At 35.2% G+C, this 57,671-nt stretch carries 49 protein-coding genes and 1 pseudogene (1 of these 50 only partly in view); 35 read left to right on the top strand and 15 right to left on the bottom strand.

Translation table 11 applies throughout. The features are described 5' to 3' along the window. The first annotated feature begins 742 nt into the window (after positions 1-742). From sucA to IC621_RS02050, 5 genes and pseudogenes are all read left to right on the top strand, one after another. Complete coding sequence (gene sucA, locus IC621_RS02070) at positions 743-3,586, top strand: 2-oxoglutarate dehydrogenase E1 component (RefSeq protein ID WP_191155240.1); 2,844 nt, start codon at positions 743-745, stop codon at positions 3,584-3,586. A 12-nt stretch (positions 3,587-3,598) separates the two neighbouring features. Continuing rightward, complete coding sequence (gene odhB / locus IC621_RS02065) at positions 3,599-4,858, top strand: 2-oxoglutarate dehydrogenase complex dihydrolipoyllysine-residue succinyltransferase (RefSeq protein WP_191155238.1); 1,260 nt, start codon at positions 3,599-3,601, stop codon at positions 4,856-4,858. A 494-nt stretch (positions 4,859-5,352) separates the two neighbouring features. Next, positions 5,353-5,861: pseudogene (locus tag IC621_RS02060) on the top strand (DUF6886 family protein). A 3-nt stretch (positions 5,862-5,864) separates the two neighbouring features. Beyond that, positions 5,865-6,578 carry a 5-formyltetrahydrofolate cyclo-ligase gene (locus IC621_RS02055; protein ID WP_191155234.1) on the top strand — a complete coding sequence of 238 codons (714 nt, stop codon included), beginning with the start codon at positions 5,865-5,867 and terminating at the stop codon, positions 6,576-6,578. Between the two features lie 86 nt (positions 6,579-6,664). Beyond that, a complete protein-coding gene (locus IC621_RS02050) occupies positions 6,665-6,955 on the top strand; it encodes a hypothetical protein (protein WP_191155232.1) in 291 nt (96 codons plus the stop codon). 568 nt (positions 6,956-7,523) lie between these two features. Here IC621_RS02050 and IC621_RS02045 read toward each other — a convergent pair. Next, complete coding sequence (locus tag IC621_RS02045; RefSeq protein ID WP_191155230.1) at positions 7,524-8,198, bottom strand: hypothetical protein; 675 nt, start codon at positions 8,196-8,198, stop codon at positions 7,524-7,526. Positions 8,199-8,686: 488 nt separating this feature from the next. Between IC621_RS02045 and IC621_RS02040 the strand changes: the two genes are divergently transcribed. From IC621_RS02040 to IC621_RS02000, 9 genes are all read left to right on the top strand, one after another. Next, entirely contained in the window at positions 8,687-9,826 is a 1,140-nt protein-coding gene (locus IC621_RS02040; protein ID WP_191155228.1) for a BMQ_0737 family morphogenetic spore coat protein, read from the top strand. 87 nt (positions 9,827-9,913) lie between these two features. Continuing rightward, on the top strand, positions 9,914-11,209 hold the full coding sequence (locus IC621_RS02035; protein ID WP_191155227.1) for a coiled-coil domain-containing protein: 1,296 nt from the start codon (positions 9,914-9,916) through the stop codon (positions 11,207-11,209). Between the two features lie 6 nt (positions 11,210-11,215). Further along, the gene (locus IC621_RS02030; RefSeq protein ID WP_191155226.1) at positions 11,216-11,365 is read left to right on the top strand and encodes a hypothetical protein; all 150 of its coding nucleotides are present in this window, start codon (positions 11,216-11,218) and stop codon (positions 11,363-11,365) included. Between the two features lie 13 nt (positions 11,366-11,378). Continuing rightward, complete coding sequence (locus IC621_RS02025; RefSeq protein WP_224752269.1) at positions 11,379-11,765, top strand: Mov34/MPN/PAD-1 family protein; 387 nt, start codon at positions 11,379-11,381, stop codon at positions 11,763-11,765. 470 nt (positions 11,766-12,235) lie between these two features. Next, positions 12,236-12,973, top strand: a complete 738-nt coding sequence (locus tag IC621_RS02020; protein WP_191155224.1) for a sugar phosphate nucleotidyltransferase — start codon at positions 12,236-12,238, stop codon at positions 12,971-12,973. Beyond that, entirely contained in the window at positions 12,970-13,932 is a 963-nt protein-coding gene (gene rfbB, locus IC621_RS02015) for a dTDP-glucose 4,6-dehydratase (protein WP_191155223.1), read from the top strand. The genes IC621_RS02020 and rfbB overlap by 4 nt, the downstream gene beginning before the upstream one ends. Next, a complete protein-coding gene (rfbD, locus tag IC621_RS02010) occupies positions 13,933-14,778 on the top strand; it encodes a dTDP-4-dehydrorhamnose reductase (protein WP_191155222.1) in 846 nt (281 codons plus the stop codon). After that, positions 14,775-15,233: a dTDP-4-dehydrorhamnose 3,5-epimerase family protein gene (locus tag IC621_RS02005; protein ID WP_191155221.1), complete on the top strand. Its 459-nt coding sequence runs from the start codon at positions 14,775-14,777 to the stop codon at positions 15,231-15,233. Before rfbD ends, IC621_RS02005 begins: the two co-directional genes overlap by 4 nt. Before the next feature lie 38 nt (positions 15,234-15,271). Next, positions 15,272-18,559: a glycosyltransferase gene (locus tag IC621_RS02000; protein WP_191155220.1), complete on the top strand. Its 3,288-nt coding sequence runs from the start codon at positions 15,272-15,274 to the stop codon at positions 18,557-18,559. A gap of 485 nt (positions 18,560-19,044) precedes the next feature. Here IC621_RS02000 and IC621_RS01995 read toward each other — a convergent pair whose 3' ends face one another. Together IC621_RS01995 and IC621_RS01990 are read right to left on the bottom strand one after the other, a co-directional pair. Next, positions 19,045-19,680 (bottom strand): polyamine aminopropyltransferase, encoded by a 636-nt coding sequence (locus IC621_RS01995; protein WP_191155219.1) that lies wholly within the window; start codon positions 19,678-19,680, stop codon positions 19,045-19,047. A 353-nt stretch (positions 19,681-20,033) separates the two neighbouring features. Beyond that, complete coding sequence (locus IC621_RS01990; RefSeq protein WP_191155218.1) at positions 20,034-21,167, bottom strand: glycosyltransferase family 61 protein; 1,134 nt, start codon at positions 21,165-21,167, stop codon at positions 20,034-20,036. Between the two features lie 261 nt (positions 21,168-21,428). Here IC621_RS01990 and IC621_RS01985 point away from each other — a divergent pair, with 261 nt between their 5' ends. From IC621_RS01985 to IC621_RS01970, 4 genes are all read left to right on the top strand, one after another. Continuing rightward, positions 21,429-23,021 (top strand): glycosyltransferase family protein, encoded by a 1,593-nt coding sequence (locus IC621_RS01985; protein WP_191155217.1) that lies wholly within the window; start codon positions 21,429-21,431, stop codon positions 23,019-23,021. Between the two features lie 37 nt (positions 23,022-23,058). Continuing rightward, complete coding sequence (locus tag IC621_RS01980; RefSeq protein ID WP_224752266.1) at positions 23,059-23,865, top strand: glycosyltransferase family 2 protein; 807 nt, start codon at positions 23,059-23,061, stop codon at positions 23,863-23,865. Between the two features lie 150 nt (positions 23,866-24,015). Next, complete coding sequence (locus IC621_RS01975) at positions 24,016-24,717, top strand: class I SAM-dependent methyltransferase (RefSeq protein ID WP_191155215.1); 702 nt, start codon at positions 24,016-24,018, stop codon at positions 24,715-24,717. A 210-nt stretch (positions 24,718-24,927) separates the two neighbouring features. Further along, the gene (locus tag IC621_RS01970) at positions 24,928-25,548 is read left to right on the top strand and encodes a CmcI family methyltransferase (RefSeq protein ID WP_191155214.1); all 621 of its coding nucleotides are present in this window, start codon (positions 24,928-24,930) and stop codon (positions 25,546-25,548) included. 248 nt (positions 25,549-25,796) lie between these two features. On the opposite strand, the gene IC621_RS01965 is transcribed toward IC621_RS01970, so the two are convergent. Both IC621_RS01965 and IC621_RS01960 read right to left on the bottom strand, forming a co-directional pair. Further along, positions 25,797-26,621 carry a glycosyltransferase family 2 protein gene (locus IC621_RS01965; RefSeq protein ID WP_191155213.1) on the bottom strand — a complete coding sequence of 275 codons (825 nt, stop codon included), beginning with the start codon at positions 26,619-26,621 and terminating at the stop codon, positions 25,797-25,799. An 80-nt stretch (positions 26,622-26,701) separates the two neighbouring features. Next, positions 26,702-27,583, bottom strand: coding sequence for a glycosyltransferase family 2 protein (locus IC621_RS01960; RefSeq protein ID WP_191155212.1), 882 nt, complete (start codon positions 27,581-27,583; stop codon positions 26,702-26,704). A gap of 240 nt (positions 27,584-27,823) precedes the next feature. Between IC621_RS01960 and IC621_RS01955 the strand changes: the two genes are divergently transcribed. Together IC621_RS01955 and IC621_RS01950 are read left to right on the top strand one after the other, a co-directional pair. Beyond that, complete coding sequence (locus IC621_RS01955; RefSeq protein ID WP_191155211.1) at positions 27,824-29,005, top strand: hypothetical protein; 1,182 nt, start codon at positions 27,824-27,826, stop codon at positions 29,003-29,005. A gap of 28 nt (positions 29,006-29,033) precedes the next feature. Continuing rightward, positions 29,034-30,134 (top strand): glycosyltransferase family 61 protein, encoded by a 1,101-nt coding sequence (locus IC621_RS01950; RefSeq protein ID WP_191155210.1) that lies wholly within the window; start codon positions 29,034-29,036, stop codon positions 30,132-30,134. A gap of 132 nt (positions 30,135-30,266) precedes the next feature. Here IC621_RS01950 and IC621_RS01945 read toward each other — a convergent pair whose 3' ends face one another. Together IC621_RS01945 and IC621_RS01940 are read right to left on the bottom strand one after the other, a co-directional pair. Further along, the gene (locus tag IC621_RS01945) at positions 30,267-31,148 is read right to left on the bottom strand and encodes a superoxide dismutase (RefSeq protein WP_224752265.1); all 882 of its coding nucleotides are present in this window, start codon (positions 31,146-31,148) and stop codon (positions 30,267-30,269) included. A 249-nt stretch (positions 31,149-31,397) separates the two neighbouring features. Then, entirely contained in the window at positions 31,398-31,973 is a 576-nt protein-coding gene (locus IC621_RS01940; protein ID WP_191155209.1) for a cell wall hydrolase, read from the bottom strand. Between the two features lie 146 nt (positions 31,974-32,119). Here IC621_RS01940 and IC621_RS01935 point away from each other — a divergent pair, with 146 nt between their 5' ends. Together IC621_RS01935 and IC621_RS01930 are read left to right on the top strand one after the other, a co-directional pair. Continuing rightward, positions 32,120-32,926 (top strand): protein phosphatase 2C domain-containing protein, encoded by an 807-nt coding sequence (locus tag IC621_RS01935; protein ID WP_191155208.1) that lies wholly within the window; start codon positions 32,120-32,122, stop codon positions 32,924-32,926. A 235-nt stretch (positions 32,927-33,161) separates the two neighbouring features. Continuing rightward, the gene (locus tag IC621_RS01930) at positions 33,162-33,953 is read left to right on the top strand and encodes a helix-turn-helix domain-containing protein (protein ID WP_191155207.1); all 792 of its coding nucleotides are present in this window, start codon (positions 33,162-33,164) and stop codon (positions 33,951-33,953) included. A 155-nt stretch (positions 33,954-34,108) separates the two neighbouring features. On the opposite strand, the gene IC621_RS01925 is transcribed toward IC621_RS01930, so the two are convergent. Next, complete coding sequence (locus IC621_RS01925) at positions 34,109-36,016, bottom strand: terpene cyclase/mutase family protein (RefSeq protein WP_191155206.1); 1,908 nt, start codon at positions 36,014-36,016, stop codon at positions 34,109-34,111. Between the two features lie 266 nt (positions 36,017-36,282). Further along, a complete protein-coding gene (locus IC621_RS01920) occupies positions 36,283-37,767 on the bottom strand; it encodes an aldehyde dehydrogenase family protein (RefSeq protein WP_191155204.1) in 1,485 nt (494 codons plus the stop codon). Between the two features lie 231 nt (positions 37,768-37,998). On the opposite strand from IC621_RS01920, the gene IC621_RS01915 reads away from it, so the two are divergent. The 4 genes from IC621_RS01915 (at position 37,999) to IC621_RS01900 (ending at position 41,578) form a co-directional block, all read left to right on the top strand. After that, complete coding sequence (locus tag IC621_RS01915; protein WP_191155202.1) at positions 37,999-38,208, top strand: DUF6501 family protein; 210 nt, start codon at positions 37,999-38,001, stop codon at positions 38,206-38,208. A gap of 94 nt (positions 38,209-38,302) precedes the next feature. Then, positions 38,303-38,515, top strand: coding sequence for a YozQ family protein (locus IC621_RS01910; RefSeq protein ID WP_224752264.1), 213 nt, complete (start codon positions 38,303-38,305; stop codon positions 38,513-38,515). A 440-nt stretch (positions 38,516-38,955) separates the two neighbouring features. Continuing rightward, positions 38,956-40,332: a M48 family metallopeptidase gene (locus IC621_RS01905; RefSeq protein WP_191155198.1), complete on the top strand. Its 1,377-nt coding sequence runs from the start codon at positions 38,956-38,958 to the stop codon at positions 40,330-40,332. 79 nt (positions 40,333-40,411) lie between these two features. Then, on the top strand, positions 40,412-41,578 hold the full coding sequence (locus IC621_RS01900; RefSeq protein ID WP_191155196.1) for a DHH family phosphoesterase: 1,167 nt from the start codon (positions 40,412-40,414) through the stop codon (positions 41,576-41,578). Positions 41,579-41,674: 96 nt separating this feature from the next. On the opposite strand, the gene IC621_RS01895 is transcribed toward IC621_RS01900, so the two are convergent. The 3 genes from IC621_RS01895 to IC621_RS01885 all read right to left on the bottom strand — a co-directional run bounded on the left by IC621_RS01895 (position 41,675) and on the right by IC621_RS01885 (position 44,143). Next, positions 41,675-42,124 (bottom strand): cupredoxin domain-containing protein, encoded by a 450-nt coding sequence (locus IC621_RS01895; protein WP_191155194.1) that lies wholly within the window; start codon positions 42,122-42,124, stop codon positions 41,675-41,677. A 181-nt stretch (positions 42,125-42,305) separates the two neighbouring features. Next, complete coding sequence (locus IC621_RS01890) at positions 42,306-43,502, bottom strand: MFS transporter (protein ID WP_191155193.1); 1,197 nt, start codon at positions 43,500-43,502, stop codon at positions 42,306-42,308. A 227-nt stretch (positions 43,503-43,729) separates the two neighbouring features. Further along, complete coding sequence (locus IC621_RS01885; RefSeq protein WP_191155191.1) at positions 43,730-44,143, bottom strand: MarR family transcriptional regulator; 414 nt, start codon at positions 44,141-44,143, stop codon at positions 43,730-43,732. A gap of 327 nt (positions 44,144-44,470) precedes the next feature. On the opposite strand from IC621_RS01885, the gene IC621_RS01880 reads away from it, so the two are divergent. Next, positions 44,471-45,385 carry an NAD(P)/FAD-dependent oxidoreductase gene (locus IC621_RS01880; RefSeq protein WP_224752263.1) on the top strand — a complete coding sequence of 305 codons (915 nt, stop codon included), beginning with the start codon at positions 44,471-44,473 and terminating at the stop codon, positions 45,383-45,385. A gap of 106 nt (positions 45,386-45,491) precedes the next feature. On the opposite strand, the gene IC621_RS01875 is transcribed toward IC621_RS01880, so the two are convergent. Beyond that, positions 45,492-45,788: a sunset domain-containing protein gene (locus IC621_RS01875; RefSeq protein WP_191155187.1), complete on the bottom strand. Its 297-nt coding sequence runs from the start codon at positions 45,786-45,788 to the stop codon at positions 45,492-45,494. 126 nt (positions 45,789-45,914) lie between these two features. On the opposite strand from IC621_RS01875, the gene IC621_RS01870 reads away from it, so the two are divergent. Beyond that, on the top strand, positions 45,915-46,088 hold the full coding sequence (locus tag IC621_RS01870; RefSeq protein WP_191155185.1) for a hypothetical protein: 174 nt from the start codon (positions 45,915-45,917) through the stop codon (positions 46,086-46,088). Between the two features lie 226 nt (positions 46,089-46,314). Next, entirely contained in the window at positions 46,315-48,114 is a 1,800-nt protein-coding gene (gene recQ, locus IC621_RS01865; protein ID WP_191155183.1) for a DNA helicase RecQ, read from the top strand. Between the two features lie 61 nt (positions 48,115-48,175). On the opposite strand, the gene IC621_RS01860 is transcribed toward recQ, so the two are convergent. Next, positions 48,176-48,469: a hypothetical protein gene (locus tag IC621_RS01860; protein ID WP_191155181.1), complete on the bottom strand. Its 294-nt coding sequence runs from the start codon at positions 48,467-48,469 to the stop codon at positions 48,176-48,178. Positions 48,470-49,053: 584 nt separating this feature from the next. Here IC621_RS01860 and IC621_RS01855 point away from each other — a divergent pair. Next, a complete protein-coding gene (locus IC621_RS01855; RefSeq protein ID WP_191155179.1) occupies positions 49,054-49,824 on the top strand; it encodes a LysM peptidoglycan-binding domain-containing protein in 771 nt (256 codons plus the stop codon). A gap of 141 nt (positions 49,825-49,965) precedes the next feature. On the opposite strand, the gene IC621_RS01850 is transcribed toward IC621_RS01855, so the two are convergent. Then, positions 49,966-51,033: a M23 family metallopeptidase gene (locus tag IC621_RS01850; RefSeq protein WP_191155177.1), complete on the bottom strand. Its 1,068-nt coding sequence runs from the start codon at positions 51,031-51,033 to the stop codon at positions 49,966-49,968. A gap of 305 nt (positions 51,034-51,338) precedes the next feature. On the opposite strand from IC621_RS01850, the gene IC621_RS01845 reads away from it, so the two are divergent. The 5 genes from IC621_RS01845 to IC621_RS01825 all read left to right on the top strand — a co-directional run. Then, a complete protein-coding gene (locus IC621_RS01845) occupies positions 51,339-52,664 on the top strand; it encodes a sodium-dependent transporter (RefSeq protein WP_191155175.1) in 1,326 nt (441 codons plus the stop codon). A gap of 194 nt (positions 52,665-52,858) precedes the next feature. Then, positions 52,859-53,665 (top strand): VLRF1 family aeRF1-type release factor, encoded by an 807-nt coding sequence (locus IC621_RS01840; RefSeq protein WP_191155173.1) that lies wholly within the window; start codon positions 52,859-52,861, stop codon positions 53,663-53,665. A 145-nt stretch (positions 53,666-53,810) separates the two neighbouring features. Beyond that, entirely contained in the window at positions 53,811-54,323 is a 513-nt protein-coding gene (locus IC621_RS01835) for a C40 family peptidase (protein ID WP_191155171.1), read from the top strand. Positions 54,324-54,719: 396 nt separating this feature from the next. Further along, complete coding sequence (locus IC621_RS01830) at positions 54,720-56,654, top strand: glycoside hydrolase family 3 protein (RefSeq protein WP_191155169.1); 1,935 nt, start codon at positions 54,720-54,722, stop codon at positions 56,652-56,654. Positions 56,655-56,882: 228 nt separating this feature from the next. Further along, positions 56,883-57,671, top strand: the 5' portion of a protein-coding gene (locus IC621_RS01825) for an alpha/beta hydrolase (protein WP_224752262.1). It continues 726 nt past the right edge of the window; 789 of the gene's 1,515 nt are visible here — the first part of the coding sequence; its start codon is at positions 56,883-56,885; the stop codon falls past the right edge of the window.

The raw sequence follows: 57,671 nt of genomic DNA, 5'->3' as shown, positions 1-57,671 counted from the left end.
CCTTTCGAGAGGCTCAACCTAGGCTGTTCGAGGCACTACCTCATTTCTTTGTTTTCCATCTCCTTGCGCTATCGGCCACTTGAGTAATATGCCAAGCCGACAAATAGGTGAAAGAACAACCTTTCTGCCGGATCTTCACAAGCTTGTCGCCGATCGGACTAATGCCTGCGCTTTTCATTCATTAAAGGAATGGAAAGTAATTGTACTACTTTTCATTAAGAGTGGTCCATCAGGGGTAAGCCAAAATTGGCTGGTAAAGTTAAGCATGATTTGCAGTAGATGAAAGTATGTTCTGCCAAGGGATTATTCCTCTAAAGATTCTTTTTAAAAAGAAATCAACTCTTTCACTGATTTTAGGAGTTTCAAATAAATTAAATTGATTAAAGTTTTTACATGTTGTCTCATTACTGGCCTAATCAGCTTTTAAGGTAACAAATCCCATCTATCCATACGAGAAAAATTGGTTTTCTCAAGAGGCTCTTCTTATAAATTATACTTGGGAAAGCGTTTTTTGTTGACAAATTTCGACTTTTCCATATTTAGAAAACATTTAAATTTTTTGTTTTTCAGTATGATTTTAAAAATTCTTCATAAACCGCTTGGAAAGTTAGGGTAAAGGATGTTAAAATAGATCTTGGAAGCGTTTTTATTCAATTCTTCTAATCTTATTTAGAAGAAAAAATATATTACGATAATATGCTGGAAATAACATTTTGATTATGGTAGTTGGGGGTATTGTACAATGTCGCAAATTTCTACAAAGCAAAAGGTAACCTGGGAAGACTTTCATGGTCCTAACCTCGGCTATGTGATGGAGGTGTACGATCATTATCTTAAAGACCCAGAATCGATTGACCCTGATCTTAAAGAAATGTTTGATCAACTTGATGGTCCTCCTCAAACAAAAGGAGAGACAATTTCTTATAGCCAAGAGATGGCAGGACTGCAAACGTCTGCTGAAAAGATTCAAAAAATCGCATCTGCCGTTAAGCTTGCAGAAGATATTAGGATTTACGGCCACCTAAACGCTTCAATCTACCCGCTTGAAAAATGGGAAGATAAAAAAGAGTTTTTACGTCTAGAAGACTATCAATTATCTGAGCAGGATTTAACCGGAATTCCTGCACAAGTATTATGCCCAGATGCACCAAGTGATATAAAAAATGGTTATGAAGCAATTTGTTATTTAAAAGAAGTATATAAAAAATCACTTTCTTTCGAGTTTTCGCATGTTCATGTTTTTGAGGAAAAAAATTGGTTGAAAAAAATGGTGGAATCTGGTGATATTTTTAAACCTCATTCTAAAGAAAAACAGGTCGCCATTTTAAAACGATTAACAGAGGTAGAAGGTTTTGAGAAATTTCTACATCGTACCTTTGTTGGTCAAAAGCGCTTTTCAATTGAAGGCTTGGATATGCTTGTCCCTGTATTAGATGAAATCATTTCCGGGTCAGCAGAGTCCGGCACTAAAACTGTAAATATCGGAATGGCTCACCGAGGAAGATTAAATGTGCTCGCTCATGTTCTGGGCAAGCCTTATGAAATCATATTCTCGGAATTTCAGCATGCTCCGAATAAAGATCTTGTTCCTTCTGAAGGCTCAATTGGCATCAACTATGGATGGAGTGGGGACGTAAAATACCACTTGGGTGCTGACCGTCAAATTAAAGACGAAAGCACAACCCGGACTCGCTTAACTTTAGCCAATAACCCAAGTCATTTAGAATTCGTTGACCCGATTGTTGAAGGCTACACAAGAGCAGCTCAAGAAGACCGTTTTGAAAATGGATTTCCCAAACAAGATGTTAACAAATCACTAGCCATTTTAATTCACGGAGATGCTGCTTTTCCTGGAGAAGGAATTGTCGCAGAAACTCTTAATTTAAGCGGTTTAACAGGATACCAAGTTGGGGGAACGATTCATATAATAGCCAATAACATGATTGGATTTACAACAGAAAGTATGGATTCCAGATCAACAAAATATGCAAGTGACCTTGCAAAGGGATATGAAATACCAATCGTGCATGTAAATGCAGATGATCCGGAAGCCTGTCTTGCAGCGGTTCATATGGCTGTAGAATATCGGAAAAAATTTAATAAGGATTTCTTAATTGATCTAATCGGATATCGCCGTTTTGGGCACAATGAAATGGATGAACCTTCAACAACACAGCCAACAACTTATGAGAAAATAAGGAAGCATCCGACAGTAAGAGAAATCTATGCAAAAACTCTTGAAGAAGCAAAGATTATTAAAAAGGAAGAGATTGAAGAAATCGATCAAGAGATTCAATACAAGATGGATACATCCTATAAGAAAGTACCTGATAAAAGAGTTCATGAAGTTCATGATATTCAAATGCCGGCGCCGATATTGAACGGATTCCCGCAGTTGGAAACAAAGGTAGATGTTGAGACATTAAACCAATTCAACAAACAGCTTGTCACTTGGCCGGATGGATTCAATGTATTCGGAAAGCTAAAAAAGATTCTCGAGCGCAGGGCAAAAGTTTTCGAAGATGATCGAAAAGTGGAATGGGCTTTGGCTGAAACACTTGCGTTTGCTTCGATCCTTGCTGAGGGAACCCCTATTAGACTTACTGGTCAAGACTCAGAGAGAGGAACTTTTGCTCAACGTAATATTATGCTTCATGATAGCAAATCGGGGGCAGCTTATTCTCCTCTTCATATGTTAGAAAAGTCAAAAGCATCATTTGCTGTTCATAACAGTCCATTATCAGAAGGCTCAGTTATTGGGTTTGAATATGGTTATAACGTTTTTGCTCCAGAAACATTAGTACTATGGGAAGCGCAATACGGCGATTTTGCCAACGTAGCCCAAGTCTTCTTTGATCAATTCATTGCTGCAGGAAGAGCGAAATGGGGGCAAAAATCAGGTCTAGTAATGCTTCTCCCGCACGGTTATGAAGGACAGGGTCCAGAGCATTCAAGCGGCCGGATGGAGCGTTTTTTACAATTAGCTGCTGAAAATAACTGGACGGTTGCAAACCTTACTAGTGCTGCTCAATACTTCCATATTTTGCGCAGACAAGCTAAAATATTGAAACGTGAAGAAGTAAGACCATTAGTTATCATGACTCCAAAGAGCTTATTAAGAAATCCAAATACGTTATCAGAAGTTCAAGAATTAAGCGAAGGGGTATTTAAGCCAGTTCTTGAACAGGCTAGCTTAGTAGAAAATGCTGAAAATATTAAACGGATCGTTTTAAGCAGCGGTAAAATTGGAATTGATTTATCAGATAAGCTTAACTCTATGGATGAGAAGCCAGATTGGCTGCACATGATACGTGTAGAAGAGCTTTATCCATTCCCTAAGAAAAAAATTGAAGCAATCCTTAAGCGATATCCTTCACTTAAAGAAATTGTATGGGTGCAAGAGGAGCCGCAAAATATGGGTGCTTGGACATACATTCAACCAAAACTGCAAGAAATTGCTTCTGAAGGTGTGAAAGTCGAGTACATCGGGCGCAGAAGAAGATCAAGTACAGCAGAAGGTGATCCGAATGTCCATAAAAAAGAACAAGAACGTATTTTAACAAGTGCATTAACTCAAGGAAATTAGGGGGAAGAGAAAATGGCAGAAATTAAAGTACCAGAATTAGCGGAGTCTATTTCAGAAGGAACAATTGCACAATGGCTGAAACAGCCTGGTGATTTTGTCGAACAGGGAGAGTATTTATTAGAGCTTGAAACAGATAAAGTTAATGTTGAATTAACAGCCGAGCAATCAGGAGTATTAAAAGAAGTTCGAAAAGATGCAGGCGACACAGTTGAAGTTGGTGAAATCATTGGAACCATTGATGAGGAAGGGAAGGAAACATCAGCAACTCATGATAAAGAGCTTGAAGAGAAAGCCCCTCAAGAAGAACCAAAAGCAGAGATGAAGGAAGTTAGGGATGAGGCTCCACAAGAAGAGGATAAAAAATCCCGGACAATTGCTTCACCAGCTGCCCGCAAGCTTGCTCGTGAAAAAGGAATTAGTTTAGACTCTATTTCAACATCTGATCCGCTTGGCCGAATAAGAAAGCATGATGTAGCAGCAGCTTCTGAACAAAAATCTGCACCTGCTCAGGCAAAAGCAGAACCGACTAAGCAACCTGCCCAGCAGGCAAAACCTGCAGATGATCCTGCAAAACCAGTAGAACGGATCCGTATGTCCCGCCGCCGTCAAACGATTGCAAACCGTCTTGTTGAAGTACAACAAACAGCTGCAATGCTTACAACATTTAATGAAGTGGACATGACAGCTGTTATGGATCTGCGAAAACGTCGTAAAGATCGTTTCTTCGAACAACACGATGTTCGTCTAGGGTTTATGTCGTTCTTTACAAAAGCTGTTGTAGCTGCATTGAAAAAATATCCACTCGTTAATGCAGAAATTCAAGGCGATGAAATTGTTCTAAAGAAATTTTATGACATCGGAATTGCAGTAGCAGCTCCGGACGGATTAGTCGTGCCAGTAGTAAGAGACGCTGACCGCAAAACATTTGCTCAAATCGAAGGCGAAATAGCTGAACTGGCAAACAAAGCGAAAGACAACAAATTGAGTCTTAAAGATCTGCAAGGCGGATCATTCACTATTACAAACGGCGGAGTATTCGGTTCACTAATGTCCACACCAATCTTAAACGGACCACAAGTCGGAATACTCGGTATGCACAAAATCCAACTACGCCCAGTAGCAATTGACGCAGAACGGATGGAAAACCGCCCAATGATGTACATTGCCTTATCATACGACCACAGAATCATTGATGGAAAAGATGCAGTAAGCTATTTAGCAATGATTAAAGACTTGCTTGAAGATCCAGAACAGTTGTTGTTGGAAGGGTAAAATAGGATTGTAACAATGCACCTGTTTAAGGGTGCATTGTTTTTTTGCTTCAGGATACAGTAAGTTCACTGCGAAACCTGTCTGCTCTGGTCATTCTTCATAGAGTCTCCTATGAAGAACTAGAAGATAGGTTTTATTATTTGCCCTTTTGTCAACTAGATAACAGGAGTACAATAATAATGTGAAATTGAAAATCTAACAGTGAAATTATTCGGGCATTAGTCAATCACCTTTCATTTTGCTAGAAAAAAACATCTCTAAATAAATATGAGATTAACTGATAAGATAGATCACCTAAAATGAAAGTATCTACACTATATATGTAAAAGTTTGCAGAAAGATTAGCGCCATTAATAATATTGAAGCATATGAACTATCCGAGGTCCCTTGCCAATTCTTCTAAAAATCAAAGCCAGTCTTTTTCTTAGGTTCGTCTTGATTTTGCCAAGATCGGTCAAGACACTTGCCCTTTTCTTTAAGAAAGGAGAGCTGAGATGCTATACCATTTTTCCGAAAATCCCGATATTCCGTTTTTTGAACCAAGATTACATACCCATCATCCACATCTAAAACCCTCCGTATGGGCAATCAATGAAAAATGCTCCCCCTTGTATTTTTTTCCGAGGGATTGCCCTAGAATAGGATACTATCAACTTCCCACTACCTCTAAAGAAGATCATTTAAAATTTTTTAGCAATTCAAGTGCAAGAATGATTATTGCTGTTGAAAATAAGTGGTTTCATAAAATAAAAGAAGCAACCCTTTGCCGATATCACCTTTTTGAAAAGACATTCCACTTACATGATGAAGGGGCAGGTTATTATCTTTCGTACACAAGGGTAGTGCCTGAGAAAGTCGATCATATGACAGACCTTTTCAAGAAACTTTTAACGAAAATATAGAGCTAAGAATCATACCTGAGCTGCTGTCTTTAAAAGAAGATTTGCTGGACTCAACTTTGCACTTTTCGAGGATAAGAATGAGAAATGCTCAAGGAGGATAATAAATGACAAAGGATTCAATAAGAGAAAAAGTATGGGATAAGATGATAGATGAAAAAGTCGGACGTTTTCCGTTTCCAATTAAAGGGCGAATTCCAAACTTTAAAGGAGCTGAGTTAGCAGCAAAGCAGCTTTTCTCATTGTCTATCTTTAATGATGCACAAGTTATCAAAGTAAATCCTGATTCTCCCCAATTACCAGTAAGGACACAACTATTAAAGGATGGAAAGACGCTGCTTGTACCAACTCCAAGGTTAAAAGACGGTTTTATTCAAGTAAAACCAGAGGATGTTCCAAAAGGAGAAGAAAAAAAGGCAGCTAGTTTATCTCACATTAACAAATATGGGAAAGTGATTCCTTTAATTGATCTGCCAACAATTGATTTAATCGTAGTTGGTTCGGTTGCCATACATAAAGATGGACGAAGACTTGGAAAAGGGGAAGGATATGCAGACAGGGAGTACGCAATTTTGAGGGAGCTTGGACAACCATTAGTGCCTGTAGTAACAACAATTCATTCAACACAATTAGTGGCTAGTCATATTCCAATAGATTCCTTCGACTTAACGGTAGACTGGATCATTACAGAAAAGGACGTTATTAAAACAGGAAGTCAATATGAAAAGCCCACAGGAATAAATTGGAGTAGAGTAACTGATGAAGAAAAAAAAGAAATGCCTGTCTTAATGGAAATTTTTGAACTAACAAAGAGACGATAAAAATATTATGTAAACTAATGATTTTTTGAATAAATTATTTGATATCAAGACAACTTAATCTATGTAAACATCAAAGGAGGGAAAATATGTCACAATCTCAGCAAGCTTTAAGCCAAGCTAGACAAGCGTTGTTAAATGCCCAGCAAAATCCTGAAGGTTCAAAAGCTGAACTTTCCGAAACAGCTCAAAAATTAGCCCAATGTATGAATGCACAAGGAGAAATTCATGCTGATATGCTCAGAGATGTATACAATGCTGTCCACCAAGCTCTAAATGCTTCTGAACAGCCAGCAAATGAGGAAGCATTGCAAAATTCATTTGTGGAAGCCATTCGTGCATGCGAGCAGGCAGAAGTTACATATCAGAATGAAAGGTAGTGGGGAATGGTACTAAATACTTTGGGAATTTGGTACCGCCCACCCACAATCAATCCACTAACTTCAATACGGTGTTTCTCTTCGGTAAGTATTTCTAACCTAGAGCTCTATAACGATGTCTGGAAAGGTCTGATTGGTTAAGTGCCTTGCATTATTTAACAGGAACTAATCATCAGAGATAGGAAATTGAAACCCCCCTTTTATATAAGTTTCACTTTTTTTTTCAAATAGGGAAGAAATACAAACTCAAAAATGGACCAAGCAAAAAAATTGCCGCTGAATTGATCTAACGATTTATTCACCAGAGCAATTTTTTTATAAGAGTATTTACTCATAGCTATCCTGCCCTTACATTTCCTCAAAACATTTTTATCCTTCTTTTCACGTGAAAATATATGAAAAATGAAGTGAAAAATCAAGAACAAATATATACAACTCAAAAAAATGAAATATGGGCGCTATTATCAATGGCAAAAATGCTGAAATTGCATATCTAATAATTATGGGAAATTGCCCCTGGTAAATTTAACCACTAAGAGGAGGAGGTTAAAAAAATCAGTTCAAAGAATTACTCGTTTTTATAAATAATATGGCCTTTGTTATAGTGGTCAATCTCTTTGTTCAATTGATTAATGATCGAAAGATACTTTCTAAAATTGGCTAGTTCACTTTCAATTTTGCATTTTTCATTTGCTGTCTGTTGAAGTTTAGAGGTTAGTACTTCAAGTTTCTTGTGGGTTTCCCATAAAAAAACTTCCAACTTGTAAATGTAGTTCTTCATTTTCAATAGTTCTTGTTCTTGCTGCTGCAGTTCTATTAATAGGAAATCTTTTTCAATTTGTCTATCTCCATCTGATTTGCGATTTTTTTCATATTCTTTATGTGTTTCAATTTCAGACCTAGTCAAAGCGGTGTTTATTGCTTGATTGCTTTTCATGATTTTATCTTTTTCAATTAAGGCAGTTCTGTAATTATGTTGTTGAGTCTCTAATTCTTTTGTATACTCTTCTGATGATTTTACTAAATTGTCAAAGTAATCGTTGAAAACATTCTCATATTCTTTGAGCCTGCTTTTAAGTATTTGATTTTCTTGTGCAAGTTTTTCTGTTTTAGAGTAAGCATGTATGTTCTCATACCTTGATAATTTAGCTTTTGCTTTTGAAAGCTCAGCATTTAAATAAATAATTTTTTGTTGAAGCTGAAAGGAATCGGTGGTATGAGAAGTCCGTGATTCTTTAAACAATTTAACCACCTCTTACAATCTTTGTTTTATAAACAATTTATGTATGAATCTGGGCTTATGTTACAAAAACTTGTTTTGCAAGAAAAAAAACATGTGAATGAGCAATTCACATGTTAAAGAAAGTCTCACTGCAGTGTGAGTGTGTGATAAAAATACCGTTCGAAAAATATTCATTGACCTCTTGAAAGGGAGAGGATATAAGCCTGTAGGAATCGATTTATAAAATAAATTTATAACAATTATAAAATATATTCATTGTTGTACTTCCTAATTTTTAAAGGTTATATTTCAACTCCTTATATCAAGATATTCTATTATATGAAAAATATAAAAATACAAAACTACCATTAGTCTATAATTTCAACACATTTTTAAAAATAGGCTAGGGTATATTTTCCAAACTTAGGTTTTTTTTCTATACCAAACACACATTATTCCATAGGATATAGTGTGATAAAAATATTCATTGAAGAGAAAGGGAGATTTATGTGAAAAAACGTAAGTCGATCAAGGGATCACAAACACCCAGCCCTACACCAATTCCAGTAGATCCTAATGATTTACAACCAGAATGTATTCGCGTAGATAAGGTGTATGATTGGGTATTTTTTGCAAATCGTTATGAGAATAAAAACTTTATTCCTGACGAGGAATGCAGAGAAGCAGTCAATGCTGCATTAGCTGCAGGGGAACGGGTAGAAGTTCAATGTTCTGCTCCAGACCCAGATGATGTTATTTGTTCATCCACTATTGTAGAAAATGGAAACCCTGGAATTGTTTCAATTGTTTGGACTGTTCCTGTAGAAGTAACGATCCTTATCATGGGTGAAGCTGTATGTACTTTCACTGTCCGTACACAATTTACAGATGAACTTGCACTTTGCGTACCTGTAGGAATTACAAATGAGCATATTAATTGCAGAGCAACACAGGTCATCTGTTCAACCGGCGGTGTATTAATGGGTCCAGATCCATTTGGCCCAATGATCCCAGTTAAAGTAGTTTTATGTAAAGATGTTCAAGTTGAATTCCCTGTTAAATTAGAAGTTCTAGCTAAATTCTGCTTCCCGCGTCCTAACAATATTAGAATCCCTGAAGAAAAAATTAGATGTGACCTGAATTTATTAGAATTCCCGCAGCAATGTGATTTCTTCCCAGTTGATAACTGTGAATGTCAAGCGACTGCCGTTACATTCAATGCACCGACAACTGCGACTATTGGAACAGAAGATGTAGCAGGTAATTCAGATATTCGTGCTGAAATTTGCCAAGAGTGTTCATTGGGAGATAGTTCCTTAACATATACCTTCAGAGACACTACTATTAGTCCTACACTAGCGCCAACACCTACACCACTAGACAATGACTTCAGTTTCACGTTTACTGCCAAAACATTTGAACAAGTAGATTGTGGAGCTTCATCGCTTACAGCTCAAGGGGAAGGCGTACGATTCTTTGATGGTGTTCCTGAACAAGTATTCTACTCACTATTCATCAATGACGCAACTCAGCAGTTCCAATTATTCTTAGAAAATACAGCAGGTGAGCTTGTATTTGACAGCGGACTTGTTTCTGCATTAATTGATTTCAGTGAATGTGAAACATTTAATGACCTTTTAGATGACTAATGTAAAGGGAGAGAAAAATCTCTCCCTTTATTTCTTTCACCAAAATCAAATCGCCTACATACTTTTAAAGATAAAGGGAGATTTGGAGTGAAAATAGTGAACAATGAGGTTATGTTATGTAAAACTTCTGATGGAGACCCCTGTAATGTGGAAGAATTATTGCTAAAAAGTGAAGCTAATCTCACTCAATTTAGTGAATATGAATCTTCCATAAAAAAGGTCAATGCTGGTTCGGATTTCTTAAAAGATTTTCCAGCAGGTATTTTTCTCCTTTTAAAAAATATTGATAATATGAAGAATATATCCAAGGAAAAAGAAATGAGATTAAGGAAAGAATTGTCTGAAAAAGAAATGGATTCCCAAAACTATAAAGAAAAAGCGCAAGAACTAGAGAAGTCTCTTATATTTTTCATGAATCAAATTCATTTTCTTAAGAGTCAAAGTAATAAAAAAAGTCACATAGTCAGAAATAACATGATCGAAGGAAGTGAAGCTACATTAAGTACTAATGAGGCTATTTGTTGTGATCGGAGTAAAGATTCTGTCAGAAATTTCATGATAAACGTTAAATTAAAGGACACCCATATAATAAGACACGAAATAAAAATGGAGTATTTTCATTTTTTTGATCTTTTAGAGACTATGAAGAATTATTCTTTTTCTTTTCAAAGTGTCATTTCAAATACTTTACAACATATTGAAAAAAATATCACTAGGTATAGTGACCAAAATAAAGAAATTCAAAAAGAGTACAGTCAACTAGAAAGGAAGCTTAATAATATAAAACAGAGAAGGTGGATGCAAATGTTTTGGAAAACCTGGGATCAAGACCAGCTTTTAGAACTTCAGGAAGGGATGGATTCCATTCATAAAAAAGTTGACCATTTACAAGAAGAGTTAGCAGATAATAAACAATTTTTTAATAAGTTATCCGAGAGTTTTGATAAGTTGGAAAATTCAGAGGGGAAATATAGCAAGGGTCTTGAAGATATTGCTAGCTTAACTAAAGAATATGAAGAAAAACAATTAGAGTATAAGAACGAACTGGAAAGCATGAGCAGACTAATCGAACAATTTGAGCAGAAACAGAGAGAAGATGAAGCAACAATATTGAATTTAGAAGCAGAACTTCAAAAGTTTTCTGAAAAAGAAACGAAATTAATGAATCAGCTTAAACAAAAAAATCAGACAATGTCTAAAATGCAAAAACAATTAGTTGTACCTAATCACCTTAGAAAAGATAGAGAAAGAACAAAAAAAAATGATAGTCCTCTGAACCAAAACAACGAAGTCGAAAAATATTTAAATTTACCAGTTCAAGATTCATCTTATCAAATTATGTTTAATCCATTTCGGTATACTAATAAGCAATCAAAGGAGTGACAGTGAATGACACCTGAAGATATCCAACGAATTTATCGCTATAAAAAAGCGGGTTTAGCGAGAAAAAGCAAGCAAAATAAAGCAAAGCCTTCTTTTCAAAAGACAAGGGTTAAAGGCTGCTGCGGAGCGCAAATTAGAAGAAAAACAAGTCAATAGCCACTTTGTTTTCATGAGAAAAACAGCTTGGAACAACATGATAAACCATTGCCGATCTGAATTGCCAAACGAAGCTTGTGGCTTAATATCGGGTATAAACGGTTATCAAGAAAAAGTTTGGGAAATTTCCAATGTTAATAAAAGTCCATATTCATTTGAAATGGACTCTGTCCAAGTTGAAGCGATTTTTAATTATTTTAATCGAAAAAAGGAGACTGTTACAGGAATTTATCATTCGCATCCAACTGCGGATCCCTTCCCTTCACTTGAAGATGTTGAAAATATTATCTACCCAGAGATTCCTTATTTCATTGTGTCTTTCAAAACGAATAAACCTGATGTTAAAGGATACTTAATTAATGGTAATAAGATCGTTCAATTACACATTAGGCTTTATTAGATATTTTCTCTGCTGATTAAAAAGATATACGGCTGCCCCTTAGGAAATCTCCAAGGGGCAGTTGTGCCTTCCTAGTTTTAACGAAGTTTATCTGCTTTATTTTCAATTTTTTAAAGATAGGGCGTTTCAATCAAAATAGAAAAGATGGGAGGAAATATGTTCCAAATCAAGTTAGTGTACATATTTTAGTAAAAGAAAAGTTCCTACATTTATCACGTTTATAACGGGAGTAAAACTCCTACCACAGGGATTAGGCGAACCAAGAAGATAGTTGGGGGATACACTCTGCCCGCAGGTGTCCGGAAAAGAGGAAAACAGACTAAAAGATGCACGTTTGTGGCAACGTGTCTGTGTGACCCACATCCTTTGGGCAAAATCTAATCATCAATAGAGTTGAGAGTCCCAACTGATGGAAGGTTCATTTTATTATTTTGTTTTATTCATTCACATTAAAAGGCGGTGTTTACATTTTGAAAGGAGTTATCCTTGCTGGAGGTTCAGGAACACGTCTGAAACCTTTAACCATTCTATTTAATAAACATCTCTTACCCGTTGGTCCTTTCCCGATGATCTATTGGTCTATTATAAAATTAAGAGATGCAGGAATATCAGAAATTTTAATTATTACGAATAAAAACCACCTTAGCTCATTTATTGGGTTATTAGGGATGGGAGAGGAATTGAATGTTAATCTACAATATAAAGTGCAGAAAAATGAAGGAGGAGGAATAGCAGATGCTTTATTAGGTGCAAAACCATTTATAAATGAAGAAAAGTTTATTGTTTTACTTGGAGACAATCTTTTTGAAGATTCACTAATTTCATTTGTTGAAAGATTTCAAAAGCAAGAGGCAGGCGCCAGACTATTATTAAAAGAAGTGGAAGATCCTGAAAGGTATGGAGTTCCTTGTTTAGATGTTAATAAAAATCAAATCAAATTCATTGTAGAAAAACCAAGTCAACCACCTTCAGCGTTCTGTGTTACAGGAATTTACATGTATGATCAGCAAGTATTCGAGTATATCGACGCTATTCATCCCTCGGATCGAAATGAGCTGGAGATCACAGATGTAAATAACTTGTATATTAAAAACGACAATTTACAATACGATATTTTAAAAGGATGGTGGATTGATGCAGGGACTCATCAATCCCTTTACCGAGCAAATCAAATGATATTTGAAAAAAATAAGGAGGAACCCGAATGAATAGAAATCTCCTTATAACAGGCGGGGCAGGTTTTATCGGTTCAAATTTTATTTCTTATTTATTGAAAAAGACGGATTACTTTATAACGAATGTAGATCTTCTTACCTATGCAGCAAACAGCAGTATGATCAAAACATTTAATAAAAGTCAAAGATATCGTTTTATAAAGTGTGATATAAGCAGTGATAAAGAGCTTAATCAAGTTTTTGATCAACCTTATGATGCCATCATAAATTTTGCAGCAGAATCTCATGTTGACCGTAGTATAGAAGAAGCAACCCCATTTATAAATACCAATATTATTGGTACGTTTAATTTATTAGAAGCCGTTCTAAATCATAAAGCAAGAAAAATGATCCAAATCTCTACGGACGAAGTTTACGGTTCACTTAATCCAGATGATCCACCATTTACAGAAAAGACTTCCCTTTCATCGAATAATCCATATTCCGCCAGTAAAGCCAGCTCAGACTTACTTGTAAGATCCTATTTTCAAACACATCAGCTTCCTTTAACGATAACAAGATGCAGCAACAACTTTGGACCAATGCAACATACTGAAAAATTCATCCCAAAAATTATTATGAATGCTCTGCATAACAAAGAAATACCATTATATGGTGATGGTCTAAATATTCGCGATTGGATTTATGTGGAAGATCATTGTCGGGCAATACACATGGTCCTTGAAAAGGGAGTACCTGGTGAAATTTATAACATCGGGGGATCCGTCGAAAAGACAAATCTCGAGGTTATCAAGGTCATTCTAAAAGAATTGAATAAAAGTGAAAAGTTAATTAAAAAAGTAGCCGATCGAAAAGGTCATGACCGGCGGTATGCCATGGATTCTTCAAAAATAAAGAGAGAGCTGGGCTGGTCTCAGGTTGTGTCATTTGAGGAAGGAATTCAAAAAACGATTAAATGGTTTAGTGAAATGAACCGAAGAGATGATGATTAAATGAAGATTTTATTAACCGGAGCACATGGCCAGTTAGGAAAGGAATTGTATCGAAAACTAAGACCTTATCATTCTGTTTTTGCATTAGGGAAAGAGGATTTAGACATCACCAATAAAAATGAAGTGGAAAAACGTTTTTCACAGATAAAGCCTGAATTAATCCTACATGCTGCTGCTTTTACCGCTGTAGACAAATGTGAAATTGAACGAATGAAAGCATTTGAAGTAAATGGGTTAGGTGCAGGCACAGTCGCGATCGAAGCAAGTAAAATAGGAGCGAAAATGCTCTACTATAGCTCAGATTATGTATTTGACGGCAACAAAAAAACTCCATATCAAGAAGACGATAAACCAAACCCACAATCCATTTACGGGATGAGCAAGCTTTTGGGAGAACAATTTGTCCTAAATTTCAACAAAGGCATAATCATTCGAACTTCCTGGTTATATGGCCACGATGGAAAGAATTTTGTAAAGACGATGTTGAAGTTGGCAGAAGACAAAAAAGAAGTGAGGGTTGTAGATGATCAAATTGGTACACCGACCTACGTACCGGATCTTGCAGACTTGACCATTCAATTAATGGATCGAGGCAGCAGCGGGATTTATCATATCAGTAATAATGGTTCATGCACTTGGTATGAATTTGCAAAGGCTATCTTCAGTGAAGCAGGACACAACCAAGAATTAGTAAAAGCAACGTCAACAGAAGAATTCGGTTCACTTGCACCAAGACCACATTATTCTATATTAGGTCACAATGCCCTTATAAATGCAAAAATAAAGCCTCTGCGACCATGGGAAGAAGCGTTAAAAGAATTTATTCGAAAGGAGATTTCACAGTGATAGAAGGAGTTAAGGTAAAGAAATTATTGAAACATTGTGATGATCGCGGCTTTTTTGCAGAATTGGTTCGAGATGATGAACCAGAATTGTTAGCCAAATTTGGTCAGGCTTCCTGGTCAATGAGTTATCCAGGGGTTATAAAAGCTTTTCACTATCACGAAAAACAAGATGATTTGTGGTTCTTTCCATCAGGAAATGCACAGGTAGTTCTTTACGATCTACGTGAAAATTCACCTACTAAAGGTTTAACAGATATTTATTATATGGGAGAAGAAAATCCGATCATGCTCCTTATCCCCAAGGGAATTGCTCACGGTTATAGAGTTCTTGGAGAAAGACCGGCTACTATTATTTACTTTACAACGGAATCATATGATCCTGAAAATCCAGATGAAAAAAGAATTTCCTGGAATGATAAAGAGATTGGATTTAATTGGAACACAAAATACAAGTAATTTATAGAAAATTTCTATCAAAGATAGGTGAAGGGCCAGTGAGTACTAATGAAATATTAGAGTTTAATGGAAAAGAACAATATATTGTAAAAGATTTATTTTCTGCTGCACAGAATTCTTTCACTTATGAATTTTGGATAAAGCCCGCTGGAAACATAAAAATTATACCAGAAACGATTAGTGGAACTTTCGGTATAAATGGGCAAAGGTGGGTCATAGGAGCTGGACATGGGGGGATGAATGGAAAGAATTCCGGAGCAGGAATATCAGTTGGCTTAAATGGAATTACCGTCCTTGAACATTCTAATAATTATTTGACAGCAACCTTAGTATATCAATTTAAAATAAATAAATTTACACACATCGCAATAGTATATAACGATAAAACTCCTTCACTCTATATAAACGGAAATTTTATTAAAACCGGATTAAGAAGTCCTAAGCAACACGTATATCCATCAGGTATCTTTGGTGGTTTAGAACCTTATGGAAATTTTATCGGCCAAGTAGGTAATTTAAGAATATGGAATCATGCAAGGACGGAAAAGCAAATAAAACACCATTTAATTAGTCAAATAGCTCGTAATGAACCAGGGTTACTTTGTTCTACAGCAAAAATTTTAGAGAAAAAAAATAGCTTCTATCGTTTTCCTAAAAAGGAAATTCATTTGATAAATAAGCAGATTGATCAAATGAGAATTGAAAAAATTGACATTATAATATGCGTATATAATGCTTTAGACCACGTAAAAAAGTGTATAGAAAGCATTAAGGAAAATACAATCATACCTCATAGATTGATTTTGATTGATGATGGCAGTAATTCAGAGACAAAAAAATATTTACAGTCCTTAGATGGAATAATATTAATTAAAAATAAAGAAAATATAGGTTATACTAAATCCGTAAATATCGGATTAAAAAGCTCTTCATCTAGAAATGTTGTTATCTTGAATAGTGATACAATTGTTTCGATGGGCTGGTTAAATAAGTTAATAGATGCCTTAGATAGTGAGGAAAAAATCGGGATTGTGAGTCCACTTTCAAATGCAGCAAGTTACCAAAGTGTCCCAAGAATTTTCAAACCAGGGACAACTGAGTGGGATATCCATGAACCGCCTTTTAATGTACAATTATGGTCTCAGTTTGTTAAACAAACTTCAGGAAGAAAAAGGCCATACTTACCTAATTTAAATGGTTTTTGTTTAGCGATCAAGAGAAAAGTAATCAATAAAATTGGTTATTTTGATGAGAAAAAATTCCCGCTAGGGTATGGGGAAGAAAATGAATATTGCTTGCGTGCTCAAGATAATGGTTTTGACACTCGCATTGTCGATAATTGCTATATTTATCATGCAAAATCAAAGTCTTTTACACATGAAAGAAGAAAAGAATTATCAAATAAAAGCAATAAAGTTTATACTGAGATTTTCAATATAGAAAGATTAAGAAAAAACAATAAAATTCTTCAAGAATATAATCCTTTAAATGCACATCGATATAGAATTCAACATTTTAAATCAATTAGTTTAACTATTGGTTATGTATTACCAGTAGCAGGGATTTCTGGTGGGATCATTTCGGTCTTACAATTAGTCAAAGGCTTAAATGATATAGGTATAAAAGCGTCTGTTATCATTCCTAATTCGCAATTGAAGTTTATCCATAAGATAAATGAGATGAAGAAATATATCATTACTTTTAATAAAACAGAAGAAATACCAAAAATCGGAGCAAGCTTTGATATTTTAGTTGCTACACACAATTCATCTGTTAAATTTGTTCAGGAGGCTATTAAACTAGCAACCAAACCAGTGTTACCTGGATATTTTATTCAAGATTATGAACCTTGGTTTTATGAGCCGCATAGTCACGAATGTAAGGTTGCCAAAGATTCCTATGAAATCATACCTGATATAGTGGGAGTAGCTAAAACTGATTATTTGGTTGAAACTGTTAGGGAACTTCATCCAGACTTTAATATATATAAGATCCCTCCAAGTTTTGATCTTTCAATGTATAAACCTCACATATCAAATCTATTGGAGAAAGTTCCAATTAAAATATGTGCTATGGTTAGACCAAGTACTCCCAGGAGAGCTCCCCAAAAAACCATTAAAGTTTTAACAAGGTTATTAAATGAAGTAAATTCAAAGGTAGAAATTCATATTTTTGGATGTGAAAACAGAGAACTTAAAAATCTAAACGTTAATAGATCCATTATAAAACATGGTGTACTTGACCAGCCAAGTGTATTTAATCTAATGTGTAACTGTGATATTTTCTTAGATATGTCCACTTTTCAAGCTTTTGGAAGAACCGGACTGGAGGCAATGGCTGCAGGTTGTTTACCTATTTTACCAAAAGATTGCGGCACTAGTGAATATGCTATAAATGACCAAAATGCGCTATTGATTGATACAAAAAATGAAGAAAGTGCTTTAAGAACGTTATTGGAAATAATAAACAATTCTTCAAAAAGACTTGAATTAAAAAAGAATGCGTTGAATACAGTTTTGGATTATGATTGTATAGGAGATGCATTAAGGCAATGGGAGGTCTTTTGTCAAGAATATAAGTTTCGTTTTAAACCTCCTAAAGTAAGCATCATTATTTTCGTTAACAAAAAAGATCATTATTTAAAGTGGTTAGAAAATCTTATGAAAAACACCAGCTATTCACATTATGAACTATTAATTATTAGTACCTCTGTCAATTATGAGACTATAAAAAATCTAAACAACAAAAGAATTGGTAATAATAACAATAATATCAAAGTAATAGGCGTTTCAAATACAGCCCTTATTTCTAAAGCTTATAATGAGGCAGCTGCAACAGCAAAAGGAGAATTATTATTATTTTTAAATGAAGGTATAGAATTCGAAAATAAAAACTGGCTTTCGAAAATGGTTAAACAATTGTTAACAATCCCCTTGACTTCAGCAGTAGTACCTAAAATATTGTTACCAGATAAGACAGTTCATTCTTCAGGAATAAAAGTTAATATTAATGAAGAGAAAAAATCTTTCTTGAGCGCTGAAGAAATAAAAAAAAGTATGCCTAGTAGTTATGTAGACGCGGTCTCTTCTAATTGTTTATTAATAAAAAAAGATATTTTTAATATTGTAGGTGGATTTGATACAAAGTTTAACAATAGGCAAATGGCCATAGATTTGAGTTTTTCACTTAGAGCAAATGGTTTTGATTTATATTTCTGTTCGGAATCCTCTGTCACATTAGCCTCAACTAGCAGAAGTGAAGAAAAGATAATAAATAGTGATAAATTAAGGTTAAAATGGGATGGTTTGATGAATAATTTAATATAAAACATGATCCCATTTAAAACAATTAACTTATATAAATATATTTATTCAAATTTGAAAATACTGTCTTAATATATGACCATCCTGCTTGTAGATAAAGCCTGTTTGCCGGGAAATCTACAAGTTTTTTTGTTAAGTGAAAGAATAGAGGCATACCGCAAAAACATAAACAAGTTAAATCAGATTTCTTTTTAAGTAAATATTATGCCCCCACGGTATATTAAGCATTTACTGAAAATCCAAATGAAAAAAGAATTGTATTACTATTGGGTTGGAGAATACGTAAATAGTCCCCTCTCACAGCTCTAAAAACGGAAGAACCTTCCGTATTGTAAATTTAATTATCTGAACGTTGTAAAGAAATGAAGACTTTATGCCACAATATAACGAGGAAAGAAAAATTAGGCTACCTCACACCAAAATAATTTGGAATGATTGCAGCCTAATATGTGTTTTATATGTGTCTCATTTCATAGGTAAGTTCACTTTTAGATTCTTTTTTTTATTATACATGCTCTACTAGTAAAACTTAAGAAATGAATTTGTTTTTCTAATCCTACAATTCCTGGATTCATTTTTTTAATATAATTTGAACCATTCTCTCCTCTAAGATTATGAAAGTCTATTCTATTTTTTAAATATTCAATGAAAGGTAAACTGTCAAGACCGGAGAAATTCGGTTCATAACTCGAATGCAAATCTTCAACTATATAGTATCCACCGGGAGAAACAATCTTAAATAAATTTTCAAATGCAATCCTTTGGTGATCCCAGCGATGACTGCCATCATCTATTAAGATATCGACTTTAGGATATTTAGCTTGTAATCTTTTAATTACTTCTTTTGAAGAAATGTCCCCAATTTCAACCGAGATTCTATCTGATTCATACTTTTTTACATCAGGGTTAATGTCAACACAAATAATTTTACTTTTCGGAAAATACTCTTCCCACATCTTAATTGATGCCCCGACACCTCCGCCAATCTCCATTAAGACAGCACGTTTATTTCTATAAGAATTTAGAAAATATTCGTAGGTTGAAAGATAATTATGACCTTTTGAGCTTTTGTCAGTACCATACTTTATACCAATTGAATCTAAATTATTCAACAAAGAATCCAAAATAAAACCTCCATGAATTAGTGTATTAAATATTTTTTAGCTATTTACATCTATATTCTAAAATTATAAATTTTGTGAAGCTATATTTCTTTTTTTCACTCTCATTTTTACTCAAATCACATTGACCTCTTCGTTTTCTGCTCCTGTTAGTGCCTTTATGACACAGCAGAGCCTGTATTCCCCCGTAAAAGTATCCAAATTTTTTAGTTGGTAAAAGGATATTAGGAAAATAAAAATTATTTTATAAAGAAAAACCATCTATATTAATACCATAGTATGATAAAGAAGTAGGGAGTATTATCATCTTTAATAATAAATAATGCATATAGTAGTTGAGAATGCACTTGACCTAATTATCTTAGAATACTTTTTTTAATAAATTTTGAAAGTTTGTCAATGTCAACAATCCAATCAGCAAACATTCCAGATGGCTCGTTCCCCACATTTTTACCTATAAAGTAATTTAACTCACATTTTGAACTTCCATTTATTAATATATCATTAGGTATGATAAATTTAGGAGGTGCCATAATAAGTTTTTTCGATGCATTCTTCTGAAAGATACAGTTATACATAGCTGAGCCTGCAGGACCTGCAATAAACTTTGCGTTTCTAAATGTATTTATTTGATCTTTAATTTCCAGCTCTTGAGGATGGATAATTTTAAAACCGTGTGAAGAAAAAATTTTTTCAACAACTAATTCGTTTAGCAATCTTCTTTTATGTTGAATTTTTGATCTTGAAACATATATTTTTTCTGGACCTAATCCTGTGTCGTAGTATGCACCTATTTTATTCCATGTATCTGTTGCAAATGTTGAAGAAAACCTTTCTAATGCGAATGCTTGAACAGGAATAAGCACTCTTTCAAAAATTGTAGGATTATCCAAATAATAGATTTGTTCCTGTCTTATTCCAAGTGCTTTTAGAATATCAAGTTGCCATTTAAATTTATCAAATGGATTCATAATAAATTTGTATTTTTTTAAATCTAAATACTTTGCAATCCATAATCTTGATACTACTTCTAATAAAAAGTGACCGAAATGACTTGAAACTTCACCACTTAAAAAAATATATTCTCCAGCTACTGACCTAATGTTCGATATATCGAGTGTATCAAAGGTTTTATCAATTAAATTATAAGGAAGTTGAGAATGTCCATATCCCAATGTTTCATATCGTCTAAAACTATCAGGTAATATAAACTTTTTATCCTTCAGAATGACTTGTCTTTGCATACAAAATCCATTTTTAATACTAGCAACATAAAAGTCTTTACTAGTAAATGAATTAGGTAATTTCACCTCTTGGGAAACATTAATGAGAGGACTAAGCCTAGTATTTTCAGCTCTTTTGAAGATATACAAAGTGTTATCCTGAAATTTGTTAACCTTATTATTTCCAACAAAACACTCATTACAAATGTCCTTATAATCTACTAATTTTAATTTACTTAATTTAAAATTATTACTTTTGTGAACCATATATTCCTCCTGTAACAATTTCTACTATAATATATGTTCCTTTTATAATCAGGTTCCCCCAAAAGTTTGATCAATTCATTTAGGAGAATAATTAGAAATTAAGTTAATAATCAGACAAATAAAAGGAAAAAAAGAGATTCATAATCCAATCTTATATTTAAGTTATGCATATAATAATAGTGATTCTGTAGTTTATCGCGTAGATAAATGAATACCAATTTAAATAGGATTAGGGGTGTTTATTATTTGGAGAGGCAGTCGATGTTTTTAAATGGAAAAAGAATTCTAAATATTCAACCTCTATTTAAAAATGTTAAAAATACATTCACGTATGAATTTTGGGTTAAACCATTAGCATCCATTACAATCGCAAATGAATCGTCAGTAGGGATAAGTGGAACACAAGGTCAAAAATTTGTCATAGGGCCGGGACATGGAGAAAGCATAGAGTCTGCTGGACTAGGTGTATCTGTTGGCACAAATGGGGTAATAGTATTTGAGCATAGTGAATATCACTTTCCGGCTCTATTGGTATACCACACAAGCATAACAGAATGGACACATATTGCGATCGTAATGAAAAATAAAATACCCCACTTATTTATTAATGGGGAATTAAAGAAAAAGGGTTTTACAAGTACCAAAAAAAATGTATATCCATCTGGTTTAGTAGGGGGACTTAACTCATATGGATATTATAAAGGCCTTCTTAGTGATGTTCGTATATGGAACATTGAGAGGTCCTCATCAGACATAAGTGGAAACATAAATAAAAAAATTACAAAAAAAGAACATGGATTAATATATAGTTTACTTCCTCAGTCAGATTCAATACCACAAATTCAACGTAATAATAAGGTTTTGCAAAAAAATGATCTTTTTAAAAATAACTTGAAAGTCTTGTTCGTAAAATCTGGTAATGGTGCCCCATACACGGCATTAGAAGAGTCAATTATTCATTCCCTGAAACAAATTGTAAAAGAAGTTTGGATAGCAACTCCTAATGATGATATGAGCAAAATTGCAATGATAATGAAACCAGATCTTGCACTCTTTTTTACTTCGGGTTTCAACTTACGCTGTGATCAGGTTGAAAGAATGAAAAAAATGGGGGTAAGAACTGCATTATGGTTAACCGATGATCCTTATTATATTGATATTACCAAAAGGTATGTTTCTAATTTTGACGTGGTTTTTACGCAGGAGCTAAATTGCGTTCATATTTATCAAACACACGGTGCAAAGAAAGTGTATTATCTTCCCTTAGCAGCAGATCCAAATATTTTTCATCCTAAAAGTGTTAGTGCAAACTATCAATCCGACATTCTATTTATTGGCAATGCTTTTTGGAATCGTGTAAATCTCTTCGATTCAATTGCTCGATATCTCCTCCATAAAAATGTCAAAATATTAGGACTATATTGGGATCGGTTAAAAAATTATCAACTTTTGCAACAGAAAATCATAAACACTTGGGCATCACCAGAAGAAACAGCAAGCTACTACAATGGTGCAAAGATTGTTATAAACATGCATCGAGCACATGATGATTTAACAATTAACTATAATAAAAGAAAAATAAAAGCCATTTCAATTAACCCAAGAACTTTTGAAATTTCTGCATGCAAGGCTTTTCAACTAACAGATATACGACAAGGTTTATCGAATGGCTATTTACCAGGTCAGGAGGTAGCCACTTATGGTTCCCCTCAAGAATTGATGGAAAAGATTGATTATTATTTATCAAATTCTAAGGAAAGAGAGCTTTTCGCAAGCAGAGCATTTAAGAGAACATTAGATCAACATACTTTTATGAAACGAATTTCTGAATTATTAAAAAATGTGTTTAGGTAAAAATAGCCTTTACAAAAATACAAAGGAGTCATTTATTTTGGATTATTCAATAATTATAAGATGTTACAATAAACTCCCTTTAGTTAAGAAATGTGTTGAGGCAGCCATACAATCAACGGATTTTAGAACAGAAATTATTTTAGTGAACAATCACCCTCCTTATCAGGAAGTGACTACCTATCTAAATAAATTGAAACACCCGAGAGTAACTGTTTTGGATCCACAGCGTAACATTGGAAACGCTGCAGGTTTTAATTATGGGGCGCAACGAGCAAAAGGAGAATATCTAATCATTTTAGATGACGATATTATTGTTCCAAAAAATGATTGGATAGATGTGATGTCAAAAGCGTTAAATGATTTTCCTGATACAGCCTATGTATCATTAGTATGGCAAGGTGTTAGAAAGTTATTGGAAAATAATCCAAATTATAAGAATCATATTATACAACAACCAGAATATAATATTTACTTTGATAAAAGTTATGTCGTGTTTGGTTGTGTCATGTTAAAGAAGAGTATATGGAAGAAATATTTTTCTGATTCAAATCTGGTCAATAAGGACTTATATGGAATCGATGGATATTATAAAAACAAAGCTAATCAATTGGGAATGAGGACCGGTTATATTCTATCACATGTACCTGAACATCTAGGGAGAACAAAACACTCTGACCTGTTGTATGGGGCTTATAAAGTTATTTATGCTTATGGATTAACAAAAGAGGACTTTGTAACTTGGAGAAGGAGAAAGCCGACTTTCACTGCCAAAGAGAAAATTGCATTATTAAAATTTGGTTACCATGAAACCGAAATTAAAAATCTTACCGATAACTGGCATTAATATTTTCACCCTCATCATTACTAATTTATTTTTGATCGAATAACGGTATAATATTACGAACGTCTATATAACCATTTACTGATATTATTCAAAAATTAAAATATTGAATGAAATAAGCAGATAATAACTCACTAATTTGGAGGAGACAGAATGAAAAATTTTTGGGAAGATGTCATAAGTCATATTTTAAAAGAAGCGAATGCAAAGAAGATTGTAGAGATAGGATCTGCTACTGGTGCAAATACCTTAAAGCTATTAGAATACTGCAATAATAATGATGGGCAGTTAGTATCTATAGATCCTGCACCTGCCTTCGATTATGTTTCATTAGAAAAACAGAATAAGGTTTTTAAATTAATGAAGGATATTAGTTTAAAAGCATTGCCGAAAATTAAGGAATATGATGCTGTTTTAATCGATGGGGACCATAATTGGTATACTGTTTACCATGAATTAAAATTAATAGAGAAACACGCTGAAAAAAATGGGAAATTTCCTATTGTTTTTTTACATGATGTTGAGTGGCCATATGCCAGAAGAGACATGTATTATTCTCCAGAAACAATTCCAGCCGAGTTTAAGAAACCCTATGCGAAGAGGGGAATTTTAAAAGGGCAATCAAAATTGCGAGAGGTGGAAAATATTGGATTTAACTATAAATTAAATAATGCAATATTTGAAGGTGGAGAAAAAAATGGGGTATTGACAGCTATTGAGGACTTTTTAAAAGAATCGGCTATCATTTGTAGGTTTTACAAAATAAAACCTCATTGCGGCCTTGGAATTTTAATAAACGATAAAAAGGTCGAAATTTTATTGGAAAAAATTATTAAATCGTACGAGGATAATTAGTAAAGATAACTCGCTTTATATGTTAATACTGCATCATCCTAACTTCACCTACTGTATAGCCTATAACATTAGTACTTTAGGCAGCTCATTGTAAGGTTAATTCCTTTGGAAAAAATCTTAGGAGGATTATTAGCAATTTGGCAGACACAACAATATTAATTGTTTAGTTTGAAATTTTAATAATAGTTAAGGAGGTTTAGTTTCTTTAAAATGGATCTTTTTAATTCATTTCACAAGTATTATTATGAAAGTCGTGTGTGGGGCGGAAATACAAAATGGATGGGATGTGATGTCCTAAAGTGTCCACTAGATTTATGGATTTACCAAGAAATAATATATGAAACAAAACCCGATTGGATTATTGAATGCGGAACACATTTAGGAGGGACTAGTTTATATTTAGCATCCATATGTGAGCTTATAGGTAAGGGTAAAATCATTACAATTGATATTAAAGATAATGGAAACCATATAAATCATCCACGAATAGAGTTTTTAATCGGTTCAAGTGTTTCAAGTCAAATAGAAAAGGAAATACAGAAAAAAATTAAGAAAGAAGAATCAGTTATGGTAATTTTAGATTCTGATCATACTAAGTCTCATGTATTGCAAGAATTAGAGATGTATCAAACATTTGTGACAAAAGGAAATTATTTAATTGTAGAAGATACTAATATAAATGGAAATCCAGTCCTGCCGGATTTTGGCGATGGACCATTAGAAGCTGTTGAAGAATTTTTATCAAAAAATGACCAATTTATCATAGATCATTCATGTGAAAAATTTATCCTAACCTTTAACCCCAACGGATATTTAAAAAAGATTAAATAAAAAGTAATCTAAATGCTGTCTAAATCTCTGCATTCTTCTACTAATTTAGCATTACAAAAACGTTTATGGAATAATTTTTTAGAAAAGGGTTCCTAATCATCATTTAACAAAAATTAATAAAGAAATTTTTTCTTAATGAATAAGAATACATTTGATGAAAAAAAGAATAAATAGCTTATTAAAAATTGACAAATATACCGATTGAAATTGCTAAATTCTCAACTATATCAACACGAATTACGTCATATTCAATAAGGAACATAATGGCGAATGGAGTTGAAAGGCTTTTCACGCTTCACAACTTGAGCAAGCTGATGGAGGTTTTTAACATTCCATTTATTCACAAATTTACTGTAACTTTCATTAACAATCTTTTCATGTTGTTCTTTATTCTTTTTAAAACTGCTGCTTCCATAATGATGGATAAATACATCGCTTGCAACCCAGAGCTTTTTACCACTGATTTGCGCTCGAATACAGAAGTCGGTGTCTTCGTAATAACCGGGAGAAAAACGTTCATCTAATCCTCCGATTTTTTCGATCAGACTTTTTTTAAATACCATACAGAAACCGCTAAGTTGATCAGTTTCATAGCCCTGCTTGTTGTGTTTTTTTGCCCATTCTTTTGCGAATGCTTTCATTTCATCGATTGTTTTGTACGGGACTTGAGAGATCGCTTGCTGAGCAAGAACAAAATTGGAGCGTGGACCAACTATTCCAATTTGATCATTATGCCGAAGCCACCAGAGAAGATGTGACAGCCAGCCTTCTGTAACAACTGTATCATTATTAAGTAGAACAATATTAGTACCTGCAGCAAGTTTTAAACCTTGATTGCATCCTCCAGCGAATCCTCGATTGATTTGATTAGCAATTACCTTTGCATTAGGCAGTTTTGTTAAATAGGAAAGGGTACCATCAGTAGAACCATTGTCTATAAGGATTAATTCAAAAGGTTCATTTGTGTATTGAAAAATACTTGATATACATTCCTTTGTGTAAGCGAGACTGTTATGAGTTAGAATGATAATAGAGGTTAGGGGCGGCTGATTGCGTTTTTTTCTCTTTTTCATAAATCTTCACCTTTCTGATACGTTTTGATTAAGTATTATGTAGAGCCAGCCAGTAGATAAAAGTGGCTGGCTATGTGATTTTAAAATGAGATTTTAAACTTTTTGAAAAACCAATCATCGCTAAACTTCCTCTTTTTAAAATAGGCGGTTCTCTTAAATTGTGCTCCATCTTGGAGGACACGTCTTTCAATTTTGTCTGCATGTCGATGAGCAAGAAGAGTTCTTGTTTTTTGTATTCTTTCATATCCAAAATGCAAGTAAGCCATTCTTATAAAGTTGTAGTCAATATCCTCTTGGTTTACTTGATATGGATGAGCCTTCCGAAACAGATGCAGGATTTTAACAGAGGGCTGAACGACGCAACGATAACCAAACAGCCAAAGTTTAATTGAAATTTCGACATCTTCATGCCCCCAAGTTGCGAATCCCGTTTCGAAACCACCTACATCATTAAAAATTTTTTTTGGAATTATGCAACAACCGCCAGGTAAAATGGCTGTTTCAAATATGGTATGTTTTTTTCGATTCCACACCACTTTGAGGCTGGGGCTGAGTGTCATACCATATCCTACATTCGTTGGATCTTCAATTGGTGCAATCCCTGGAGTTACAGCATTGGCTTTTCCAGATACTAGTGGTTCCATTAACCTTTCAATCCATAAATCTTCAAATAGTAAATGGGCATCACAGAATATTAAGTAATCGGCAGCAGAATTTTCAGCGCCTAGGTTACGAGCCTTTGATGGACCTACCCCTTTAGTGCGAATCAATGTGACTTTGTCTTTCATCATATAATCACTTAAAAAATCACAACAACCATCAGTTGACCCATCATCAACAACTATGACATCAAAAGGAGTTTTGGATCTCGCTGTAAACAAAGAGTCTAAGGTTGTCTTTACATTTTGCCCTTCATTCTTTGCTGGAAAGATAATTGAAACAGTGGTTTTTTTTTCATGCATTCGCTGTACTCACCTTTTTATTGAGAATTTAAAGAAGAGACCTTTTATTGAAATATTGTATGACAGAGATAGATTGTTTCGTGTTAAATATGATTTTTCTTTGAACTGAATCTTCAATAAAGGAAGCGTCATAAAATAATGGATATTTCATACTATTTTAGTGGTGGTATTTTTTAATTTCCACTCGCTTGAACTTATTGAATAAAGCTCGTATGAAAAATGACGAATTTAGGTGATAAAATGGAGATCAATGTCATTTATAATGGTGAAAAAAGGGGTACTATTTCATTCTTTGAGGTACCCAAGACCGTGATAGCTGCAAAACAAATGGGTTTTGAAGTGAGATGGAATCATTCCGAGAAGGAGCTTGAGCTATCTTCTGTATTTTTTCAAAAAAATGTGGTGATTGTCTCTGAAGATGAAAGCATAACTATAGATGAAAAAGAAACAGCCAAACTTCTACAATCCTTTCTGGAAGAAGCAGGAATTAATTCTGTCATTCTAAAAAAAGAGCAACATATAAAATATGAAAATCCGGTCTCCCTTTTCATACGAATTAAGATTTTAAGAAGGAAAGATACATCTTCATTGTTTACCGGTTTTGTTTATAATAATAAGATTGAAAAAAAGGAAATTCAGAATTGTTTCAATGGAGAACATACCCCTTATATTATTAAGTTAAGCCATAGTGATGAATTTGATGAAGTAACTGCTCCATTTCTCGATTGCATTGCTTATTTTCCTGCTGATTACCTGATTGATGAAAAGAAGTTTATAGAAGAATTTGCTCTTTATTTATCTTATGGAATCATTCGATCTATTTTGGGTGACCACGAATTAGAAGTTCATCCAAGAAAAATAAATGAACTTATACAATTAAAAAATGACCATGTTCAGAAAGTAAAAGAGATTCCTAAAAAGGAAACAGAAATAAAATCGGATCCTAAACCTAAAAAAATGGAAACAGCAGAAGTATATTTCGATTATACTGTTAAACCTCAATCCAATAACGAAAAATATACCATTATTGGCTCGCTTATTATCAAAAACAGTGGGAATGTTGATTTAATAAACCCAACGATTGGGATTCGGATTACTCCTGGTGATAAAGCAGATTTTGGGGGGCAAATTTTGCCGCCTAGTATGGTGGATGTTTTAGCGGTTCAAGGATCAGAAGGTTCGTACGGGTGGCAATATGTTGGAGAAGATTGGCTGGAGAAGGGGATGGGAAAAGGAGAGTATTGGATTCAGCCTATACAATATTTAACTATTGCTCCGAATGAAACAGAGGGCTTAAGGCAATTCCATATTAATTTTGAAAAGCTCGATAGAAAAAAAACAATTATTGTAGAAGGCTTTGTTCTTTTTCAGGAGCAAAATTTATCTTTTGCTTCTAATAACAAAATTATCATGTCATTTTAATTAATATAGTAGAAAAAAGGGTGAATTTATGTATAGAGAAAATGAAATAAAGCCACCTGAAGGCTTTTACTTAAATACCATGGATTGGATAAAAGAGACATTTATTAATAAAAAAGAGATTGACAAATATTATAAGGAGATTTATTCGAACGAAATTATTTCTTTTCCTCCTCCAAAGGGAGTTGATTCCCCCCGCTGGGAAACAAAATGTAAATTTGGCAAAGCATTTGTAGCAGTTATACCCTATGGACGTCTTTGGGGAATAAATGGTAGTGTAATAACTTCGAATAATAAACTGTTATGGGATGTATCATGGCTTAATAGGAAAACTCCTGAAGAACATGACATTTTTTATCAAAAAAAATTACCGACATTTAATTATAGTAAAGAAACGGTAGCAACATTAGCTTTTACAACCCACAATAATTACTATCACTGGATGTTTGATATTTTACCACGTATCCATTTATTGAATCAAAGCGGCATTAAAGTAGATAAATATATTATAAATGGTTCTTTGAAATTTCCAGAATTACAATATGAAACTCTTTCAGTCTTAGGTATACCTAAAAACAAAATAATAGAAACGAATGATACTTTCCATTATAAAGCTGAAAAGGTTGTTGTATCAGCTGTACCAAGAAGATTAGGACGCATCCCTAGATGGGCATGTGATTTTATTAGAAACAAGTTTTTAGAAAATAAAAAGCCAACATTTTTAAAAGAATATGAAAGAATTTATATTAGTAGAAACGATACAGAACACAGAAAAGTAATTAACGAAGATGAGTTAATAAAATTTATTAAGCCATATGGTTTTAAAAAGGTTCAAATAAAAGATTTATCACTCCAAGATCAAATAAACCTCTTTTATTCAGCTACACATATCATATCGCCATCAGGTGCAAATCTTACAAATATCGTATTTTGTAATCCAAGAACAAAAATAATCGAGTTTTCATCAACAATGGTTTGTGAGCTTTTTTGGAAAATTAGTAATTATATTAACCTTGATTATTATTATATTAAATGTGACGCTGGAAAAAAACGTCATGATAAGCCAATGAAAGATGATATTATTGTAAATATAAATAAATTTAAAGAAATATTAAAGATGCAAGGATTATGACAGATAATAAATAAAGATGAACTACCGAATTGTAGTTCATGTTAAAAAAATGTTATGAGAAATAACATTTTTTGTTTTGAAAATTTTAGAAAATGATACCAGGTACTTTAGGTACCTGGTACCGGAAATCCATTAATAAGGCTGCCATTTCAATTGACTGGCTGCGTTAAACCTTCTTTCAACTTCCTTCCAATTAACAACATTCCACCAATTTTCAACGTATTTTGGCCGTTCATTTTTATATTGCAGGTAATAAGCATGCTCCCAAACATCTAAAACGAGGAGGGGGATCACATCCCACTGACTTAAATCCTGATGTTTTTCAGCCGTTAAGATTTCTAGTCTATGAGAGCGGGGAGCCCATACAAGGATTGCCCACCCAACTCCTTCAACATTTTTAGCAGCTTCTGTGAAATGTTTTTTGAAACGATCGAAGCTGCCAAAGGCTTCATTAATAGCACGTAGCAGCTGGCCGCTTGGCCTTCCTCCGCCGCCCGGTGTCATCACATTCCAAAAAATTGTATGCAAATAGTGTCCTGCTCCATGAAAGGCTGCTTCCCTTTCCCAATGCTTAATTAATTCGTAATTATTGGTCTCACGAGCAGCTTGCATTTTTAGCTCTGCTTTATTAAGGCCATCAACATAGCTTTGATGATGCTTTGTATGATGAAGGCGCATGATTTCTTCTGCAATGTACGGCTCCAAAGCGTTATAAGCATACGGCAATGGAGGCAGGGTATGTTTACCGATTGGAACGGCAGGGGCACGATCTGATTGGCTATCAGTTTCTTCGGTCATAAGAATATCTTGGATTCTGTTATGAAGCTCGTGTGCCTTTTCAAAAAGACTTTCTTGACGGTCCCTTTGAGCACTTACGTATAAATCCTCTTTCAGCTGTTGAAGTTCATCATAAATGTCACTTGCTTCTTGATCACCAAAATTCAAACTTTTCCATAAATTCTCTGTTTCCTTACACCAATCTAATAATGACTGTCCATTTTGTTCATCTGACAAAGCTATCGCCTCCTGAAAAATCCATCTTTTAAAAGGATATGAGACAAAAGCCTATATTGTGTTTAAAAAAACAATTAGCAGTTCTCCTTGCTTCTAACCACGTATCGACTCAAAAAGTCATCACTACAAAGCTTTCAAAAAAGACAAACGGCTCATCCATTTATAGGATAAGCCGCTTGAATCATTCATTAGCGTATGCTTTTTTTCTATGTGTTTGGTACTTTTGAAAATATCAAACTCGACAATGCATTATTTTAAAAATACATGATCGCCGATTTCGACTGTCACTTGTTTATTTTCTAAGAAATCATTTTGTGCTTTTTTAGGATTATAGAAGAAGAGGGAGTTGTTCCCTTGCCCATGAAAAGCCAATGCCTCAGAAACCGCTTTCTTAGCTTCTGCGCCAGCAGGCTTATTAATTTCGCCATTTAATACTGGTTCAAATTGTGTACCGTCATAGATAACACCATGAATTGTATTCGGGAAAAGGTTGCTTTCTACACGGTTTAACACAACGGTTGCAACCGCGACTTTCCCTGCATATGGTTCACCGACTGCTTCTGCTTGTACCAAACGAGCAAGCAAATCTTTTTCCTCAGCTGTAATAGAAGCAGGAATGGTTAATTCTTCTCCAGGAATGAGCATATCGCTGTTTTTATTGTTAGCTGTTTGTAAGTCTTGAACAGACACACCATATTGCATCCCTAATTTGTAAAGGGTGTCTCCTTCCTTTACAACATGATTACTTTCTTTTGCATCTGCCTGAGCACCGAAAGCTAAAACAGAAACTGCTAATGATGAAGCTGCGACAAATTTCTTAATCATATGTTACCTCCCAGTAGTTTACTAGAGTCATACACTACTAGGCTACCAGTTTATTCACTAAACTTTCATTAGAAAATTTATTCCTTTGATCCCAAGTTTAACTAAAAATCTGTTTATAATAAGAGCAGGGAAGGGGGAGTTTTCCGATGAAATTATCCTATTATCAATTGAAAGGTCCAAGTAAAAAAGTGAGTGAGGATGCGTTTGTCATAAATGAACATGCTAATTTGTTTGGAGTTTTTGATGGAGCAACTCCGTTGGTGGATTTTACAAATGAAGAAGGGTTTAATGGAGCCTATTTAGCTGCAAATTTATTTAGAAATTATTTCTCTAGTAAAAAAAGTTATCCAAACCTAGATAAACATGTTATTAAATGTAATGATTTGTTAAAAAAATTAATGATTAAGAATGGTATTGATATGAAAGAAAAACATCACCTCTGGTCAACCTGTGTGGTAATTATTTCCCTTCACCGAGAGTTGATTGAACTGGCTCATTTAGGTGACAGCATGATTATAATTGAGCAGTCAGATGGGAAGATTACTTTGCTTACTAAAGATACGTTAAAAGGACTAAATGATCGTGCAAAGAAAAAGAGAGCAAAGGATCGGAAAAAAGGAATACCGCTACCAGATGAAGAAGTCTATGAAAAAGACATTAAAAGGAAGCTTATCTACAATCGCTGGCTAGCCAATACAAAGGAGGGATATTCTGTAGCGAACGGGATGGAGGAAGCAGCAGAATTCATTGATTTTCAAAGGATAGATCGAAAGCTGGTTAAATCTGTGCTGCTGCTCTCTGATGGACTTTTTCATCCTGAATTATCTCTTACAGACATTTTCTTAGAGGTTCAAAAGAAAGGAATAGAATCGTATATTCATTCTTTACAAAACTTTGAAGAATCCAATGGGCTCTATAGTGACGATAAAACCGGCATTTTTTTAGAATTATAATTTCCAGCTTTAAACTTTAAATAGTTAACAACAGTTATGCTGTAATTACTTAAGAGGTTGTACCAAACTGGGAGTATTTAATAGGATAAAAAGTTGACTTAAAGTTGTTCCATATTCATGAATAATGTGCTAAAATTGATATAGATGGGAACATTTGTTCTGTTCGAACGAAATAGCAGGTAAACGTCCTTACTCTAAACATTATTAGGAAGATAAGCGGGAGGGAGTTATAGGAATGGTAACTGACATGCAAACAGAAATTGACGAGGTCATCTCTTATATTCATCAACATATCAATGAACCGCTTCCGCTTTCCCGGTTGGCTGGTCATGTCGCCTACAGTCCGTACCATTTTACACGCATTTTTAAAGAAAGAATGGGTCTTTCCCCCATATACTATGTTTCTTCCCTCCGATTGCAAAAGGCTAAGGATTTGTTAGTGCGCACGAACTTGAGTGTTCGTGATATCGGGTTGGAAATCGGTCAACAGAGCCTTGGGACCTTCACAACCCGATTTACCGAAAGGGTAGGTGTGACGCCATCCGAATTTCGCAATTCGACCCTGCAAGCGGACCATCATTTGAGGTCATTGCAACAGCTTAATGATTGGCATACGAAGCATCTAATTATAAATCAACACGCTTGTATAGAAGGGACCATCCAAGCGGAAATTCCTTTTGAGGGAGTTATTTTAGTCGGCTTATTTGCCAAACCGATACCTGAAGGACTCCCCCTATACGGCACACTTCTTTCATCCTTGGGGTATTTTTGTTTTACAGGCGTCAAACCGGGCACCTATTATCTGATGGCTACAGCTGTATCCTGGAAGGCTCAGGCCATGGAGATTTTACTTCCGCACACTACGTTACGCACCCGATCTAAGGAGCCGATCATTGTCAAACCTTATGGTTCAGTCCCGCATCAGAGAATTACTCTCCATGCCCCCCGCCCGGACGATCCACCAATCCTTATTTCTCTTCCTCTATTGATGAAGATTTTTCTAAATAGGATATCACTTAACAGTTGACTATAGGGTGACAATTAGTAATTTAAACAATTAACCCGCCCGCGTTGCATGAGTTACGATGTAGACATGAGGGTGTAAAAGATCGTATTTGGTACGGCATGAATCAAAGGCGATCTGATTACTTGTGTAAGGCTTATTTTGATGACACATCTATGTTAGATGGTGCTCAAATCAGAAACAGCAATTTTTGCTTTATAATGAGCGGCCGCCAGCAAAGGGAAGATGTCATTGTAACTGTGATAGTAAATGTAATATTGCCCAGGTAAGCCAAGTCCTGTTGGATAAGTTAGTGCTGCTTTAGAGAAGGAAGAAGGATTGGTCAGTTTTTTCATTCCTCTATCGATATCAGTTGATTTGGGGCTTTCATTTGTTAACAATGCATCAATTGCCCATGCAGTTTGCGAAGGTGTACTAAACTTGAGTGGAACATACGATTTGATTTCTGCACTTTTGCACGATTCGCCCCATCCTCCGTCTGGATTTTGAATCGATTTCAGCCATTCTTTGGCTTTTTTTATACTTGGATGAAGATGGGAAACCCCAACAGCACTGAGCCCGGTCAATGCGGCCCAAGTTCCATATATATAACAAATTCCCCACCTTCCATACCAGCTTCCATTCGAATTTTGGTTGTTAATCAACCATTTAATTGCTTCCTTTATTTGGGGATGATCTTCTTTTAATCCTGCGTAATTGCCGAGAAACTCAATGGCTCTACCTGTTAGATCCGGTGTAGAAGGATCGATTACGGCATCCTCCGCATTTTCAATCGGGATAAAGGTTAATAGTGTTTGATCGACATTTTTTTCGAATGCTCCCCACCCGCCGTCCCTGTTTTGCATAGATAAAAGATATTGGGCTCCTAATCTCCACGCCGAATTTTCTTTTTCATATTGGTATGCAGCCCTAGTTAGTGAGCGCAAAGCCGCTGACGTATCGTCATTATCAGGATTATTTGTATTAATGTTTGAAAAGCCCCATCCGCCGGGACGAACCCCAGGTGCATGGACCGACCAATCAGCTTTCTTTGTATGCTGTTTTTTCAGCAAATAAGAATTAGCCTTTTGGATCATGGGATCATTAAATGATATTCCTGATTCTTGCAAGCTATACGACAAGAGAGCTGTATCCCAAACAGTTGAAGTCGAGTTTTCAATAATTGTTGAATTTTCGGTTTCACAAACTAAAGATTTTATCCCCTTAACAGCATTTTTGATGACCGGAGAATCCTTCTTATATCCGATAGCCAGTAGTGCGTATACCATAAAAATGGTGGCACTCGTATAGCTGAATAAAGTGCCATCCTTTTCGATTCGTTTTAACATATATTGCTCTGCTGCCTGATAACCCAGCCTGTGAAAATAAGCAGGGAGCTGTGATAACTTAGTGAATTCCTGTTTAAACCATTGAAGATACTTTTGATGGTCTCTATCCCAAGATAACCATTCAGTATATGAAGTGGGATTTTTAACTGTGATAAAAGGAATGGAAGGTGTCCATTTTGAGGTGATCTGATACTTTTTGTTTGCTGTTAGAAGCATCGGAACAAAGTGAATACGGGCATATATGCTGAAGCTGTAAAAATTAATCGGAAAAGATGTCGGAACAAGTAAGAAAGGAAATGGAAAATAAAAGAGGACAGGCCATTGGTAAAGGCCATTAACTGCAAGCATCCATTTAGTCATAAAATGTACATGCTTCATACCACCGTTTTTCTTAATGAACTGTTCTGCCTTTTTCATTTTATCATCCTCAAGAGAAATATAGCCTGAGTAAGCCAATGCTGCATATGCTTGAACGGTTGCGGTTACATTTCCTTGTGTTTCATCCTGATACAGTTTCCACAGACCATTTTTCTCTTGAATAGAAAGCAAACGGTTCGTAATCGTTTTAATTAGATTTTCATCCTTGTCATCAATGGTTCTAAGAAATATAAGTACAAACGCATCTGTTAAAAGACTCCCCTCAAAGCAGTATTTCCATGAACCATTATGTTGTTGAGAGCTCCTTAATTTTTTTATTTTTTCATCAATAAAAGCTTGTAACTCGGAGTTCGTTACCATGTATTTTCACCTCTACCTAAACTTATTCAGGGATTGAAAAAACATGAAAAAGTCATCAGGAGAAATCCTGATGACAATTATAAACTTTTACTGGCCGTAAGAACCCCTTACAATATGTTTCAGAGACAATGAAGTGTGGTAACTGCCTAAAAAAGTCAAAAAAGAACACAGATGCAGCCACACGAAGTGGCAACGTCTGTGTGACCCACATTCTGTGGAACTTGGGCAAAACAGCAGTGGTGGTTTCCACTGCTGTAAGCTTCACTTTATTGTAAACTAACCCATACACTTTTTACTTCAGTATAGTTATCTAATGCATATGACCCCATTTCCCGTCCTATTCCGGATTGCTTGTATCCCCCGAATGGAGAGGCTGCATCAAAGACATTGTAGCAGTTGACCCAGACGGTTCCTGCTCTTAATTTATTGGCTACATAATGGGCATTTGCAACATTGCTTGTCCAAAGGCCTGCCGCCAATCCATATTCAGATCTGTTAGCACGGTCAATCACCTCGTCCAAATCTTCATATGGCATCGCAGCGATAACTGGTCCGAATATTTCTTCCTTTGCAATCGCCATATCATCACTAACATCTGCAAAGATAGTTGGCTCGACGAAATATCCTTGCTCATAAGGATTTTGTCCGCCAGTTAATACTTGGGCCCCTTCATCTAAACCCTTTTGAATGTAATCTAATACCCGGGTTTGCTGCTCAGTTGAGACGAGCGGCCCGATTTGCGTTTCTGGGTCAATTCCTGATCCTTGACGGATCGATTTCGCATGAGAAACCATGTCAGCAACAACATTGTCATAGTTTTTCTTTTGTATGAACACTCTTGAGCCGGCACAGCATACCTGTCCTTGATTAAACATCACTCCGTTTAAGGCCCCAGGGACTGCTTTTGAGAGATCAGCATCAGGTAAAATGATGTTGGGCGATTTTCCTCCGAGCTCCAATGTAACCCTTTTTAGTGTTTTAGCCGCATTACTCATAATCAATTTTCCAACTTCAGTTGAACCTGTAAAAGCAATTTTATCAACTAAAGGATGATCTACAAGTGCTTGTCCAGCCGTTTCACCATACCCTGGTACAATGTTAACTACACCTCTCGGGAAGCCGGCTTCTTGAATTAATTCAGCGAGGTAAAGGGCTGATAAAGGAGTTTGCTCTGCAGGCTTTAATACAACTGTACAGCCAGTTGCAAGTGCCGCACCTAATTTCCACAATGCCATAAGCAGCGGGAAGTTCCATGGGATGATTTGACCGACGACACCTACCGGTTCATGCCGTGTATAGTTAAAATATTCTTGACTAACAGGAATGGTTTGTCCTACCATTTTTGTAGACCAGCCAGCATAATAGCGCATATGTTCTATTGCAAGAGGTATGTCTGCATTTGTTGTTTCTTGAATCGGTTTTCCGTTATCAAGAGTTTCCAGCTGTGCCAAAGCTTCTTTGTTTTCTTCCATCAAATCAGCAAGCTTGTACATTAAACGGCTTCTAGTTGCTGCATTCATTGAAGGCCACAGACCTCCATCAAATGCTTTACGAGCCGCTTTAACTGCACGGTCAATGTCCTCACGATTTGCTTCATAAACAGATGCTAATACCTCTCCAGTGGCTGGATTTGGTGTATCAAATGTTTTTCCCGAAGCACTCTCCACAAACTCACCATTGATAAACAGCTTTTTCTTACCAGCTAAAAACCTCTCAACCTTCTCATCAAGCTTTAACATTACATGACTCATGAACAAACCTCCCTAATTGTTATGTAGCTTTGTTTAGGATAATTAGCCCCATGTTTAGCAGGTCATTTGGCAAAAAGTATAGGAAAATAATTGATAGCGCTTACAAAAATGATAATAATACAAAATTTTGAAAATTTCAATTATAAACCCTTGGTTTTTTGGGAAAATTGCATAAACAAAAACATACCTGTTAAAATAAAGTTAGAATAATCATAGTAAGGAGACAAGATAATGATCCATAAGGAATGGCAAGAAAGTAAAACGATTAGGCAAGTAAAATGTGTACATACTGAGGCGAAAAAATATGTAGTTGATAACGTCCTGACGACAGGGAAGGTTTATGATGTAAAAAATGAAACGGAAGAATTTATTTTCGTCGTCGATAACAGTGGAAAAGTAGGAGGCTTTTATAAAGGATACTTCGAAGATGTAAATAAATAATACACACCGTCAAAGAAAAATCTTTGGCGGTTTTTAATGTTTTCCAAGAAGTTAGTAAATAGTAAGGAAGAAGAACTGAAAGGAGATGAAAATCATGAAGAAGAAAGAAGAGCATCAGGAAGACACAAGCAAAATCGCCGGAAGAGAATTTTCCTTCAACGATTATAAAAGTAATGATGAAACAGCAGAAGGCTTGGCTATCACACATGAACAAATAAGTGATAATTTTGCAGAAGGAACGATTGAAGGGGAACTGCAAAAAGAGAATGGGGAAGTAGTAAAAATTCCTCGAAAAGAAATGGAATAAAAAAATCTAAAAAAGCTGACTCAGGTGAGGTGGGATCACTCTTGTGTCAGCTTTATATTGTTTACCTTACTTTCATTTATACATATAAAACAATATAAGCATCCCTCTGAATGCTCGCCGTTTAAAAATCCATCCATACAATAAATATTCCTTCCACATAATTTACAAATGCCAACTAGCTCTTTCAATTTTATCACCTCGTTTAATATCCAAGCTTTTTTCTAACTAAACCCAATTATTTCTTCGATTATTTAAGCCTCCCATCCCACCATCGCCTTATAGAAGACTAAAGTACTTTGAGTGGTTTCGTTATAACACAAAACGATTTTGAAGATTTCTATCCTTATCTATATCTACTATTATACAGAATTTTCTAAAAAGAAGAAAATCCAAAAATTTACGATAAAATAAAGTGAAATTTTAAATATTTTGGAGGATTTATGAATCGCTTTATTCACAACAAAGAACGTATTTATCTTGCACTATTATTGATTTTTAGTATTCCGTTTTATCTAGTTTTTCTTCTTTCAGGAGTTGGACTCCTCGTGATTTTTTTCCTTATCGCGCTTCCATTGTGTGCCCACTTTATTTCGATGGGTTACATCAGAAGCAATGGAGTTAAGCTCACACCCCAGCAGTTTCCTGATATCTTTCAGGAAGTGTTGGATTTAAGTACTAAAATGGAAGTGAAATCTGTTCCTGATGTGTACATTATTCAATCTGATGGATTACTAAATGCATTTGCGACAAGGTTTTTCGGTAAAAATATGATCGTTTTGTATTCCGAAATGACCGATGTCTATAAGCACAATGGACAAGAGGAATTAAGGTTTATTTTAGCGCACGAATTAGCTCATCTTAAAAGAAACCATATATTGAAGAACCTGTTGATCTTACCTGGAAATTGGGTACCATTTCTTGGTCAAGCTTATTCTCGGGCTTGTGAATATACATGTGATGCAATGGCAGCCCATTATAACGGCAATCTTCAAGCCGCAAAGGAAACGTTAACCTTGCTAGCCATAGGAAGAGGATTCTACAAAGATGTTAATATCCATGACTATTTGCTGCAAAGCAGTAGAGAAAGAAATGTCTTTGTTTGGTTAAGTGAGAAACTTTCTACTCATCCGACGCTGCCCAAAAGGATACACCATCTTGATAACCAATTTGGTTCTGTTTCTCCAGAAATTAATTTTAAAACAACTACACTGTTCAAATTTGGGATTGTAGGTATGTGTTTAGCTTTTCTTTTAGTTTCGGCGGGTGCTATCTTTGGTTTAGTAAAATTTATCGAAACAGTTGAAGCAAGTGAAGAGTTCAGCATTGAAAATGAAGGAACGACTTCCTTGATGACAGCTGCATCAGAGGGAGATATCGCCCGTGTAGAGGAACTAATTGAAAGCCGGGAAGATATAAATGCGACAGATGAGAATGGTAATACGGCAATAGTTTATGCAACAGGATATTTTATCGAGGAGGAGTTTAGTGAAACACAAGCAGAGATCGTTCAAACCCTATTAGATAATGGAGCTTCACTAAACTCACACTCAGAAGAAGACATTCCAATTCTTTTCATGATCTACCAAAATGAGCTGGAAATGGTTCAAACGTTGATTGAATACGGGGCAAATATCCAAGTAGAGGATTCTTATGGAGATATACCGTTAATCGCTGCAGTTTATGCGAATAATGCTGAAATCGTTCAGATACTATTACAGGCTGGTGCTGATCCGAAACAAACCAATCAGTATGGTGAAACAGCTCTTGATATTGCTGAAGCTGAAAAAGCAGAAGAGATCATAAGCTTATTAGAGTAAAACGAAAAGGTGTGGAATTTCCATACCTTTTATTTTTTTGAAAACAAAGCATACTAAAAGGTATAGGAGGGATTGTGGATTGGATTATTATTTATATTCACATAATGATTTAGATGGAGTTGGATGTGGAATTCTTGCAAAGATTGCTTTTGGAGAAAAAATAAAGATAAAGTACAATTCGATTTCAAGTCTGAATCATGAGCTTGAGCTTTATTTCGATCAGAAAAGATATCAGGATGTACTTTATATTACCGACTTAGGCATTAATGAGGAGAACGAGAAGAGGATTGAACAATACATAAAAAAAGGCGGAACTGTTCAATTAATCGATCATCATAAGTCGTCCCTCCATTTAGGTAAGTACCCTTGGGCGATTGTAAAAATTCAAGAAAATGAGCAAAAACTAAGCTCTGCAACATCTTTATTTTTTCATTACATTGTTGAAAATAACTTATTGAATGAAACTAAGGGAATAAAAGAGTTTGTTGAGCTTGTTAGACTTTACGACACTTGGGAATGGGATAAACTAAAAGTTCAGGCAGCAAAAAACCTAAATGATCTTCTTTATTTGGATTCTATCGAAGAGTTTGAAAAGAAAATAGTCGCAAAATTGCAGGAAGAATCAGAGTTTTCTTTTAGCGAGCTTGAAGAGCATGTCCTTCATATTGAAGAAAAGAAAACAGAGCGGTATATTCATAAAAAGAAACGGGAAGTATGGCAAACATTTGTAAAGGACCATTGTATTGGAATCGTATTTGCGGAACAATATCAGTCAGAATTAGGAAACGGTCTAGGTGAGGAATTCCCTCATTTAGACTACATTGCCATTGTAAATATGAGCTCAAGGAGGGTCGGGTTCCGAACGATCCATGATCACGTCGATTTAGCTGAGGTCGCTCATATGTATGGCGGGGGAGGTCATGCGAAAGCAGCAGGCTGCCAATTAACAAAGGAAGCCTATCAAGCATTTGTTGAAAGTACATTGGAAACCGTTCCGATAAAACAGGACCATCAAAACAATAAGCAAAATGGGGTGGAAAAAGAAAAAGGAATATTGTTTGAAAATAAGGAAGAAGAGATGTTTCTCATTAAAAAATTGAATGATAAGTGGGAGATTAAATGTAAGGGCAAAAAAATCCTAGAAAGCTTTTTATCAGAAGTGAAAGCTATTGATTTTTTACGAAGAAAATATCAAGTATTCTTATCAAGTGATGAGAAATATCAATCTTATTTAAAAAAGAACTAAAATTATTATTTTGTATGGAAATCAATAAAGTTAGGTAATAAACTCATATTGAAATGGGGTACCAGACAATTTTTGCTTGGTACCCATTCCTATTCTTTAATCCACCACTAAGTAAGCAACCATCGGGCCATCGTTTTCAATATTCGAATGTGTCTCGCAAATAAGTCTGTAGATCCCTTCCTCATCAAAGCGAAGATCTACGACTGTCTCTTTTCCTTTTTTGACGGTTCCTTTAATATCTGTTCCTTCAATTGTGAATGGATGCTCCATTCCGTTTACACCATAAATTTTCAGCTGGACATTTTCACCTTTTGGAAGAACGATCGTTGCCGGGTCCCATCTGTAGGCTTCAATCTCCTTACCCTCTTTTGTTTGCGATTTGAATTCCCCAGTTACCATATTAATTTCATACTCTTTTTTCAAATCTGTCTGTTGAAAAGTCGGCTCAGCCTCCATCGTTCGGAATATGAACCATCCGGAAACAAGTATAGCGATACTTAAAACACTGAGAATCAGCCAGCTTTTTTTTATTACATAAAATCTCATGATATTCTCTCCTCCCAGTAAACATGTCCCTTATATATATGCAAGCAGGGAGGTGGAACTTGTCTACTTTTAGAAAGAAAAGATGTTTATTTATTTAAAAGGTTTTAAAAAGAAAATATCCAGCTTTTTGTAAGGATTAAGATCACTTAATACAATAGGTGTCCAGGAAAGCCCTGGACACCTATATATTTTGATTCTCATTAATTTGATAAGCCTGTGCTTTTCGTCCTGCCTGTTTCCATCTATAAATAACAAGTACCAGTAAAACTAAAATAGATGCAAATAAGTAAAGGTAACTGTATCCATATAAGCTGGCAATAATCCCTAAAACAAATGATCCAGCAGCAATTCCGGAATCAAAAAAAGTAAAGAATGTAGCGGTAGCGTGAGCACTTCGTTTATGATCTGCTGACTGAACCGCAATTGTTTGAAAACTTGGAACAAGTGTGCCGTAGCCAAGGCCTATAAAAGCCCCAGCTAAAAGCAGGGAGATGCTTGACTCTACAATGCTTAACGTAAATAGCCCAAGTGCAAAACTGATGAAGGCTGGATACATGACGAAATTAGGTCCTCTTGTATCAAATAATCTTCCTGAAAAAGGACGAGAAACCAGCATTACAACAGCGAATATGACAAAAAAGAAACTAGCAGCCTCAATCAATCCGAGGCTTTTTGCATAAATCGAAATAAACGAAAGGACACTGGAATATGAGAAGGCAATTAAGCATCCAATCAATGCAATAGGGATTGCCTTTGTTTCGAACAAATCATCAAGTGAAATTTTCCGTTTTGAAAGAGGGGACGGAGTTTCATTTACCTTTATTGATAGAGTGAAAACCGCACCAATAGTCATAAGAATTCCTAAAACTAAAAACAGCCAATCAAAACTCATAGATTGAAGGAGAAAAAGGGCAATAAAAGGTCCACAAACGACAGCAAAATTGTTTGACATGACAAAATAGCCGAGACCTTCTCCTCTTCTTTTCACAGGTACAAGATCAGCTGCAATTGCACCAGTGGCTGTAGTTGCGATACTAAACCAAATACCCTGAAAAAAGCGTAATGCCAATAAGAGAAAGTAAGGTTTTACAAGCATATAAAGGAAAGTAGATAATAAAAATAAAGTTAAACTGAACATAAGCATTTTTTTCTTTCCATACGTTTCTAGTAACCGTCCGGAAAAAGGTCTTACAACAATCGCGGATAATAAGAAAGCAGTAACGATTAATCCTCCTTCTTTATCTGTTCGCTGCAGGTCTTCTACCACATAAATCGGTAAAGTTGTCAGAAGACCATAGAAGATGAGGAAAATAAAAAAATTACTTATAAAAATAGTAATAAAGCTTTTCGTCCAAATTGGTGATTTTTCGTGACTCATTCAAATCCTCCTTTTTATCCCACTCTTAACGGGCAGTAAATCCGCCTTCTCCATCTTCAGAAAGTAAAAAGAAGATAAGTGGAGGAAACTGCCCGTAAAGGTCCGGAAAAGTGGAACACAGACTAAAAGCGCACGTTTGTGGCAACGTCTGTGTGACCCGCATTCTGTGGGCCTCATCTAACCATCAGTGGGGGATGAAGTAAGCCCCCCTTGATGGAAGATTCTCTTTATTTGTATCCTGTACCCAATTTTCTTAATAAAAGGAGTAAGGTTTTTTGGTCATTTTCTGATAATTCCTTTAGCATATCTTCTTCAAACCGGGAAATTTCCTTTTCAATTTTTGAAAGTTGTTCTTCTGCTTTTTTTGTCAATCGAACGATTTTTTCGCGTTTGTCTTTTCCTTCATCCCTCATAATCCAACCTGTATCTTCCAAGCGGGATAAAGTTCTGGTAACAGTCGGAGCTTCAACATTTAAATAGCGCCAAATTTCAGTTTGAGACATAGAACCATGATTTTTAAGTGTATAAAGAATCGTCCACTGTGAACTGAATAAATCGAAATCTTTCAGCCTCTCATTAAGTTCTTTATTTAACAAACGTACTTTTTGATGCAGCTCATGAAAAAGGATACTTGTATTCAATGGATATTCACCTCAATTATTTACCTAGGTAAATATATCTCATTTTGACTAAAAAGTAAAGGGTTTTGAGCCCTCTGATGATTAAAATGAATGATGATACTTTTCTGCCAAATGCAATCATTAACTTTTGGTTGGCAAGTGAGTCAAAATAATTGTTTTTGAAGAAGATAGTACTAATTATGATGCTAACGACCATTGTTCATAAATCAAAGAGGATTACGTTGAAACGATCTTTGTTTCAAACCTAACCAACAACTAACAAAAAAGGTTGGTACTGTTTTAAATAGGGAAGGCTATCTTAGGAGAATAGGATAAAGGATGATTTTAATGGAAAAAGCTGCTTTTGAATGCACAATTGTTGGAGGCGGAATTGCAGGCCTGCAGGCTGCGATACAGCTAGGACGATATGAGCATAATGTGTTAATTATTGATTCAAATGAGGGAAGATCTACGCTATGCAAAAATTATCATAATATTCTTGGTTGGCCAGATGGCGTGAGCGGGGAACATTTGAGGGAGCAGGGGCTTAAGCATGCTCTGCAATATGGAGTTCAAAGAATACAGGATAAGGTTATTGAGATTTCTAAAAAGGAGCAGCTTTTTTCTTTGAAGACTAGTAATGGTTCAACTTTTTTAACGAAAACCGTTTTGTTCGCGACTGGAATAAAAGAAAACATTCCACAATGGCCGAATTTGAAGCCGTGCTTAGGAAAAACCATCTATATTTGCCCAGATTGTGACGGATATGAAATTCGCGGTAAAAAGACATACGTTCTTGGTTCTGGAGAAGCTGGGGCAAACATGGCTTTAACATTAACTTATTGGACAAACAATCTAATCTATATAAATCATACAGGCGAAAAAATAAATGATATAACAAACAGAGAACTAGTTAAAAAGCAGATCAAATATCTTGATTGCAAGGTAAGCGATGTGATGATTAGAGAAGAAGGGCAGTTTAAAGGGGTGTTATTAGCGAATCAAGAACAATTAGAGGGGGACCGTGCGTTCCTTGCATTCGGTGGAAATCAAGTATTATCAAAACTAGCTGAGTCATTGGGAGCACAAACCGAAAAACATCATGTAGTTGTTAATCCAAGAACAAAAGAAACAAGTATAGAAAATGTATGGGCGGCAGGAGATCTCATTACACACTCTGAACAAGTAACAATTGCGATGGGAGATGGTGTGCAAGCAGCAATTTGGATACATAAACGATTGCTTTCTAAAAGGAAGAATTAAAGAGTGTTTATTAGGAATCAAAAACGGTCGCTCTATGTATTCTTCAAAAAAATCCGGTTTTCCTTAAAGTAAGGAAAACCGGGTTTTTCTATAAAGAGGCAAATTTTTACCTTTGTGAGCGTCGATATCCAGCAGCATTTGCTTCTTCCTCTGTATGGAACCACTCTACAGCATTTGTAATCTCATAGAATTGACCTTCTGGTACATGGTAAATTAGTTTGCCCTGTGCATTAATATTTCCTTTTATTAGAGGATCTTTATTAGTTTGTTCAGATTCAATTTCTTTTATAGTTGTGCTTTTACTTGATGATAGTTTTGACAAGAGATATGAGATAACTGTGGATATGAAACTACTTAGAAAAATCCCTTTCCCTATAAGAGAAATATTGCATGGTTTCTTCATTATCAAAACTCCCATCCCAATGAAATCATATGTTTAAATAAGCTAAATTCAGTGTAAATGATAGTAAACCGACATTAACATAATAATAACAAACTTTTGATTAATTAGAAAAGGAGATTGATAGAAATGATCAGCTTCATTGTACAATATACAGATAAGAGCACGTTAGAACGAATCTTTGATGGTCCTATCTTTCAATCAGAGGAAGAAGCATTGTTAAAGAAAGAGGAACTGGAAGAACAAGGGCATTTAGATGTGATCATTGAAAGTGACAACGATATTCAGCTTGATAGGGAATAGACGAAAAAACTCACAGAAATCAATCCTTCTGTGGGTTTTTAATATTTAATCAAAAGAATTGGTTAAGACCACAATCAGATAATCAAAATGCATCAATGATGTATCTAAAATACTCTTTAAAACCATATGAAAAGCATTTTTTCACCTTTCGCTTTTCTTTAAAAATTCACGTATAATGTGAACGATGTAAAAAATAGTTCGGAAAGATTCATGGGGGGAAAATAGTTTGATAGAAAAAGCAGAACAACTGTTAAGTCAGTATTTTGGCTATCCATCATTTAGAAGAGGCCAAAAGGAAATTATTGAAAATGTACTGGCCGGTAAACACACAGCTGGAATATTACCTACCGGTGGAGGAAAGTCGATTTGCTATCAAATCCCTGCCTGTATTTTATCTGGTGTTAGTATAGTCATTTCACCTTTGATCTCTTTAATGAAAGATCAAGTCGACTCATTAACACAAGTAGGTATTCCTGCTGCCTATATAAACAGTTCTTTAACATCGCAAGAAATAACTGAGCGTATTGACAAAACAAGAAATGAATTTTATAAAATTCTTTATATTTCTCCTGAACGTCTGGAATCTGATTCTTTTAGAAATATTATCAAAGATTTACCAATATCTCTTATTGCAATTGATGAAGCCCATTGTATTTCTCAATGGGGGCACGATTTCAGACCAAGTTATATGAAGATTTTTCCCCTTATTAAGCAATTGTCAGCTTCCCCTGTTGTATTAGCCTTAACAGCTACGGCAACACCGATTGTGAAAAAGGATATATGCAGTTCTTTAAAAATCAGTGAGGAAGATTGTTTTGTAACAGGCTTTGAAAGAGAAAACCTGCAGTTTAAAGTAGTGAAAGGGCAGAACAGATCTGATTTCATCAGGAAATATGTAGACAACAATAAATCAGAATCAGGTATTGTATATGCCTCCACTAGAAAAGATGTAGATCAAATTTATGAACAATTTAAGAGAAGTGGTGTAAAAGCCGGAAAGTATCATGCTGGATTAAGTGATGTAGAGAGGGAAAAGCATCAAGACCTTTTTTTAAATGACCAGATCAGTGTCATGGTAGCATCGAATGCATTTGGGATGGGTATTGATAAGTCAAATGTTCGTTACGTCCTTCATTATCAGCTCCCTAAGAACATGGAAAGTTATTATCAAGAAGCTGGCAGGGCAGGAAGAGATGGCTTAATAAGTGAGTGTATCTTATTATTTTCCCCGCAGGATATTCAGCTGCAGCGGTTTTTGATTGACCAAAATCAAATGAATGACGAGCGTAAAAATCAGGAGTTAGTTAAATTACAGCAAATGGCAGACTATTGCTATACGGAGAATTGCTTACAAAGGTATATCCAGCATTATTTTGGAGAAATAGAGCATTCTGATAAGTGCGGAAAATGCAGCAGCTGTACGGACGATAGAACGGCTGTAGATGTTACAATTGAAGCGCAAATGGTGTTATCCTGTGTCATCCGAACAGGGGAGAGATTTGGCAAAAGTATAATAAGTCAGGTTTTAACAGGTTCATCAAACAAAAAGGTAAAGCAATTGGAGTTTGATAAATTGTCTACCTATGGCATTTTAAAGGATCGGTCTATGAAAAGTATTACGGAATTTATTGATTTTTTAACTTCCGAGCAATTAATTGGTGTGTCTGGAGGCCAATATCCAATCCTCTTTGTCACAAACAAAGGAAAGGAAGTATTATTAGGAAAACAGGACGTATTGAAAAAAGAAAAAATAAAGATTCAAAGTCTAGAATCAAATGGAGAATTATTTGAAAAATTAAGAGCACTTAGAAAAGAAATCTCCCAAGAAGAAAATGTGCCGCCTTTCGTGGTTTTTTCAGATGTCACGTTAAGGGAGATGTGTTTATATCAACCTAAAAATGAAGATGAATTTTTGGAAGTCAAAGGTGTAGGACTTCAGAAAAAAGAGCGTTATGGAAGTAGATTTATTGAGGTAATTCAAAAATATTTAGAAAATGATAACCTATCTATGACAACTGAAAATTAACAGAAAAAGAGGCGGTGGAGCTGCCTCTTATTTGCGGCTTTATATTCGGAACAAACTTTCGTTAATTTCCGTTACGGACTTTATTGTAATATTGCACAGAAAAAGTCGAGCCTTCTGAAACCATTTTATTGTCTTCTGTGTCCATCGGATCTGGAGTGCCGGCTTTTTGAAGTTCTGATTTTTCAACGCTTAAATTTGATGAACCAGCAGGTTTTAATTTTCCTAATAACTGTTTTGTTTTTGTACGATTTTCTTCATCTTTTAGTAAATAGGTTGTGACCCCTAAGGTTGAAAGGGTAATACCAGAAATGAAAATAACCTTCCGATTTTTAAGCCAATCAAGTTTATTCTTCATTGGTCATTTCTCCTCTCAATAATATTGTCTTTTTTTATTTTCCCTCCTAGTTATTTCATTAAACTTACATTAAGGCGCCCAAAGAGATAGCTGACTTTGTCCTCTCACCAATCGATATTAAAGCAATCCTCTTGCAGAATTGAAAAGGTATCAAGTAATGAAGGTTAAACAGGAATATTTTATTAATAGAATTGGTTAGGTTATGTTCACATTCACTTGATTACTTAATGTCAGCTTACAAAATGCCCTAAATCCAAAGTAAAACAATAGTTTAGTAGGAGATACCCGCTTTTTTGTGAAAATTGTTAAAAAATAGAGGTTAGAAGTAATTTTAGGAGATTTCATAAATAAAATAGGCAATTGGATATATGTGGAACCATTTGTAAACTTTTCATTATATTTTTGTAATAGGGTAAAGAAACTGTTAACCCCTTGTTCTTTAAAAGCCTTTATTTCATGTTAAGATAGGACACGTTGATTGGCTTTTAGTCAGCTTAGCAGTGCCAAAAGTTCTAAGAAAAAAAGTTATTAACTCACACAGAAGTGAACTTTTGACTGCCGTCAGCTAACAGGGAGGTAATAAAATGAAAAAAAACATTTTATCATTCGTAGCAGTCGCTGCACTATCTGGAGGGGTTGCAGCCAATGCTTCAGCTGAGGAAGTAAAAGTTAAAGATGGGGACACTCTTTGGGGTATTTCCAAACAAAAAGAAGTCTCAGTTGAAGATTTAAAACATTTGAACAACCTATCAGGAGAAGTTATTCACCCTGGTGACACATTACAGGTCTCTCTCCATGAAAATTATAAAGTTCAAAATGGCGATTCTCTATGGGGTATCGCAAAAGAATATAACGTTTCAATTGAAGATTTGAAAGGTTGGAATGGACTTGATTCTCATACTATCCAACCGGATCAAAATCTAATCATCAAACATAAGCAAGAGCAGACAAAAAATACATTCCAAGCAGAACCAATTGAACAACAGACGAATCAAGCAGAGCCTGTAAAAGCGGCGCCAGCAGGTGCAGATCCAGTTGCAGCTTCTCCAGCTGAATCGTCTGATGGGAAAGAAATCTCTGTTACAGCAACCGCCTATACAGCAAACTGTGAAGGTTGTTCTGGTACAACCTCAACAGGTATTGATTTAAAAGCAAACCCAAATCAAAAAGTAATCGCTGTTGATCCAAATGTGATTCCACTAGGATCTAAGGTTCATGTTGAAGGATATGGAGAAGCTATCGCTGGGGATACTGGCGGAGCCATAAAAGGCAATAAAATTGATGTATTTATCTCTTCTGAATCGGAAGCCCAACAATGGGGCACTAAAGAGGTTAAAGTAAAAGTATTAGAGTAAATAAAATTTAATAAAAAACCCTTAGGTCTATCAATGAACTAAGGGTTTTTTTAGTTTCATAATTTTATAGCTTTATATTCGTTCAATGTCAAAAGTTGACAAGGAAAGGTCATTTTTGAAGGATTTAGGAATATCTTCATATTACCTTTTTTTCACTCGATTTACTGGGTAAACGAAATCTCCTCGTATCGGGTTAGAGCTGTCTTCAAACCGGATTCGAATGGAGTTACTACTGAAGAAATTTGGTGAATCCATTACTTGAAAATGGATATGAGCCTCCGATGAATTTCCTGAGTTTCCACACAACCCTATTTTATCACCCTTATTTATATATTCCCCTTCTTTAACCTCAATAGAGTCTTGCTTGAAATGGGCAAGCATACTATATTCGCCGTTTTTGTGCTCAATGATGACGTGATTACCTGCCGGCTGATCTGGATTCATTTCACCAGGAACATTATCCTTAATGCCGTCTACCACTTTGACAATTTTCCCATCTTCAGGTGAAATTACGTCTTTACCGAAAGCATAATAATGGTCATTCTTTTTTGGATCTCCATGGTACGTTTGCCTTTTTTTCATGATAACTAAATCATATGCATAGCGCTGATTTTCGGTTGCATAATGATAATTGACTAATTGATTTGTACCACCCCAAAATACTAACCATTTATCTTTAATCGGCATAATGTAATCATTTTTTGTGAATTGCCGATCGCTTTCTGGATTGGAGACTAGTGGTATCAGATTCAACCCCACAATGGTATGCTGTCGATCGAAAACCACACTAATTCCTTTTGTCCTCTCTCGATCAAGCCAAATATATTGTTTCACTTTCTTACTAATCGGCAGGCTTGTTTCCAAGTTATATCCTTGAACACCATGGTTAAAAGATTGTGCTACATCTTTAAACTGATCAAGCGTTAAAGCTTTCTTAAATTCTCTACTCGTTTGATGGTAGATGGAGTCAAAATCCTCTTTCAAAAAAACGTCTCCGAATTCCCTAGGCTTAATCTCGTTTTTCTTGGAAACATTCCTATTCATTATCTCACTACTAATTTCAATCTGGTTAACCGGCTTAGCTGGATATTCTACTGATCCTAAGGCTGGGATCATTCCTGCTGCCATTAAAGCAATTACACTACTATTTACTTTCAAGCTGACAACATCCTTCCTTTTTATTATTTGGAAAAATTCTAATTCCATCATTTGTTATTTTCCTATTTTCAAAGCAATGTAAACTCTTAAAATAAAACTGACAGTCGCCCGAAAATATTCTTAGGATAATTTTCCGATAAAGTCAGATCTTATAAAGGAAGGGGATGAGGACGAGGTAATTTATTAACTAATTTAACCCCAGTATGGGACAGAATACAAGAATCCGGTTTAGAGTAGATTACGATCCTATACTATTTAGAACAATAAAAAACGGAATTTTTTCTTATCCTTTACACTTTCTTATCAGTACTATACAATTTTACTTTATGACATTTTTATAGAAACGGAGTTAAATCATGAATAACCAAGAGCAATGGACATCTAAGATTGGTTTTATTTTAGCAGCTGCTGGAAGCGCAATCGGGTTAGGGGCAATTTGGAAATTTCCCTATGTGGCAGGCACAAGTGGAGGGGGAGCGTTTTTCTTCATCTTTCTTCTTTTTACTTTCATTGTCGGTCTTCCATTGTTGCTAGCTGAGTTTGCAATTGGCCGAAGTACTCAAAAAGAGGCAATTACCGCCTATAAAATAATCGTACCTGCTAGCAGGTGGCATTGGATTGGCCGTCTCGGAGTCATCACTTGTTTTATCCTGCTTTCATTTTATAGTGTAATCGGTGGATGGATCATTTTATATCTAATAACTAATTTAACTGGACAGCTGCTTCAGGTAGAATCAGGTTATAGTGCTTATTTTGAACATATCATTGCAAATCCATATTTAGTAGTTGGATCACAATTGCTATTCATAGTAGTTGTCATCATTGTGGTAGCAAAAGGTGTACAGGCTGGAATTGAAAAGGCAAATAAATATATGATGCCTGCTTTATTTATTTTATTTTTAGTATTGATTGTCCGCTCACTTACACTGGAGGGCGCAATGGAGGGTGTTGAATTCTTCCTAAAACCAAACTTTTCTAATATTACATCTGAAGCGATTTTGTACGCAATGGGGCAGTCTTTTTTCTCCCTAAGTATTGGGGTCTCTGTGATGGTAACGTACAGCTCATATCTTTCAAAAAAAGAAAGCTTACCTAATTCAGCTTTTTCTATTGTCGGTTTAAATGTTTTTATCGCATTGCTCGCAGGTTTAGCAATATTCCCGGCAACTTTTTCATTGGGAATCGAGCCTGCAGAAGGACCGGGTTTATTATTTGTAGTACTGCCTGCTGTATTCGAACAAATTTCGTTAGGAGGAGTCTTTTTAAGCTTATTTCTTGGGCTTTTCTTATTTGCAACACTAACCTCTGCTTTTTCAATGCTTGAAATTATTGTTGCCTCAATCATTAAAGATGAACGGCAACGAAGGGTAAAAATTACTTGGATTGTCGGTTTTCTTATTTTGCTGTTTGGCATTCCATCCGCATTATCGTTTGGAGTTTTAAGCGAATATACGTTATTTGATAAAATCCTTTTTGATCAAGCGGACTATTTAGTCAGTAATATTTTAATGCCGCTGGGTGTCTTCCTCATTTCGATTTTTGTTCCACTTAAAATGAAAAAGGATGTTTTAAAGAGAGAAATAGGCGGCAGCATTTGGTTCTCAGTTTGGTTTTTCCTGTTGAAATATGTAATTCCAGTTGTCATCATTGCGGTTTTTCTTGATGTGATTGGTGTTTATTAAAAGAAGCTGTCCAAAAGGGTAATTCATTAATAATTAAATCAAGAATGTTATTATATCAGCATTCTGAAACATGTTAAGTGGCATCCAATAGCCGAAAAATCGACTTATTGGACAGCCCCTTTTACTATTAACGAAATTTCATGTTTAAAGGAGCCTATTAAAGATAATTAATAAGTAAGGTCTAATTAAGGAGGATGATCTATGTCTTTTCAAAAAAAATCCAAATGCTAGAACATCTTGCCCTGCAAAAACCTGACAAAATGTTGACACTTTATTTAAACACTGATCGCCGCAATCAAGATCAACAAGGTGGAGAATGGAAAATTGCTTTAAAGAACGGATTGAATCGTTTAGGGGAGTATCTGGAAATAAGTGATTTAGATGAAAAGAAAAGGTTTGTTTCAATAAGAGAAAAAATAGAAAAATACATTTCCAGTAGAGAGCGTGAGATGCCAAGAAGTATCATCCTATTCGCTTCAGATGATAGTGGTATATGGGAAACCTTTGAGATGCAAAATCCGGTTGAAACAAGTTTTTATTGGGAGGAACATGCTGTATTAGATCAAATTCAAGATATACACCAGCAATATCCATTATCGGCCTTTATTCTTCTCCAGCAAAATCAAGTAAAGGTATTGGAAACTATGTTTGGCGAGCTTCAGAAAAAAGATTACTATGAATATGATCTAGACACTGAAGATTGGAAAAAACATGAGGGTCCACACCATGCTGATGTAACAATGGGTTCTGGTGGAGGAAATGCCAATAAGAAGGATCATTTCGAGGAACGAGTGAAAGCAAACCAGAAAAGGTGGATAAAAAGTTTAGGGAGCAGCCTTGATAAAAAAGCAGCAGATCGAAAATGGGAAAAAATCGTTTTAGTAGGAGAAAAAAGTACCGCAGATCTTTTAGATGCCAGCATGAACAAGCACATTCATGAAAAAATCCAAAAAAACCTCCTGCACGAAAACGAAACAAAAGTTATTGAAGAGTTGACTTAAATTGAATAGGAAAGTAAAAGAAGGTACCAGGTACCCTCAATACCTGGTACCTCTTTCAGTGTTATTTTATGGAAAAAAACTAAAAGTACTAGTAAAATAGTCTTTTAATGTAAAATCTAAGATAGTGGAAAGCGGGGAGGGACTTTTGGATTTAAAAATCGGAGATATTTTGCTAGTGCGGGGTGACGGGTTCATATCTCCTTTGATCAAACGGTTTTTAGACTCAGAGTATTCACATGTTGCTATTGCTTTGGAGAATGGAAAAATTTGTGAAGTTGATTTGAATGTGAAAATGAAAATTATTGACAACCCTTACTTTGAGTATGAAGTTTTCCGATACAAAGAAGGGCTTAATAATGAACAAATGCAAAAAATAAATGCTTTTTTGAGAAAAAAGTGTAAGTCTTCTATAGGGTATGATTGGTGGAGAATTCTCTCATTAATGATCAAAAAGTACACAAAGCTGGAATTAATCATTCATCACCCCAATCGCTATGTTTGCTCGGAAATAGTGGACCAAGCCTATCAGTATATTGGAATAGACCTTGTTCCTGAAAGTATGACAGGTGATGTCACTCCTGTTGACTTGTTAAAGTCGAACAGCTTTAAACATGTTCACTCTGTAAGATTACTACATAGAAGTATGAAGGGTCCATAACAATATAGGAGTTTTTATTTATTTTTTTCCAAAATAGCTAGATTTCTAAACTACTATACCAATTATAAGAGATTTTATATTATGATTATTGTAAGCGTTTACTATTAATGTGAAACAAAAAAGGAGGAAGAGAAGAGTCAGAAGTGGAAGATTATACTAAAGCATTAATTAAAAGGAGCAGCTTTTGCTTAATTTGAAGGTTATGTGGTAAGGATAGTGATGAAGCTCCAGACAAACTTGCAATGAGACTTCCTGTAAGGGGAAAGGGGTAAACACTTCTATCCTCGTAATCCCATTCTTATCTGCCAGTAAAGCCCCGCCGCTTTATTTAAGTGAGACAAAAAATTGGTAGGGAAGTTATTTTTACATGATTTAAAGAATCGGGGGAGGTACTTTATGTTAGGGAGAAAGGTTATTACACTCGGAATTGTTTCAGTCTTATTGGGAAGCAGTTTTATGAGCGTTAGGTCAGCAAGTGCAAATGAAAGAACTGATGTTGAACAAATAGTAGAAGAGATGTCTCTTGAGGAAAAAGTTGGACAAATGCTTATGCCTGATTTTCGCAACTGGAAAAAACAAGGGCAATCAAAAGCGACTGGATTGACTGAAATGAACACAGAGGTAGGTTTAATCATTGAAAAATACCATCTTGGCGGTGTCATTCTTTTTGCAGAAAATGTAGTCGGGACAGAACAAACCGCTCGATTGGTCGACGGTCTTCAAAGAGCAAGCGGAGATATCCCGTTATTTGTCACGATCGATCAGGAAGGCGGGATTGTTACAAGACTGCAATCGGGAACAAATCTGCCTGGTAATATGGCAGTAGGCGCCACCCGAAATAAAAACCATGCTTATAAAGCCGGTAAAGTTATTGGAGCAGAGCTCTCATCATTAGGGATTAATGTAAATTTTTCACCAGTGCTGGATGTCAATAATAACCCGGATAATCCAGTGATCGGAGTACGATCCTTCAGCAGTAATCCTGAACTTGTTGCAAAATTGGGAACAAGTATGATAAAAGGCCTGCAAGATGAAAACATCGCAGCAACTGCCAAACATTTCCCTGGTCATGGAGATACAGCGGTTGACAGTCATTATGGCTTGCCTCTTGTCGAACATAGTCAAGAGCGATTGCGAGAAGTTGAATTGTATCCATTTCAACAAGCCATTCAAAAAGATGTGGACATGATTATGACTGCTCACGTTCAATTTCCAGCATTTGATGACACAACATATATTAGTAAAAAAGATGGCAAAAAAATCAAGGTCCCGGCTACCCTTTCCAAAAAAGTATTAACAGATCTCCTCCGTAAAGATATGGGCTTTGATGGAGTCATTGTAACAGATGCCCTTAATATGAAAGCGATTGTTGATAACTTCGGGCAAGAGGAGGCTGTTATTATGGCAATTAATGCTGGAGTCGACATTGCGTTAATGCCTGCCCAGGTCAATTCATTAGAAATGGAACAAAATCTAGCCAGCGTATTTAACTCGGTAATTGAGGCGGTAAAGAAAAATACAATCCCAATGGAAGAAATTGATGATTCAGTAGAACGAATCCTTTCACTTAAAGTAGAAAGAGGCGTTTATGAACCTGGAAAATCTTATGAGTCTAATATAGATACAAAAGTAAAAAATGCAACAAAAATCGTAGGAAGCAAAAGGCATATTCAAATAGAAAAAAAGATCACCTCTGATGCGGTAACACTACTTAAAAATGAAAATAAAACATTGCCTTTTAAACCAAAGAAAAATGAAAAGGTTATTGTATTTGCTCCTTTTGAAGACCAAGTGATATCAATGAAAAAAACGATTGAAACATTGATTGAAAAGAAAAAGATAAAGCATGTAGAAGTGGAAGGGGCAGCATTCACCAACAAGGTTTTTAATGAAGATATGAAAAAAAGGATTGATGAAGCAGATTATGTGATAGCTGGTTCATACGTAGTAAAAAATGATCCAGCCGTAAATGATGGAGTTATTGATGATACGATCATTGACAGCAGCAAATGGGCTACAGTATTCCCTCGGTCTGTTATGAATTATAGTCAAAATCAAAACAAAGATATTGTGATGATGAGCTTGCGGAATCCATATGATGTCGCGAATTTCCCAGAAGCAAAGGCTGTTATAGCTGTGTACGGCTTTAAAGGATATGCAAACGGAAGATTTCATTCACCAAACATCCCAGCAGGTATTGAAGCTGTATTCGGATTATCAAAAACAAAGGGGAAACTTCCTGTTGACATCCCATCTGTAACAAATCCAGAAGAGACTCTTTACCCTTATGGTTTTGGGCTAAATATTAAAAATGGAAAACCGCTTAAATAATGAAAAATGGGCTGACCCAAAAGGAAATTGCCTTGGACCCATTAACAAAATATTTGTAGTTTTTCAGTTAAAGGAGATTTGATTAGATATTTTGCTCGGAGCTATGTCCTTATGGGGAACCCTAATTTTTTATTTGTAAAATTTGTTAATAATTAGCGTAAAATGTTTTGACGAATTAGTGGTGATGTTTTTCTGAAAAAGAAGATAAAAGGGAGAGGAAATTTGATTATGAAAAAGAGGATTACGCCTTTTTTAAGCTCTGATTTATCTAAATCAACTACTATTGATCCTGCCTCTAATGAAATTAAAAATCACCAAATACCCGGAGCCCATTCCGTAAGAACTACCCAATTTGATGGAGAAAACAACAATTGGCTTACAACAAAAAATCCTTTTCAATTAAATCAAGCCATAGTAGACGGGAATATTGGACTTGCTCCTATTAATTGGGGCCGTGCAACTAATAGGACAGGCTGGCATCGAATGAATCAACCTGAAAGTATTAAAGGGACACAGGTCAACGGTGTATTTGATGATGCTCATTTTCTTATCAGAGTGCCAGAGGATTGGAATGGCAAACTTGTCGTATCCGGGGTCCCTGCTACAAGAAATGAAACATCTACTGATCTTTTGTTTAGTGATTTTGTTTTAGGAAAAAGATATGCCTTTGCAGCTATTGATAAAGGGACACAAGGGAAAAGGGATCCTTTTGATCCACTTGCTAAAATGAAGAATGCACTCATAGATGAAGATGACAGTGTAGCTGAATGGCACATGAGATTTAGACAAATAACCAGAGCTGCCCATCAATATCTTGAGACTTATTTTAAAGAGTATCTTATCGACTCTTCAGATAAAAGCAATTCGGCAAGTCATTTAGTGAACGGCCAACATAAAATCCCGACATATGCAATGGGAATTTCGAATGGCGGATATGTTGTCCGCTATGCATTAGAGAATGATGATCCCAGTGTCACCAGCGAGCCACGTTTATTTGACGGGGGGATTGATTGGGAA

Origin of the sequence: Metabacillus arenae (assembly GCF_014773385.1) — a bacterium.
GTDB classification, from domain to species: domain Bacteria; phylum Bacillota; class Bacilli; order Bacillales; family Bacillaceae; genus Metabacillus_D; species Metabacillus_D arenae.
This window is presented reverse-complemented; position numbering and strand designations above follow the sequence as displayed.

What these genes read in the sequence shown, in the direction of transcription:
- IC621_RS02055 (WP_191155234.1), top strand. Translation starts at nt 5,865, where the DNA reads ATGACAAAGGATTCAATAAGAGAAAAAGTATGGGATAAGATGATAGAT.
- IC621_RS01880 (WP_224752263.1), top strand. Translation starts at nt 44,471, where the DNA reads ATGGAAAAAGCTGCTTTTGAATGCACAATTGTTGGAGGCGGAATTGCA.
- rfbB (WP_191155223.1), top strand. Translation starts at nt 12,970, where the DNA reads ATGAATAGAAATCTCCTTATAACAGGCGGGGCAGGTTTTATCGGTTCA.
- IC621_RS01890 (WP_191155193.1), bottom strand. Translation starts at nt 43,502, where the DNA reads ATGAGTCACGAAAAATCACCAATTTGGACGAAAAGCTTTATTACTATT.
- sucA (WP_191155240.1), top strand. Translation starts at nt 743, where the DNA reads ATGTCGCAAATTTCTACAAAGCAAAAGGTAACCTGGGAAGACTTTCAT.
- IC621_RS01965 (WP_191155213.1), bottom strand. Translation starts at nt 26,621, where the DNA reads ATGAAAAAGAGAAAAAAACGCAATCAGCCGCCCCTAACCTCTATTATC.
- IC621_RS01990 (WP_191155218.1), bottom strand. Translation starts at nt 21,167, where the DNA reads ATGGTTCACAAAAGTAATAATTTTAAATTAAGTAAATTAAAATTAGTA.
- IC621_RS01975 (WP_191155215.1), top strand. Translation starts at nt 24,016, where the DNA reads ATGAAAAATTTTTGGGAAGATGTCATAAGTCATATTTTAAAAGAAGCG.
- IC621_RS01840 (WP_191155173.1), top strand. Translation starts at nt 52,859, where the DNA reads ATGATCTATGTCTTTTCAAAAAAAATCCAAATGCTAGAACATCTTGCC.
- IC621_RS02025 (WP_224752269.1), top strand. Translation starts at nt 11,379, where the DNA reads ATGAGAAAAACAGCTTGGAACAACATGATAAACCATTGCCGATCTGAA.
- IC621_RS01960 (WP_191155212.1), bottom strand. Translation starts at nt 27,583, where the DNA reads ATGCATGAAAAAAAAACCACTGTTTCAATTATCTTTCCAGCAAAGAAT.
- IC621_RS01875 (WP_191155187.1), bottom strand. Translation starts at nt 45,788, where the DNA reads ATGAAGAAACCATGCAATATTTCTCTTATAGGGAAAGGGATTTTTCTA.
- IC621_RS01985 (WP_191155217.1), top strand. Translation starts at nt 21,429, where the DNA reads ATGTTTTTAAATGGAAAAAGAATTCTAAATATTCAACCTCTATTTAAA.
- IC621_RS01955 (WP_191155211.1), top strand. Translation starts at nt 27,824, where the DNA reads ATGGAGATCAATGTCATTTATAATGGTGAAAAAAGGGGTACTATTTCA.
- IC621_RS01870 (WP_191155185.1), top strand. Translation starts at nt 45,915, where the DNA reads ATGATCAGCTTCATTGTACAATATACAGATAAGAGCACGTTAGAACGA.
- IC621_RS01910 (WP_224752264.1), top strand. Translation starts at nt 38,303, where the DNA reads ATGAAGAAGAAAGAAGAGCATCAGGAAGACACAAGCAAAATCGCCGGA.
- IC621_RS01935 (WP_191155208.1), top strand. Translation starts at nt 32,120, where the DNA reads ATGAAATTATCCTATTATCAATTGAAAGGTCCAAGTAAAAAAGTGAGT.
- IC621_RS01855 (WP_191155179.1), top strand. Translation starts at nt 49,054, where the DNA reads ATGAAAAAAAACATTTTATCATTCGTAGCAGTCGCTGCACTATCTGGA.
- IC621_RS02030 (WP_191155226.1), top strand. Translation starts at nt 11,216, where the DNA reads ATGACACCTGAAGATATCCAACGAATTTATCGCTATAAAAAAGCGGGT.
- IC621_RS01905 (WP_191155198.1), top strand. Translation starts at nt 38,956, where the DNA reads ATGAATCGCTTTATTCACAACAAAGAACGTATTTATCTTGCACTATTA.
- IC621_RS01930 (WP_191155207.1), top strand. Translation starts at nt 33,162, where the DNA reads ATGGTAACTGACATGCAAACAGAAATTGACGAGGTCATCTCTTATATT.
- IC621_RS01940 (WP_191155209.1), bottom strand. Translation starts at nt 31,973, where the DNA reads ATGATTAAGAAATTTGTCGCAGCTTCATCATTAGCAGTTTCTGTTTTA.
- IC621_RS01850 (WP_191155177.1), bottom strand. Translation starts at nt 51,033, where the DNA reads ATGATGGAATTAGAATTTTTCCAAATAATAAAAAGGAAGGATGTTGTC.
- IC621_RS01915 (WP_191155202.1), top strand. Translation starts at nt 37,999, where the DNA reads ATGATCCATAAGGAATGGCAAGAAAGTAAAACGATTAGGCAAGTAAAA.
- IC621_RS01895 (WP_191155194.1), bottom strand. Translation starts at nt 42,124, where the DNA reads ATGAGATTTTATGTAATAAAAAAAAGCTGGCTGATTCTCAGTGTTTTA.
- rfbD (WP_191155222.1), top strand. Translation starts at nt 13,933, where the DNA reads ATGAAGATTTTATTAACCGGAGCACATGGCCAGTTAGGAAAGGAATTG.
- IC621_RS01925 (WP_191155206.1), bottom strand. Translation starts at nt 36,016, where the DNA reads ATGGTAACGAACTCCGAGTTACAAGCTTTTATTGATGAAAAAATAAAA.
- IC621_RS01950 (WP_191155210.1), top strand. Translation starts at nt 29,034, where the DNA reads ATGTATAGAGAAAATGAAATAAAGCCACCTGAAGGCTTTTACTTAAAT.
- IC621_RS02050 (WP_191155232.1), top strand. Translation starts at nt 6,665, where the DNA reads ATGTCACAATCTCAGCAAGCTTTAAGCCAAGCTAGACAAGCGTTGTTA.
- IC621_RS01920 (WP_191155204.1), bottom strand. Translation starts at nt 37,767, where the DNA reads ATGAGTCATGTAATGTTAAAGCTTGATGAGAAGGTTGAGAGGTTTTTA.
- IC621_RS01845 (WP_191155175.1), top strand. Translation starts at nt 51,339, where the DNA reads ATGAATAACCAAGAGCAATGGACATCTAAGATTGGTTTTATTTTAGCA.
- IC621_RS01830 (WP_191155169.1), top strand. Translation starts at nt 54,720, where the DNA reads ATGTTAGGGAGAAAGGTTATTACACTCGGAATTGTTTCAGTCTTATTG.
- IC621_RS01860 (WP_191155181.1), bottom strand. Translation starts at nt 48,469, where the DNA reads ATGAAGAATAAACTTGATTGGCTTAAAAATCGGAAGGTTATTTTCATT.
- odhB (WP_191155238.1), top strand. Translation starts at nt 3,599, where the DNA reads ATGGCAGAAATTAAAGTACCAGAATTAGCGGAGTCTATTTCAGAAGGA.
- IC621_RS01970 (WP_191155214.1), top strand. Translation starts at nt 24,928, where the DNA reads ATGGATCTTTTTAATTCATTTCACAAGTATTATTATGAAAGTCGTGTG.